Annotated in this window: 49 protein-coding genes, 1 pseudogene and 1 riboswitch (1 of these 51 running past the window's edge); of the genes and pseudogenes, 32 read left to right on the top strand and 18 right to left on the bottom strand. The window is 63.9% G+C overall.

Annotated elements, in window-relative coordinates; all coding sequences use genetic code 11:
• From paaC to BLS91_RS17155, 10 genes are all read left to right on the top strand, one after another.
• Window positions 1-683, top strand: the 3' portion of a protein-coding gene (gene paaC, locus BLS91_RS17200) for a 1,2-phenylacetyl-CoA epoxidase subunit PaaC (RefSeq protein ID WP_092341989.1). The gene continues 160 nt to the left of window position 1, outside the view; 683 of the gene's 843 nt are visible here — the last part of the coding sequence; the start codon falls outside the window, past its left edge; it ends in the stop codon at window positions 681-683.
• Window positions 684-700: 17 nt separating this feature from the next.
• Entirely contained in the window at window positions 701-1,222 is a 522-nt protein-coding gene (gene paaD / locus BLS91_RS17195) for a 1,2-phenylacetyl-CoA epoxidase subunit PaaD (protein ID WP_241983041.1), read from the top strand.
• Window positions 1,222-2,373: a 1,2-phenylacetyl-CoA epoxidase subunit PaaE gene (paaE, locus tag BLS91_RS17190; RefSeq protein WP_092341978.1), complete on the top strand. Its 1,152-nt coding sequence runs from the start codon at window positions 1,222-1,224 to the stop codon at window positions 2,371-2,373. The genes paaD and paaE overlap by 1 nt, the downstream gene beginning before the upstream one ends.
• A 27-nt stretch (window positions 2,374-2,400) precedes the next feature.
• Window positions 2,401-3,174, top strand: coding sequence for an enoyl-CoA hydratase/isomerase family protein (locus BLS91_RS17185; RefSeq protein WP_092341988.1), 774 nt, complete (start codon window positions 2,401-2,403; stop codon window positions 3,172-3,174).
• A gap of 170 nt (window positions 3,175-3,344) precedes the next feature.
• Window positions 3,345-3,971: a hypothetical protein gene (locus BLS91_RS17180; protein WP_092341977.1), complete on the top strand. Its 627-nt coding sequence runs from the start codon at window positions 3,345-3,347 to the stop codon at window positions 3,969-3,971.
• Between the two features lie 99 nt (window positions 3,972-4,070).
• Window positions 4,071-4,712, top strand: coding sequence for a copper resistance CopC family protein (locus tag BLS91_RS17175; RefSeq protein WP_092341976.1), 642 nt, complete (start codon window positions 4,071-4,073; stop codon window positions 4,710-4,712).
• 73 nt (window positions 4,713-4,785) lie between these two features.
• Window positions 4,786-6,846: a DNA helicase RecQ gene (gene recQ, locus BLS91_RS17170; protein WP_420838511.1), complete on the top strand. Its 2,061-nt coding sequence runs from the start codon at window positions 4,786-4,788 to the stop codon at window positions 6,844-6,846.
• A 277-nt stretch (window positions 6,847-7,123) separates the two neighbouring features.
• On the top strand, window positions 7,124-9,232 hold the full coding sequence (locus BLS91_RS17165) for an acyl-CoA dehydrogenase family protein (protein ID WP_092341975.1): 2,109 nt from the start codon (window positions 7,124-7,126) through the stop codon (window positions 9,230-9,232).
• A gap of 147 nt (window positions 9,233-9,379) precedes the next feature.
• Window positions 9,380-10,312, top strand: a complete 933-nt coding sequence (locus BLS91_RS17160) for an ABC transporter ATP-binding protein (RefSeq protein WP_092341974.1) — start codon at window positions 9,380-9,382, stop codon at window positions 10,310-10,312.
• The gene (locus BLS91_RS17155; RefSeq protein WP_092341973.1) at window positions 10,309-11,154 is read left to right on the top strand and encodes an ABC-2 transporter permease; all 846 of its coding nucleotides are present in this window, start codon (window positions 10,309-10,311) and stop codon (window positions 11,152-11,154) included. The genes BLS91_RS17160 and BLS91_RS17155 overlap by 4 nt, the downstream gene beginning before the upstream one ends.
• A 1,370-nt stretch (window positions 11,155-12,524) precedes the next feature.
• On the opposite strand, the gene BLS91_RS17145 is transcribed toward BLS91_RS17155, so the two are convergent.
• Window positions 12,525-13,370: a hypothetical protein gene (locus BLS91_RS17145; RefSeq protein WP_092341971.1), complete on the bottom strand. Its 846-nt coding sequence runs from the start codon at window positions 13,368-13,370 to the stop codon at window positions 12,525-12,527.
• A 561-nt stretch (window positions 13,371-13,931) separates the two neighbouring features.
• On the opposite strand from BLS91_RS17145, the gene BLS91_RS17140 reads away from it, so the two are divergent.
• The 3 genes from BLS91_RS17140 to pip are packed head-to-tail and all read left to right on the top strand — an operon-like array spanning window position 13,932 to window position 16,868.
• A complete protein-coding gene (locus tag BLS91_RS17140; RefSeq protein ID WP_092341970.1) occupies window positions 13,932-15,197 on the top strand; it encodes a sensor histidine kinase in 1,266 nt (421 codons plus the stop codon).
• Between the two features lie 32 nt (window positions 15,198-15,229).
• Entirely contained in the window at window positions 15,230-15,880 is a 651-nt protein-coding gene (locus BLS91_RS17135; RefSeq protein ID WP_092341986.1) for a response regulator, read from the top strand.
• Between the two features lie 31 nt (window positions 15,881-15,911).
• The gene (gene pip, locus BLS91_RS17130) at window positions 15,912-16,868 is read left to right on the top strand and encodes a prolyl aminopeptidase (protein WP_092341969.1); all 957 of its coding nucleotides are present in this window, start codon (window positions 15,912-15,914) and stop codon (window positions 16,866-16,868) included.
• 22 nt (window positions 16,869-16,890) lie between these two features.
• Here pip and BLS91_RS17125 read toward each other — a convergent pair whose 3' ends face one another.
• The 3 genes from BLS91_RS17125 to BLS91_RS17115 are packed head-to-tail and all read right to left on the bottom strand — an operon-like array spanning window position 16,891 to window position 20,422.
• Window positions 16,891-18,405, bottom strand: a complete 1,515-nt coding sequence (locus BLS91_RS17125; protein ID WP_092341968.1) for a lipopolysaccharide biosynthesis protein — start codon at window positions 18,403-18,405, stop codon at window positions 16,891-16,893.
• Between the two features lie 5 nt (window positions 18,406-18,410).
• A complete protein-coding gene (locus BLS91_RS17120; RefSeq protein WP_092341967.1) occupies window positions 18,411-19,409 on the bottom strand; it encodes a glycosyltransferase family 2 protein in 999 nt (332 codons plus the stop codon).
• Window positions 19,406-20,422 carry a glycosyltransferase family protein gene (locus BLS91_RS17115; RefSeq protein WP_241983039.1) on the bottom strand — a complete coding sequence of 339 codons (1,017 nt, stop codon included), beginning with the start codon at window positions 20,420-20,422 and terminating at the stop codon, window positions 19,406-19,408. Before BLS91_RS17115 ends, BLS91_RS17120 begins: the two co-directional genes overlap by 4 nt.
• Before the next feature lie 155 nt (window positions 20,423-20,577).
• Here BLS91_RS17115 and BLS91_RS17110 point away from each other — a divergent pair, with 155 nt between their 5' ends.
• On the top strand, window positions 20,578-21,537 hold the full coding sequence (locus tag BLS91_RS17110) for a glycosyltransferase family 2 protein (protein WP_092341965.1): 960 nt from the start codon (window positions 20,578-20,580) through the stop codon (window positions 21,535-21,537).
• Window positions 21,538-21,555: 18 nt separating this feature from the next.
• Here the strand turns inward: BLS91_RS17110 and BLS91_RS17105 are convergent, their stop codons facing one another.
• Window positions 21,556-22,965, bottom strand: a complete 1,410-nt coding sequence (locus tag BLS91_RS17105) for an oligosaccharide flippase family protein (protein ID WP_134505188.1) — start codon at window positions 22,963-22,965, stop codon at window positions 21,556-21,558.
• A 296-nt stretch (window positions 22,966-23,261) separates the two neighbouring features.
• On the opposite strand from BLS91_RS17105, the gene BLS91_RS17100 reads away from it, so the two are divergent.
• The 4 genes from BLS91_RS17100 to BLS91_RS17085 all read left to right on the top strand — a co-directional run bounded on the left by BLS91_RS17100 (window position 23,262) and on the right by BLS91_RS17085 (window position 28,188).
• Complete coding sequence (locus BLS91_RS17100; protein WP_092341963.1) at window positions 23,262-24,530, top strand: hypothetical protein; 1,269 nt, start codon at window positions 23,262-23,264, stop codon at window positions 24,528-24,530.
• Complete coding sequence (locus tag BLS91_RS17095; RefSeq protein WP_158252759.1) at window positions 24,523-25,587, top strand: acyltransferase family protein; 1,065 nt, start codon at window positions 24,523-24,525, stop codon at window positions 25,585-25,587. Before BLS91_RS17100 ends, BLS91_RS17095 begins: the two co-directional genes overlap by 8 nt.
• 155 nt (window positions 25,588-25,742) lie before the next feature.
• Window positions 25,743-26,708, top strand: a complete 966-nt coding sequence (locus BLS91_RS17090) for a right-handed parallel beta-helix repeat-containing protein (RefSeq protein WP_139165827.1) — start codon at window positions 25,743-25,745, stop codon at window positions 26,706-26,708.
• 190 nt (window positions 26,709-26,898) lie between these two features.
• The gene (locus tag BLS91_RS17085; protein ID WP_134505187.1) at window positions 26,899-28,188 is read left to right on the top strand and encodes a right-handed parallel beta-helix repeat-containing protein; all 1,290 of its coding nucleotides are present in this window, start codon (window positions 26,899-26,901) and stop codon (window positions 28,186-28,188) included.
• 85 nt (window positions 28,189-28,273) lie between these two features.
• Here BLS91_RS17085 and BLS91_RS17080 read toward each other — a convergent pair whose 3' ends face one another.
• The gene (locus BLS91_RS17080) at window positions 28,274-28,735 is read right to left on the bottom strand and encodes an FAD synthase family protein (protein ID WP_092341985.1); all 462 of its coding nucleotides are present in this window, start codon (window positions 28,733-28,735) and stop codon (window positions 28,274-28,276) included.
• Here BLS91_RS17080 and BLS91_RS20245 point away from each other — a divergent pair.
• Together BLS91_RS20245 and BLS91_RS20060 are read left to right on the top strand one after the other, a co-directional pair.
• Window positions 28,685-28,822 (top strand): hypothetical protein, encoded by a 138-nt coding sequence (locus tag BLS91_RS20245; protein ID WP_167552445.1) that lies wholly within the window; start codon window positions 28,685-28,687, stop codon window positions 28,820-28,822. The genes BLS91_RS17080 and BLS91_RS20245 overlap by 51 nt on opposite strands.
• Window positions 28,823-29,146: 324 nt before the next feature.
• Window positions 29,147-31,039 (top strand): WD40 repeat domain-containing protein, encoded by a 1,893-nt coding sequence (locus BLS91_RS20060; protein ID WP_092341959.1) that lies wholly within the window; start codon window positions 29,147-29,149, stop codon window positions 31,037-31,039.
• On the opposite strand, the gene BLS91_RS17070 is transcribed toward BLS91_RS20060, so the two are convergent.
• On the bottom strand, window positions 31,036-32,169 hold the full coding sequence (locus BLS91_RS17070; protein WP_092341958.1) for a glycosyltransferase family 4 protein: 1,134 nt from the start codon (window positions 32,167-32,169) through the stop codon (window positions 31,036-31,038). The genes BLS91_RS20060 and BLS91_RS17070 overlap by 4 nt on opposite strands.
• 174 nt (window positions 32,170-32,343) lie before the next feature.
• Between BLS91_RS17070 and BLS91_RS17060 the strand changes: the two genes are divergently transcribed.
• From BLS91_RS17060 to BLS91_RS17040, 5 genes are all read left to right on the top strand, one after another.
• The gene (locus BLS91_RS17060) at window positions 32,344-33,054 is read left to right on the top strand and encodes a hypothetical protein (protein WP_134505184.1); all 711 of its coding nucleotides are present in this window, start codon (window positions 32,344-32,346) and stop codon (window positions 33,052-33,054) included.
• A gap of 205 nt (window positions 33,055-33,259) precedes the next feature.
• The gene (locus BLS91_RS17055; RefSeq protein WP_092341955.1) at window positions 33,260-36,730 is read left to right on the top strand and encodes a PKD domain-containing protein; all 3,471 of its coding nucleotides are present in this window, start codon (window positions 33,260-33,262) and stop codon (window positions 36,728-36,730) included.
• A 97-nt stretch (window positions 36,731-36,827) separates the two neighbouring features.
• On the top strand, window positions 36,828-37,778 hold the full coding sequence (locus tag BLS91_RS17050; protein ID WP_092341954.1) for a glycosyltransferase family 2 protein: 951 nt from the start codon (window positions 36,828-36,830) through the stop codon (window positions 37,776-37,778).
• Window positions 37,779-37,894: 116 nt separating this feature from the next.
• Complete coding sequence (locus BLS91_RS17045) at window positions 37,895-39,409, top strand: PKD domain-containing protein (protein WP_233197187.1); 1,515 nt, start codon at window positions 37,895-37,897, stop codon at window positions 39,407-39,409.
• Between the two features lie 22 nt (window positions 39,410-39,431).
• Entirely contained in the window at window positions 39,432-40,520 is a 1,089-nt protein-coding gene (locus BLS91_RS17040) for a glycosyltransferase family 4 protein (RefSeq protein WP_092341953.1), read from the top strand.
• 41 nt (window positions 40,521-40,561) lie between these two features.
• Here BLS91_RS17040 and BLS91_RS17035 read toward each other — a convergent pair whose 3' ends face one another.
• The 5 genes from BLS91_RS17035 to BLS91_RS17015 all read right to left on the bottom strand — a co-directional run bounded on the left by BLS91_RS17035 (window position 40,562) and on the right by BLS91_RS17015 (window position 46,733).
• Complete coding sequence (locus tag BLS91_RS17035; protein ID WP_134505183.1) at window positions 40,562-41,512, bottom strand: glycosyltransferase; 951 nt, start codon at window positions 41,510-41,512, stop codon at window positions 40,562-40,564.
• 53 nt (window positions 41,513-41,565) lie between these two features.
• Window positions 41,566-43,032 carry a tyrosine-protein kinase domain-containing protein gene (locus BLS91_RS17030; RefSeq protein WP_092341951.1) on the bottom strand — a complete coding sequence of 489 codons (1,467 nt, stop codon included), beginning with the start codon at window positions 43,030-43,032 and terminating at the stop codon, window positions 41,566-41,568.
• 128 nt (window positions 43,033-43,160) lie between these two features.
• Window positions 43,161-43,934, bottom strand: coding sequence for a CDP-alcohol phosphatidyltransferase family protein (locus BLS91_RS17025; RefSeq protein ID WP_092341950.1), 774 nt, complete (start codon window positions 43,932-43,934; stop codon window positions 43,161-43,163).
• Window positions 43,931-45,184 (bottom strand): DUF1972 domain-containing protein, encoded by a 1,254-nt coding sequence (locus BLS91_RS17020; protein ID WP_198412737.1) that lies wholly within the window; start codon window positions 45,182-45,184, stop codon window positions 43,931-43,933. The genes BLS91_RS17025 and BLS91_RS17020 overlap by 4 nt, the downstream gene beginning before the upstream one ends.
• 1 nt (window position 45,185) lies before the next feature.
• Complete coding sequence (locus tag BLS91_RS17015; protein WP_092341949.1) at window positions 45,186-46,733, bottom strand: sugar transferase; 1,548 nt, start codon at window positions 46,731-46,733, stop codon at window positions 45,186-45,188.
• 481 nt (window positions 46,734-47,214) lie between these two features.
• On the opposite strand from BLS91_RS17015, the gene BLS91_RS17010 reads away from it, so the two are divergent.
• On the top strand, window positions 47,215-48,264 hold the full coding sequence (locus BLS91_RS17010) for a dipeptidase (protein WP_092341948.1): 1,050 nt from the start codon (window positions 47,215-47,217) through the stop codon (window positions 48,262-48,264).
• Here the strand turns inward: BLS91_RS17010 and BLS91_RS20055 are convergent.
• The gene (locus BLS91_RS20055; protein ID WP_159433894.1) at window positions 48,261-48,431 is read right to left on the bottom strand and encodes a hypothetical protein; all 171 of its coding nucleotides are present in this window, start codon (window positions 48,429-48,431) and stop codon (window positions 48,261-48,263) included. The two genes, BLS91_RS17010 and BLS91_RS20055, sit on opposite strands and share 4 nt — an antisense overlap.
• Before the next feature lie 31 nt (window positions 48,432-48,462).
• Window positions 48,463-48,526: riboswitch (guanidine-III (ykkC-III) riboswitch) on the top strand.
• A gap of 11 nt (window positions 48,527-48,537) precedes the next feature.
• Here BLS91_RS20055 and BLS91_RS17005 point away from each other — a divergent pair.
• Window positions 48,538-48,861 carry a DMT family transporter gene (locus tag BLS91_RS17005; RefSeq protein ID WP_092341947.1) on the top strand — a complete coding sequence of 108 codons (324 nt, stop codon included), beginning with the start codon at window positions 48,538-48,540 and terminating at the stop codon, window positions 48,859-48,861.
• Window positions 48,862-48,865: 4 nt separating this feature from the next.
• Here BLS91_RS17005 and BLS91_RS17000 read toward each other — a convergent pair whose 3' ends face one another.
• Window positions 48,866-49,342 (bottom strand): HAD domain-containing protein, encoded by a 477-nt coding sequence (locus BLS91_RS17000; protein ID WP_134505182.1) that lies wholly within the window; start codon window positions 49,340-49,342, stop codon window positions 48,866-48,868.
• A gap of 400 nt (window positions 49,343-49,742) precedes the next feature.
• Between BLS91_RS17000 and BLS91_RS16995 the strand changes: the two genes are divergently transcribed.
• Window positions 49,743-50,636 (top strand): hypothetical protein, encoded by an 894-nt coding sequence (locus tag BLS91_RS16995; protein WP_139165826.1) that lies wholly within the window; start codon window positions 49,743-49,745, stop codon window positions 50,634-50,636.
• A 428-nt stretch (window positions 50,637-51,064) separates the two neighbouring features.
• Here the strand turns inward: BLS91_RS16995 and BLS91_RS16990 are convergent, their stop codons facing one another.
• On the bottom strand, window positions 51,065-51,652 hold the full coding sequence (locus tag BLS91_RS16990) for a recombinase family protein (protein ID WP_092341944.1): 588 nt from the start codon (window positions 51,650-51,652) through the stop codon (window positions 51,065-51,067).
• A 218-nt stretch (window positions 51,653-51,870) separates the two neighbouring features.
• Here BLS91_RS16990 and BLS91_RS19755 point away from each other — a divergent pair, with 218 nt between their 5' ends.
• Both BLS91_RS19755 and BLS91_RS16980 read left to right on the top strand, forming a co-directional pair.
• Window positions 51,871-52,494 carry an HNH endonuclease gene (locus BLS91_RS19755; protein ID WP_134505181.1) on the top strand — a complete coding sequence of 208 codons (624 nt, stop codon included), beginning with the start codon at window positions 51,871-51,873 and terminating at the stop codon, window positions 52,492-52,494.
• Window positions 52,491-53,828, top strand: a complete 1,338-nt coding sequence (locus BLS91_RS16980; RefSeq protein ID WP_092341942.1) for an MMPL family transporter — start codon at window positions 52,491-52,493, stop codon at window positions 53,826-53,828. Before BLS91_RS19755 ends, BLS91_RS16980 begins: the two co-directional genes overlap by 4 nt.
• A 398-nt stretch (window positions 53,829-54,226) precedes the next feature.
• Here BLS91_RS16980 and BLS91_RS16975 read toward each other — a convergent pair.
• Window positions 54,227-54,703: pseudogene (locus tag BLS91_RS16975) on the bottom strand (MFS transporter); the annotation flags it as partial.
• Window positions 54,704-54,998: 295 nt separating this feature from the next.
• Here BLS91_RS16975 and BLS91_RS16970 point away from each other — a divergent pair.
• On the top strand, window positions 54,999-55,718 hold the full coding sequence (locus BLS91_RS16970; RefSeq protein ID WP_092341941.1) for a nucleotidyltransferase domain-containing protein: 720 nt from the start codon (window positions 54,999-55,001) through the stop codon (window positions 55,716-55,718).
• A 44-nt stretch (window positions 55,719-55,762) separates the two neighbouring features.
• On the opposite strand, the gene BLS91_RS16965 is transcribed toward BLS91_RS16970, so the two are convergent.
• Window positions 55,763-56,287, bottom strand: coding sequence for a P-loop nucleotide/nucleoside kinase family protein (locus BLS91_RS16965; RefSeq protein ID WP_092341940.1), 525 nt, complete (start codon window positions 56,285-56,287; stop codon window positions 55,763-55,765).
• Window positions 56,288-56,429: 142 nt separating this feature from the next.
• Here BLS91_RS16965 and BLS91_RS16960 point away from each other — a divergent pair, with 142 nt between their 5' ends.
• Window positions 56,430-56,975, top strand: a complete 546-nt coding sequence (locus BLS91_RS16960; protein ID WP_092341939.1) for a DUF6578 domain-containing protein — start codon at window positions 56,430-56,432, stop codon at window positions 56,973-56,975.
• A 20-nt stretch (window positions 56,976-56,995) separates the two neighbouring features.
• On the opposite strand, the gene BLS91_RS16955 is transcribed toward BLS91_RS16960, so the two are convergent.
• Window positions 56,996-57,529: a putative immunity protein gene (locus BLS91_RS16955; RefSeq protein ID WP_198412738.1), complete on the bottom strand. Its 534-nt coding sequence runs from the start codon at window positions 57,527-57,529 to the stop codon at window positions 56,996-56,998.
• Between the last annotated feature and the right edge of the window lie 142 nt (window positions 57,530-57,671).

Below are 57,671 nucleotides of genomic sequence, written 5' to 3'. Positions count from 1 at the left end.
CCCAGCAGCTCGGCGCCTGGATCTCCCGTGCCCCAGAGCTCGAAGAAGACGTCGCCCTCGGCAACGTGGCCCTCGACCTGATCGGCCACGCCCGGTCGCTGCTGCACTATGCCGGAACCGCCACGGACCGCAGCGAAGACGACCTCGCCTACTGGCGCACCGAGCCTGATTTTCGCTCGCTGCACATCGTCGAACAGCCCAACGGCGACTTCGCACACACCATCGCGCGCCAGTTCATCGTGTCCCACTACCTGTTCGAGTTGTACAGCCGGCTGCGGGCATCCGCTGATGCGACCCTCGCCGCGATCGCCGCCAAAGCGGTGAAAGAGGTCGACTACCACCGTGACCACTCGACCCAGTGGGTGCTGCGTCTCGCGCAGGGTACCGACGAGTCGCGTCACCGTATGATCACCGCGCTAAGTGACCTGTGGCCCTACGTCGAGGAGATTTTTCGCGACGACACGCTCATCGACCGCCTCGAAGGCATCGCGGTGCGCCCGTCGAGCCTGCGTCCGGCGTTCGACGCGGCCATCGCGCCGGTGCTCGCCGAGGCCGAACTCGAAATTCCGCGCGGTTTCGTTGCTTCCGGCGGCGGCCGCACGGGCAACCACTCCGAACACCTCGCCTTTCTGCTCGCCGAAATGCAGGTGCTCACCCGCGCCCACCCCGGAGCGTCCTGGTGACCACGCAGGTGCACGAGATCGTCGCCCGTCCGCGCCCCGCCGACGCGGCATCCCTCGCGGCCTGGACGATCGCCGCCCAGGTCGTCGACCCCGAGATTCCGGTGCTCACCATCGAAGACCTCGGTGTGCTGCGCTCCGTGAACGTGACCAGCGATGCCGTCGCCGTCACGCTGACGCCGACCTATAGCGGATGCCCCGCCATGGACGCCATGCGCGACGACGTTCTCGGGGTACTCACCACCGCCGGCTACCAGAACGTGTCGGTGCGGCTCGTGCTGAGCCCGGCGTGGACCACCGACTGGATGAGCGAGATCGGCAAGGCCAAACTCCGCGAATACGGTATCGCCGCCCCCACCGGGCATGCAACTGTGCGCAGCTCAGGGCCGGCCGGCCCGATCAGTCTGAAAATGGCTGTGAAATGCCCGCGCTGCTCCTCGCTCAACACCCGCGAGCTCGCGCACTTCGGTTCCACCTCCTGCAAGTCCCTCTACGAATGCCGAGACTGCCTCGAGCCGTTCGACTACTTCAAGGTGCTCTAATGGCTGCAACACGTCTCGAATCCACCAACCAGGGCGCCACGACCCTGGCACCGGTCAAGCACCGCGCACGCTTCCATACCCTGACAGTGGCCGAAGTACGCCCGCTCACCGCCGACAGCGTCGAGGTCACCTTCACCGTTCCGCCCAAACTGCAGGGCGCGTTCGACTACCTGCCCGGCCAGCACCTCGCCCTGCGCGCCACAATCGAAGGCCAGGAACTGCGCCGCAGCTACTCGATCTGCCGGCCCGCGGCGAGCCACGGGGGCCAGATCAGCGTCGCCATCAAGCGCGACCTCGGCGGTGCCTTCTCCACCTGGGCCAACAGCGAACTGCACCCCGGCGACGAGATCGACGTGATGAGCCCGCAGGGCAACTTCACCTCGACCCTGCACAACCTTGATCACAAGCACGTGGTTGGCGTAGCTGCCGGCTCGGGTATCACCCCGCTCATGGCGCTCGCGCACACCGTGCTCGCCGCGTCCGAGACGTCGACGTTCACCCTCGTCTATACCAACCGCACCGCCCTCGACGTGATGTTCCTCGACGAACTGGCCGAGCTCAAGGACCGCTACCCGGCCCGTCTCGCGCTGTACCACGTGCTGTCGCGTGAGCAGCGGTCGTCGTCGCTGCTCTCCGGCCGCATCGACGAAGAGAAGTTTCGGCGCATGCTCGACACCATTCTGCGTCCGGCGACGGTCGATGAGTGGTTCCTGTGCGGTCCGTTCGAACTCGTGCAGCTCTGCCGTGACACCCTCGAGAGCACCGGAGTAGAGCGGTCGCACGTGCGGTTCGAGCTGTTCACCACCGGTGAGCCCTCGGCCGCGAGCGGCGACCGCGGCCGGCCCGTCATCATCGGCCAGGGCGACAAAACCTTCCAGATCGAATTCACCCTCGACGGCCAGAGCAACACGGTGACCACTCCGATCAACGCGAACGAGAGCATCCTGAACGCTGCCCTGCGGGTACGCCCCGATGTTCCGTTCGCTTGCGCCGGCGGCGTCTGCGGAACCTGCCGCGCCAAGCTGGTCAGCGGCGATGTCACGATGACCGAGAACTACGCGCTCGAGCCCGAAGAGCTCGCTCGCGGTTACGTGCTCACCTGCCAGTCGCACCCGACCACCGACACCGTCGTCGTCGACTACGACGTCTAGCTTCAACCCCTCAGAAAGCGGATGTACGTGATTGAGCTCTCGATAGACAACAACGTCGCCCACGTGGTGCTGAACGCGCCCGACAAACTCAACGCCCTCGATGAGGCCGCGATCGTCGAACTCGACGCGGCCTACCAGGAAGCCGAGCGGGTCGGCGTGCGTGCGCTGGTGCTGAGTGGCGAGGGTCGGGCCTTCTGCGCCGGCCGCGACATTTCGGCCGTCGATCCGCGCACCGATGACGTGCTCGGGTATCTCGGCGACCTCGTCACCCCGCTGCTTCAGCGCATGAGCCGGTTTCCGGCTCCCACCTTCGCGGCGGCGCACGGCGCCTGCCTCGGCGTGGGGCTCGGCCTGCTCATCGCCACCGACGTGGTCTACGTCGCCGACACCGCCAAGATCGGCTCGCCGTTCGCGAACCTCGGCGCCACGCTCGACTCCGGCGGACACGCCCTGTTCGTGGAACGTCTCGGTGCTCACCGCACCCTCGACCTGATCTACAGCGGCCGCCTCATGTCCGGGACCGAGGCCGTCGCCGGCGGACTGTTCAGCCAGGTTTTCGCGGCCGCGGAACTGACCGAGGCGACCGTGCAGGCGGCGACACGCGCGGCATCCGGTGCCACCCAGGCTTTTCTCGCGAGCAAAGCGCTCGTGCAGTCACTGCGTGACGAACGCCTCGGGCTGTGGCAGAGCATGAGCGCCGAGACCGCAGCCCAGGCCGCGCTGTGCGCTACCGGCGACTACCGCGAGGGTTTCGCCGCCTTCCAGGAGAAGCGCAAGCCCGCTTTCACCGGTCGCGCCTGACCTGTCCCGGAGTTGATCGCGGTCCCCGAAAGAGTGCGGTCGAATTGGGGCTGGCACCCGAATCTCCTGAATAAGCCACCACTGTGGGACTGTGGAATGCATCGCCGTGCAGTTGATAAAACACACCCAGGTCGACCGGCTACTCTGGAGGAGACCGGAGAGGGGCCTCAATGCACACACGCTGGGCCCGCTTCGCGCGCGGCTGGATCGTCGCCGTGTTCTCGACCTTTGTCGCTGCCCTCTCGCACACGCTCGGCGGCGCCGCGGCGCCCGGCCTTCTGGCCGTCGTCGTGTCGCTCGCCTTTGCCGGCATGGTCTGCGTCGCCCTCGCGGGCCGCACCCTGTCCTTCTGGCGAGGCGCAGCATCCGTTTTGATCAGCCAATTCATCTTTCACGGGCTATTCTCGCTCGGAGCGCCGGGTGGGGCACTCGGCGCCGGGGCCGGTGCCGCACCCGGCACGCACCAGCACGCGGCGCCGCCCGAGCTGATCGACCCGATGGTTCTCGGCTCGACCACGCCCATGGCCCACGATTCCACGGCCATGTGGGGCGCTCACTTCGGTGCCGCGATCGTGACGATTCTGGCCCTGCGGTACGCGGAACGCGCGTTCTGGGGCCTGGTCGAGAACGTGCGTCTGGGCATCCGCACGCTGTTCGTTCCGGCCCACCTGGTGGTGCCGGTCGAGGCCCCGCAGCGCATTCGTCACGATGCGCCGGTATTGTCACCGCGCGATTTGGTTCTGGTGTTGTCGGCGATGCGGCATCGTGGTCCGCCTGCCTGCGCGCTCGCAGCCTGAACCGCAACCCGACCAGTTCGCCCATCGCACCGAACGAGTAGCAGAGGCTTCGCCCTGCACTATTCGAGTAGCGCCGGGCACCCACGTTTAAGGACAATCATGACGTTCACCACGCCCAAATCTACCGCCGCGGCCGCTCGCACTCTCTTCGCGGCCGCCGTTATTGCTCTGGCTCTCGGCTGGGGCGCGGCCCCGGCGTCGGCCCACAACGACGAGATTGGTTCCTCACCCGAGGCCGGCTCGGTCGTGACCGAGCAGCCCGGTGAATTCTCCGTCACCACGAGCGATCTGCTCCTGGATCTCGGCGGAACCGGAGCGGGAAGCGCCATGGTCGTAACCGGCCCGGCCGACGCGCCGCTTTTCTATGGCGACGGGTGCGCCATAGTCTCTGGCGCCACAGTCGAGACCGCCGCGCAGCTCGGCGCTGCCGGGCAATACACGGTGATTTGGCAGACGGTTTCCATCGACGGCCACCCCATCTCCGATGAGTTCACCTTCGACTGGCAGCCCGCCGCCGACCAGGTACTCGCCGACGGGGTCGCCACGGCTCCAACCTGCGGCACGACAGCGGATGCCGCCACACCGGATTCCGCCACATCGCCGCCCGCAGACCTCGGCGCGACCAGTTCCGGCTCCGAAAGCTCGGTCTCGACGTTCGTCTGGATCGGCGGAACCCTGGCGGCTGTGCTCCTGGCCGCCGCCGCGACCCTGCTGCTCCTGCGCCGCAAGCCCCGCCCCTAACCGCCCCCACCCAACTCGGAGGGGGAGAGGCGCGCGGGGGTACGTGTCAGGGGGCCCGGGTAAAGTTGGGCAGGTGAGTTGGAATGCTGAGCTGCCCTGGAACCCTGACGACGTCGAACCACCTCGCGACTTTGACGCACCGAGTGACTTCGACGCCCCCGAAGACTTCGATGCGCCGCCGCCCAAAGCTGACCGCCAGTTCGGCGAGCGGCAGCCGGCCTACTCGGGCGCGGCATCCGCTTCGCAGAGACCCGGCAGTCAGCAGCTGACTGCCGCTCGCGCCACCGCACCGATTCGCGCCGCCACCCGCAAGTTCGCCACCGCGGCCGAGGCCCTGCACACCGTGTTCGGCTATGACTCGTTCCGTGGTGATCAGGCCGAGATCATTGCTCAGGTCGTCGACGGCAAAGACGCCGTCGTGCTCATGCCCACCGGCGGCGGCAAGAGCCTGTGCTACCAGATTCCAGCGCTGGTTCGGCCAGGCACAGGCATCGTCGTGTCGCCGCTGATTGCCCTCATGCAAGACCAAGTGGATGCGCTCACCGCTGTGGGCGTGCGCGCTGAGTTCCTCAACTCCAGCCAGGACTCGCAGACCCGCGGCCAGGTGGAGCGCGACTACTTGAACGGCGACCTCGATCTGCTCTACGTCGCCCCCGAGCGGCTCTCCAATGAGGGCACCAAGCGGCTGCTCGAGCGTGGAACCATCGCCCTGTTCGCCATCGACGAAGCCCACTGTGTGTCGCAGTGGGGTCATGACTTTCGTCCGGACTACCTGGCCCTGGGCGAGCTGGCCGACCGCTGGCCCGACGTGCCGCGCATCGCGCTCACCGCCACCGCAACGGATGCCACCCACCAGGAGATCACCACCCGCCTGCAGATGGGCGACGCCAAACATTTCGTGGCGAGCTTCGACCGGCCCAATATTCAGTACCGCATCGTCGGCAAAGCTGAGGTGCGCAAGCAGCTGCTCTCTTTCCTGAAAACCGAGCACCCGGGCGACTCCGGGATCGTCTACGCGCTCAGCCGCAAGACCGTCGATGCGACCGCCGAGTTTTTGCGTCAGAACGGGGTCAACGCTCTGCCGTACCACGCCGGCCTCGACGCGGGACTTCGCGCTCGCACCCAGTCCCGGTTCCTGCGCGAGGAGGGCGTTGTCATTGTCGCGACCATCGCCTTCGGCATGGGAATTGACAAGCCCGACGTGCGCTTCGTCGCCCATATCGACCTGCCCAAATCGGTCGAGGGTTACTATCAGGAGACCGGTCGGGCCGGCCGCGACGGTGCCCCGGCCACTGCCTGGCTCGCCTACGGCCTGCAAGACGTGGTGCAGCAGCGCCGCATGATCGACGAGTCGCCGGGCGACCTCGGCCATCGGCGAAAGTTGTCCGCCCACCTCGACGCCATGCTCGCCCTGTGCGAGACGGTGCACTGTCGCCGGGTCAACCTGCTGCGCTATTTCGGCCAGACCAGCGAACCCTGCGGCAACTGTGACACGTGCCTAGAGCCACCCGAGGCCTGGGACGGCACGATCCCGGCCCAAAAGCTGCTCTCCACCATCGTGCGGCTGCACCGCGAACGCAACCAGAAGTTCGGTGCTGGCCACCTTATCGACATCCTCCGCGGCAAGGAAACACCGCGCGCCACCCAGTACCGGCACACCGAACTGAGCACCTGGGGACTGGGAGCCGACCTCAGCGACCAGGCCTGGCGCGGCGTCGTGCGCCAGATGCTGGCCCAGGGCCTGCTCGCCACGTCCGGCGAATACGGCACCCTCATACTGACGGATGCCGCGGCGCAGGTTCTCGGCGGAGGCCGCACGGTGCAGTTGCGCCGCGAACCAGACCGGCCGGCGCGCTCGAGTGCCGCCCGCCGGCCGAGCGCGGCAAAGGTTGCTGCCGCCGACCTCAGTACCGCGCAGGAAAGCCTGTTTGAGGCTCTGCGGGCCTGGCGCTCGGCGGAGTCGAAGGAGCAGGGCGTTCCCGCCTACATCGTTTTCGGCGACGCGACCCTCATCGCCGTCGCCGCGGCCAGCCCCACGACCCTCGCGGCGCTCGACGGTATCACCGGCATTGGCGCGAAGAAGCTCGAGGCCTACGGCGAAGCCCTGCTCGAGGTCGTCGCCGCCTCCGCCTGATCCCCGCCTCGCCGACCCGTGAGTTTCGACCCCAAAAAGACGGGCAAACGCCTTGATACTCACGGGGCGGCGGCGACTCCAGCAGTGAAGGGGCGTCAGTGGGCCGAGGTCTTGTGGAGGAACGCTGGTTCAAACGGCCCTAAGTTGTAGTGAACCTACAAAACCGATGCCGCGCGCGGCATATATCGTTGTCGCCCCCGTACCGCGCATTTCGCGACTGTACCCACGCGGCCCTAGCGTTGCGACCACCACTTCGCGCGAACAGTTAGGACCACCCATGGTTGACACAGCCCAGCGCTCCAGCACCCGATCGACGACGATCGACCACAGCCGCGATGTCAGCATCGACACCGGCCCCATCAAATCCATCGGCGACCCAACAGGGCCCGCGGTCAACGTCGAACAACTCGGGCGCCAGCTGCTCGGCACCTGGGCCGACGTGCGCCTCGCCGCCCGTGAGGTCACCGCGCGGCCCGACATGCAGCGCATCGAGGGTCTCTCCATGGCTGACCACCGGTTGCGCGTGCTCGAGCAGCTCAAGGTGCTCGCCGCCAACGGTCACGTGCTACGCGCCTTCCCCAAACACCTCGGCGGGCAGGACGACCATGGCGGAAACATCGCCGGCTTCGAAGAACTCGTCATCGCCGACCCGAGCCTGCAAATCAAAGGCGGCGTGCAATGGGGCCTGTTCGGTGCCGCCGTACTTCACCTCGGCACCAAGCCGCACCACGATAAATACCTGCCCGGCATCATGGACCTCTCCGTGCCCGGTGCCTTCGCCATGACCGAGATTGGCCACGGTTCCGACGTGGCGAGCATTGCGACCACCGCAACCTTCGATGCGGCGACCGGCGAGTTCGTCATCAACACCCCGTTTCGCGCCGCCTGGAAGGATTACCTCGGCAACGCCGCGAAAGACGGCATCGCCGCCGTGTTGTTCGCGCAGCTCATCACGCAGGGCGTCAATCACGGTGTGCACGCCTTCTACCTACCCATTCGGGGCATTGACGGCGACTTCCTCCCCGGCGTCGGCGGCGAAGACGACGGCCTCAAGGGTGGCCTCAACGGCATTGACAACGGCCGACTGCACTTCGACAACGTGCGCATCCCGCGCGAAAATCTGCTCAACCGCTACGGCGACGTCGCCGCAGACGGCACTTACTCCAGCCCGATTTCGAGCCCCGGCCGCCGCTTCTTCACCATGCTCGGCACGCTGGTGCAGGGTCGCGTATCGCTCGACGGGGCCGCCACCGCGGCATCTGCTCTCGCCCTGACCATCGCAATCACTTATGGAAGCCAGCGTCGCCAGTTCACCGCCGGCAGTGACACCGACGAAGAGGTTATCCTCGACTACCAGCGGCACCAGCGCCGCCTGTTTCCGCGCCTCGCCACGACCTACGCGCAGACCTTCGCGCACGACGAGTTTCTGGTGAAGTTCGACGACGTGTTTAGCGGCAAAACCGACACTGACGACGACCGGCAAGACCTCGAAACCCTGGCCGCCGCGCTCAAGCCGCTCTCGACCTGGCACGCACTCGACACCCTGCAGGAGGCGCGTGAGGCCTGCGGCGGCGCCGGCTTCATGGCCGAGAACCGCCTCGTGGGGCTGCGCGCCGACCTCGACATCTTCGCGACCTTCGAGGGCGACAACAACGTGCTGCTACAGCTCGTGGCCAAACGTCTGCTCACCGATTACAGTCGTAAATTCGCCACAGCGGATGCCGGCGCCCTCGCCCGCTACGTCGTGCAGCACGCCGCTGGTCGCGCTTACCACGGCACCGGCCTGCGCACCCTGGGCCAGTCCGTTGCCGACCGCGGTTCCACGGCCCGCTCGGTCGGTGCCCTCCGCGAGGCTGATGTTCAGCGCGAGCTGCTCACCGATCGGGTCGAGAGCATGATCGGCGAGGTTGCCGGCAAGCTGCGCGGCGCCACCAAGCTGCCGAAGAAACAGGCCGCCGACCTGTTCAACGCGCACCAGAACGAGCTGATCGAGGCGGCCAGGGCCCACGGCGAACTGCTGCAGTGGGAGTCGTTCACCCGGGCGCTCGACGCTACGACGGATGCCGGCACCAAGCAGGTTCTCACCTGGCTGCGCGACCTGTTCGGACTCGGTCTGGTGGAGAAAAACCTCGCCTGGTACCTCATCCACGGTCGGCTTTCGGCCCAGCGAGCCCAGGCGGTCACGGCCTACATCGACCGGCTGATTGCGCGCATCCGTCCGCACGCCCTCGATCTGGTTGACGCGTTCGGCTACTCGCAGGACCACCTGCGGGCCACGATCGCGAGTGGCATCGAACGTGAACGCCAGATCGAGGCGCGTGACTACTACGCCGACCAGCGGGCGTCCGGGACCGCTCCTGCACCCGAAAAACCGGTCAGGCGGTAAGGCGCCACACGTCGTACTCAGGTACGACATCGGTGGCGCACAACCATCCCCACGGTTGATGCGCCACAGCCGCCACAGACCGTACCGTTTGGTTGGGGGCTTCACAGCACGACACGGGGCCTCACCCACTACCGGAATGAGGCAGTCGTGATCCAGGCACAGTCCCTGACCAAGCACTACGGAAGCAAGACCGCGGTCGACGGGGTCGACTTCACGGTGCAGCCCGGCAAGGTCACCGGTTTTCTCGGGCCGAACGGCGCCGGCAAGTCCACCACCATGCGCATGATCGTGGGCCTTGACCGACCCAGCCTCGGCTCGGTCATCGTCAACGGAAAGCCGTACCACGAGCACAAGGCGCCCCTGCGTGAGGTCGGTGTGCTGCTCGACGCTAAAGCTGTGCACACCGGTCGCAGCGCCTACAACCACCTGCGCGCCATGGCCGCCACCCACAGCATCCCCACCAGTCGGGTGCACGAGGTCATCAACCTCACCGGTCTCGAGTCCGTCGCCCGCAAGCGCGTCGGCGGATTCTCGCTCGGCATGGGCCAGCGGCTCGGCATCGCCGCGGCGCTGCTCGGCGACCCGGCCACACTGATCCTCGACGAGCCGGTCAACGGCCTCGACCCAGAGGGCGTGCAGTGGGTTCGCAAGCTCACCAAGCAGCTCGCGGCCGAGGGCCGCACCGTGCTGCTCTCCTCGCACCTCATGAGTGAGATGGCCCTCACCGCCGACCACATCATCGTGCTCGGTCGCGGTCGGGTGATAGCGGATGCCTCGGTCGCTGAAATCATCGCCTCGGCAGCGCAGAATACGGTTCGCGTACGCACCCCGCACACTGCGGCCCTAGCAAGCCTGCTCGCGCAGGAAAACGTGACCATCACCAACGTCGAGCCGGACGTGCTCGAGATCACGGGACTTTCTGTGAACGAGATCGGCGACCGCGCTGCAGCCGCCCAGATCTCCCTGCACGAACTCGCGACGGTGAGTGCCTCGCTCGAAGATGCCTACATGAAACTCACCCAAAACGAAGTGGAATACCGCACGGGCGATACCCACACCGAAGAGGAGGCAGCCCGATGACCACCCAGACCGCGCCGACCACCACCCGCGCATCCTTCGTGCCGGCCGGATCGGGGCTCAGCTTCACCGGCCTCCTTCGTTCGGAAACCATCAAGCTGTGGAGCCTCCGCTCCACCTACTGGTCCTTCTCCCTCGTAGTTGTCGCTTCGCTCGGAATCGCGGTTCTGATGGCGTTCGCCATGTCGGCACAATCCATGGGATACGACGCCGAAACCGGTACCCCCATGGTTATGGGGGATGCGCAGTTGTTTGTGCTCGTCGCCACCACCGGCATCGGTTTCGGGCAGCTGATCGTTGCTGTTCTTGGCGTGCTGTCCATCAGTGGCGAGTACGCCAGTGGGATGATCAAGTCAACGCTCACCGCAGTGCCGAACCGCCTTCCCGCACTCTGGTCCAAAGTCATCGTGCTCTTCGCCTTCACCTTCCTGGTCGGACTGTTCAGTGTGGTCGGCTCATTCCTCGTGGCCATGCCCATTCTGGGATCCAAGGACATCACCGCGGACCTGTTCGACGTTGACGTGTTCCTGCCGCTGCTCGGAAATGTGCTGTTCCTCGCCCTCATCGCGGTTTTCGCTGTCGGAATTGGCACGATCCTGCGCAGCAGCGCCGGAGGCATCGCAACCGTGCTCGGAATCACTATGCTCCTGCCGGTGGTACTTGGCATACTTTCCAGTTTTGTCGAGTGGATTGGTGACATCATGCCGTTTCTGTTCACCACGGCGGGCACGGAGATAATCACCCCGAACACCATGGAATCCTGGCAGGCCTTACTGGTCGTCATGGCCTGGGTCGCCGTAAGCCTCGGCACGGCAGCTTTCCTGCTGAAGCGCCGCGACGCCTGACCCCTACCATCGAAGTATGAGCACAAAACCGTCTCCCTCCGTGCGCGGTCGTGCGCCGGGGAGACGTGCGCCAGAGCCTGACGCAGAAGGCCGTTATTGATTTCGTTCGTACCGCGCTGTCACGGTGAGTATGCCTGAAGAAGACCGAAACCTTGGAGGGGCTCGGGCAACTCGTTGAATAGGTCATTGAGCGCCGCGATCGCCCGTTCACTCTTGGTACCCAGTGGCAGTGGCAGTGGTATAGCGATCAGCAGACGCTTTGCCGTTCGATCAGGGTCACGATGAGTGAGGCGCTGTAGCAGCCCACGATCACGCCACGCTCCCAATGCCCTGGCCTGTGTCGATCGTCAGCCTCAGCCGGGCGATCCTTCTGCGGATCGAGGCCGGGTATCCGCGACCTCATTTCGCCCTATACGACCCGCCGTTGCGGATGTCGGCGCAGCCGCTTGGTGCGGAGTTTCACAGGCAATTCGGAATTGAGACCGGGCTATGCCTCCACGTAACATGGAGGTACAGATGGTCACCTACGAGACGCCATTGGTCTCGTCAGCCGGGAAGTCCGAGAGTTTCTGCTTGGAGATCTGTTGCGGAGAAAAGCACGCGTTCAGCTTGGATTCCACGTTCTGCCGCAGCCGATCGTCAAGGGCGAGTTTCCACAGTCGGGGCCGGCGTCTTCGAGCGTTCGGAGGACGTTTGGTTGGGGCCGCCCGATAGCTGCTCAAGCCGCCACGCAGTGCCTCGCGCGAAACGGTCGAGACCGACCGGCTCAGCTCGACAGCGATCGCTGTCCTGAACCGCTGCGCGGCGAGTCCGCGCGAAACTCTCACGCTCATCGGGCGATAGCGGCAAAGCCGACCGCGGCGTCTTCGCCCGTGGCCCACCCCGCGCGATTGCTTGAGCCAGAGACATTCGGTGGGCCTTGATATCCCGGCCAGTGTCGCAGGCTTTCGCAATGATGTACCAAAGGAACGCACCGAAAAGAATGTCATCCGTTGCTCCGGTGGCTTTGGTTTCCGTCCCATTCTCACTTTTTCGGCGAAGCTCACGAGGAGTTCGCTAGGCCACCCCGGTGCATTGACTGCTTGGAACTGTTAGTGCCTGGGGGCTACCTTTCCAAGAGCGGCGTTGAAATTCTCGGTTTCTGCTTACTTTGGCCAGTGGACCAAACCTGCGTCAGGCGTCTCGCGGTATTGGCCGTCAGGATCAGTGGCGGTGGGATCGGCAGTAGTGCGGAAAAGGTCCGCTGCCGCCCAAATGGGGAGCAACGGACCCCTTCACTTGGGGCCGAACTACGGCCGAATTCTCAGACCGTGTCTCGATCAAATCTGAGCCGAATTGAATTGTCACTATGCGGGATTTCTTTCGACGAGTCAGGCGCAATCGGCGGCTGGCATCTCCCTGATAGTGGTGCTATTGAAGCCGCCGATCGGGATGCTCCAGCATGTGTATTGGTCCCGATTTATTGATGAACCCCACAAGTTCCCGAGTGCTGCGAGTGTGTCTTTTGCCGTGTTAACCCCAACGACGCCGCACAAAGCCTTAAAGACTTTCAGAACCACGCTCGGGACTTTAGTGAGGGCACAACCTGCGCCGGCGGAAGCTACAGCGATCGTACCTAAGGCCTTTACCACCGCTTCCCATTCATAACCCCACGCGGCGATTACCGGAAAGGGAATCCACTGGATACTCGGATCAGCAACGATCGGGAATTCAGCACCGTCGATCGCAATGGTTTGCTGGAGGATGTCACCAACGATTGTGTAAGAAGTTTGAACACGCGTGCCGTTCGCATCTAGGGCCCAAGGAACCTCAATGAAGGGGGTGAGGGTCCCCGATTCAGATTTCAGGTCAACTGAACCGTCTGGCTGGATGGACGGTTCAAAACCGATAGGCAAACTCAGCTCGAATTCAGCAATGTTGCCTTTCTCGAGTACCGTGATCAGGCTCTGCTGAGATCCGGACTGCTTGACAATGGAATCCGCGGAGAGGGCTCTGAGCATCGCGTAGGCGGCGTCGCCACTCGCCTCGATATGCGGGGCGCCGGGGGCTACACCGGCAATGACTCGTGTCTCCTTCGTCTCAGCGTCATTCGAAACTAGACCTGGCGATTTTCCTAGAGTCTTGTCAACCGTTGCGATCGTTTTCTGTAGCTGTGCGCTGGATGCCTGGATGCCTGCACTTTGCGGCGAGGCGCTTGCCGCCGCGGTCGACGTCACACTTGATGTCAGCAGGCTAGCTGTTACAACGCTTGCGACCCCGATAAATCGTATCTGCCAAGATCCTCTTACTCTGGTTTTCATTACTCTGCCCTAATTCTGTCGTTTCACAAGTCCTCGCCTCTAATTGGGCTTGTCTGTGAATTCACTCAAGGCTATTCCCGTTTAAACGGTGGGCGAATCCGGCTCAAGGAGGAGACTTATTGAGGTCGTGATCGGACGCGTCATACCTGCGTACTAGCTCAGAAAGACGAGGACTAGTACCTCGGCCCGACCTTCCTGCCAATATGCGTCGATAATAGTTCTTTCATGGCGAGTGAGTGCGTCGGTCGATATGAAATTGAAGCGGTCGCCCACGCGGTGCCGTTCAACCCGGACATGCCAATCCCATCGACCAAGACTCAATGAATCTGCTCGGTGCGCATGTTGTTATCCGCTCGAAATGGCGCACAATGGCAGCCCTAATGAAGGAAAGCTTTACCCCGCTCGCCACGGGATGCTCCTTGAATCATCGACGGAGCAGCTTTTCTGCCCGAGAGCTGGGGCACCTAGAGTCATTAGATGACCTGTATCACCTCGTCTAACGGACAATTCCCGCCGCCGGGGGGAGATGTGCGCCTGCCCACCCCTCCCGGTGCGGTGCGCCGGTTCTGGACCAGGCATCCCCACCTCGCCGACGCGCTCGTCGTGGCGATCTACGCTGTGCCGATGGCTCTCGTTCTGGTGCTCAACCTGTTCGACGCCGAGCCTGCACCCGTCCGTGAGGTGCTCCTCAACGCCGCCATCATGCTCGTTCTGGCCGTTGCCCTGTACTTCCGTCGACGGATGCCGCGGCTCGTGTTGGCCCTGACCTGGCTCAGCCTGCTCACCTTCGCCGACTACGGCGAAGTCCACCTCATCGCACAGTTGCTCGCGCTGTATGCGGTCGCGGTCTACTCCGACGTGCGGAGCGCGTGGGCCGGTTATGGGGCATCCGTGCTGCTGGCCGTGCTGGCAGCGTGGCTCACCGACAACCCCGACGAGGTGCGCTGGATACCGGTGGCCATCCAGGTGGCCATTATGATGCTCGCCGCCACCCTGGTCGGCATCAACATGGGAAACAGCAAACGGTACGTCGTCTCGTTGCTCGACCTGGCCGCGCAGTTGACCCGTGAGCGCGACCAGCAGGCGCAGCTGTCCCGCATCTCCGAGCGGGCCCGCATCGCGAGCGAGATGCACGACGTCGTCGCGCACAGCCTGTCGGTCATGGTCGCTCTCGCCGACGGTGCCCACGCAATCGCGCCCAAGGATATCCAGCGATCCCGGGCGGCCATGCTCGACGTCGCCGCCACTGGTCGCCGATCCATGACCGAGATGCGGCGGCTGCTCGGGGTGCTCGATGTCGGCACCGAGCCGGCACCGCGCGCCCCACAACCGGGTATCGACCAGCTCGCCGACCTGGTCGAGTCTTTTCGGTCCACCGGGCTGCCGGTCGTGCTGGAGCGCAGCGGCCGTGATCCCGCCAACCCGAGCGTGCAGCTGACCATCTTTCGACTGGTGCAGGAATCACTCACCAACGTGCTGCGCTACGCCGATACGCCCACTCGGGTCGTGGTGCGGCTGGACTCGACGCCGGACACCATCGAGGTCACGGTCAGCGACAACGGTCGGCAGCACGAGCGACCGAACACCCAGTCCTTCGGGCGGGGATTGATCGGAATGCAGGAGCGCGTCGCCATCTACGGCGGCACCTTCGAAGCCGGAGCTGGCGTTCGTGACGGCTGGCGCGTGCACGCGACGATGACACTGGACGAAGAAGTCCACCAGTTTGTGGCGGAGGACACGTGACCGCCACGATTCTGCCGGCACCGATCCGCATCATGCTTGTCGACGACCAGGCGCTCCTGCGCGTGGGGTTTCGGATGGTGCTAGAAGCCGAAGACGACTTCAGCGTCGTCGAGGAAGCGGGCGACGGCGCGCAGGCAGTCGCGCTCGCCGCCAGTGCGCGCCCGCAGGTCATTTTGATGGACGTGCGCATGCCGGGGCTCGACGGCATCGAGGCGACCCGGCAGATCATGGCGGTCCAGCCCGAGACCCGCATCATCATCCTCACCACCTTCGACCTCGACGAGTACGCCTTTGGTGGGTTGCGCGCTGGCGCGAGCGGCTTCCTGCTCAAGAACGCCGAGCCGGGGGAGCTGATCACCGCCATCCGCACGGTCGTCTCGGGGGAGGCATCCGTTTCACCACGCGTGACGCGGAGGCTGCTTGACCTCTTCGGCACCCAGCTGCCACTCGTCGACGCCGAAAACGGATGCGCCGCCCAGGCCCTCGCGGCCCTCACCGAGCGGGAGACCGAGGTCTTCCTCGCCATCGCCGAGGGGCTCTCCAACCCCGAACTGGGCGAGCGGTTCTTTCTCTCCGAGTCGACCGTGAAGACCCATGTCGGCCGAATCCTGCATAAACTCGGCCTGCGTGACCGGGTGCAGGCCGTCATTCTGGCCTACGAACAGGGCCTGGTCGGCCGCTGAACCCGGCAGGCGCGTGGCATAGGCTCGACGCATGCGTACTTTTTACCCCGAGCTTGAACCCTACGAAACCGGCATGCTCGATGTCGGCGACAACCAGACCATCTACTGGGAAGCCTCTGGCAATCCAGACGGCAAGCCGGCGGTCTATCTGCACGGCGGGCCTGGCGGCGCGTCCGGCCCTGACCAACGTCGCGTGTTCGACCCGGCGAAGTACCGCATCATCCTGTTCGACCAGCGCGGCTGCGGCCTGAGCACGCCGCACGCGAGCGAGCCCGACGTTGACCTCAGCGTCAACACCACCTGGACCCTCGTGGCCGATCTGGAGAGATTGCGCGAGTACCTCGGAATTGACCGTTGGCTGGTCTGCGGCGGATCCTGGGGCAGCACCCTCGCCCTCGCCTACGCCGAGACCTACCCCGAGAAGGTCACCGAACTCGTCGTGCGTGGCATCTTCACCCTGCGCCCGGTCGAACTCGACTGGTTTTATGAGGGCGGCGCCGCGGCCATCTACCCCGACCTGTGGGAATCCTTCCTCGCGCCCGTTCCCGAGAATGAACGCGGTCACCTGATCGAGGCGTACGGCCGGATGCTGCACGACCCCGACCAGTTCGTGCGCGAACGTGCCGGCGTCGCCTGGGCCACCTGGGAATCGTCGACGATCACCCTGCTGCAGGAGCCCGACAAGATCGCGCACTTCTCGGACCCGGCGTTCGCGGTGGCCTTCGCCCGCATCGAGAACCATTTCTTCGCCAACAAGGGCTGGTTCACGCCGAACCAGCTCATCGACAATGCTTCCCGCCTCGCCGATATCCCCGGCGTCATCGTGCAGGGCCGCTACGACATGTGTACTCCAGCCTTCACCGCGTGGGACCTGCACAAGAACTGGCCGGAGGCCGACTTCCGCCTGATTCCCGACGCCGGTCACGCCTTTGACCAGCCCGGAATTCTCGACGCCATCATCGAGGCGACGGACCGCTTCGCTGGTTAGCCGGGCGTCTGCCGCGCACCTGTCAGGCTGATTCGCCGCGACCCCGTACGAGGCGCATCGCGTCGATCACGCCAGCCAGGTCGCGGCGGATGCGCGGCACCAGGAGGCCGGCGAGTGCGTAGGTGGCAACCACGGTGATGAACGCCGCCAGCACCTGCGGCACCGCGGGCCAGCTCGATCCCCACTCGACGACGAACCAGGCGATGGGCGTGGCGATGCTCGCGATGGCGAGTACGCGATAAGCCCCGCCGAATAACTGCCGGGTCGGAATACTCGTGCGGCGTGACAGCCACCATAACGAGATCGGCCACTCGATCGCCGGAGCGATGGCATAGCCGAGGGCGATTCCCACGACGCCCCCGGTGGAGCCGACCACCACGCAGGTGATCTTGATGAAAGCCCCCAGCAGGGAGAATCGAAACAGGTCGGCGGTGAGCGCCCGCGACAGGTACACCCAATACCCCACGAAGGCGAGGGACTGGAAGATGCCTGCGATGGCCAACAGCCGCAGAATCGGGGCGGCCGCTGCCCACTGCGGTCCGAGAAACACAGCCGTGATCGGTTCGGCCGCGCTCGCCACAACCGCGAGGGCTGCCACCAGGGTGTACCCGAGCATCAGCTGGCCGCGGCACAGCCAGTCGCCGAACCTGACCGTATCGTCGCTGAGCCGCGAGAGGATCGGAAGGGCCACCGTGGTCAGGGGAAGGCGTACCTGATTCACGCCGGTCATCAGCAACTGGAACGCCCGGCTGTAGATGCCAAGCGCGACCGGTCCGAATCGGAGGCCAATCAGCAGATTGTCCACGTTGTTGCTCAGATAGCCCACGAGTTGGGCGGCCACCATGTTCCAGCCGTAGCGAAGGAACCCACCGATCGGTGCGTCCCGGCGGGGCCGGCCCGGAATCCACCGCGCGGAGAGTACCAGCAGGATCAGCGTGACCCCGGCCTGGGCCAGCTGCTGCACCACGATCGCCCAGTAGTGCCAGCCGAGAAGCGCAGCGCCGATCGCCAGGGTCAGCGCCACCGCCGGCGCCACCACGTCGATCGCAGAGATCCTGACGAACCGAAGCTGGCGAACGAGGTCTGCACGGTACTGGGTTGCGCATCCGTTTATCACAAAGGTCAGCGAGAGCGCCTGCGCGATCGGACCAATCGACGATTGGCCGTAGGCCGCGGCCAGCACACCTGACCCGGCGCACACCAGACCGGCCAGCGCAATTCCCAGACCCACGTTGACCCACCACAGGTTGTCCCGCTGCTCCCGCGACAGCGACGGCGCCTGGATCGCGGCGGAGGACAGGCCGAAGTCACGCAGCAGCTCGCCCACACCGACGACGGTGATCACCATGGCGATGAGTCCATAATCGCTGGGGCTGAGCAAGCGCGCCAGGACCACGACGGAGGCCAGCTGGATGATCGCCTTGCCGGCCTGCCCCCCGAGAACCACGGTTGCACCACGCATCGCTCGCGCACCGAGGCCGTCCGGTCGCCGGTCGCGCAGCTGGGGGCCGCGCTGGCCCGGTGCCGTTTTTACCATCGTGATCAGTCCTGGACCGTCGAGGTGGGCCTGGCATACTCCTGATAGGTGAATCCCCAGGCACCCGCGACCATTCCCGCTCCGCGGAACACCGCGCGGAGACCGCGCGCTTCGTGGCGCAGCGACCCGGTCGCCAGGCCGAAGATTCCGCGCGCGCAGCCGCCGCCGATGCGCGTCAGCCCGCCTATCGTGTGTTTCACGCGACCCCCCACCCGTTGCGCCCCCGTTTCAGCCAGAAATACGGCCACGAGGCTCGTGGTGTTGCCGTGGCTCAGCGTGCGCATGAGCACCCACCGTCGGCCAGACCGCTCGACCGGGACGAAGTCGGTCGCTGCCGACTCTTCGCACCACACGATTCGGGCCTTCCGACGGGTGAGTTGATGACTGAACAGGGAATCCTCGCCGCCACACAGTCCCAGACGCACGTCGAACCGTAAGCCGAGATCGCGCACCTGCTGCAGGTCCAGCAGCAGATTATTGGTGGCGGCCACTTCAATTTCGGTGCCGGTTGTCATGCTCCGTCGTCGAAAGAAGCTGCCGGCCGCCACCCACGGGTCGAGATCGCCCGAAAACTCCGGAACGATGCGTCCCATCACAGCGGCTGCCCGGGATGAACGCCAGGTGGCGACGAGGGGACGCAGCCAGTCAGCGGTCGGGCGCTCGTCATCGTCGATATAGACGAGCAAGTCGGAGTCGCCGGTCTCGTCGAGCGCGCGGTTGCGTGCTGCGGCGATGCCGGGTTCCGGCTCGATCACGTAGCGCACGAGGTCTGCATCGAGCGTCGCGACGAACGTTCCGGCGCTGCCGTCGGCGTCATTGTCGACGACCAGAATGTTCGCGAGTACCGAATGATCGGCGTTGATGGCACGAACCTGCTCGACAATGGCCGGCAGGCCACGACGCAGCCCCTCCGGTCGCAGATAGGTCAACACGGCCACGGTGAGGGTGACGACCTGACGGGCCGGGTCCGCGCGCAGCGGATCGGCATTCGTGGGGAATGTCATGTCGGGTTCGCCATCGCCACGGCCAAGCGGTACGCCTCCACATGCTCGATCCCCGCGCGTGCCCAGTCACGGGCATTCAGATTCGGCGGCTCCCGCACGGTGTTGGCGTGCATCAGTGCCATCGTCTCCACGATCGCCGTGGCGCTGATCGCTCCGGAGTAGCGATACACCCAGCCGGGCCCGACCTCCGCTGCGAGACGTTGGTTAGTCGCATTGTCGGGCACCAGGATGGCGCGACCGAGCGAAAGCGCGGCCAGGGCTCCGCCGGAATTATGCATGAACCGGTACGGCAGAACCACCAGCTCCGCTGACGTGACGAGATCAACGAACTTCCGATCTTCCAGGAACCTGAGATCGATGGTGATGCGCGGATCACCCGCAGCGAGCGCGGTCACCTGCCGGGCGAGCTCGGCGCTCGAGGGCAGACCGCCGATCCGCAGGGTGAGTCCGTGTGAAATCGCATCCGTTTGGCGAAAAGCTTTGACCAGGTCCTCCACCCCCTTGTAGCGGCGAATCCACCCGGCGAATCCGATCCGACCCTCAACCATGGGTGCGCGCGGATGGTTGGCGTACCAACTCAGGTAGTGCCCGTGTCGAATCGTGGTGGCGCGCAGGCCGGTCGCACCGGCGGTCGTTTCGTTGAGACGAATCCGCAGTGCCGTCTGTCGATCGAGAAGAGTAAGCAGAACCTCCTGGCGCCGAGACAGCCCGACGGGACGATGCAGATTATGCATGGTGCGCACAATGGGCGTGCGAGTGAGGCGTAGTCGGCAGACCAGGGCGAGGGTGAGGGCTTGCCGCGCCAGTTGCCGCGCCGGGGTTCGGCCGGTGACCAGGATTTCCGGCCAGTGCACATGGAAGACATCGAACCGAGCTCCCAGCGCGGTGCGCCATCGAAAGTTCAACACCGTCACCTCCGGCGCGTCTCGCAAGGCATTGCCGAGCATGGACAAGTACGGGTTGGTGGTCGGTCGGGGGGTCGGAAATGATTGGAGCACGGTCAGTCGTGTCACGACCACCCTCTCGTCGGCGGCGCCTAAGGCGCCCACAGCGCCGCGCGGACACACTCTATTGCCCCACCGGCCTCCAAGTCGAATTTTCGTCAGTTTGACGAAACAGCTCCCGATTCCAGTCGGCCCGCATCTCCCGCATCTGCAACACTGAGCGGATGACCGTCCCGGCATTCGACACGCTCGCCATTGTGGTGGTGAACTTCGCGTCCTGCGCGCTCCTGGAGAGCAATCTGGTCCCCCTTGCTCGGTCAGTGCCCGCCGCGCAGATTGTGGTGGTCGACAACTTCACCCATCCGCGGGAGAGGGAACGCCTGGTCGAAATGGGTCAGCGCGAAGGCTGGGCTGTCGTGCTGTCCGACGCGAACGACGGTTTCGGCGGGGGCATGAACCGCGGCGTGGAACGGGCACTCGAGCTCGGTCGCACCGCGTTCCTGCTACTCAACCCCGACGCCGAAATTGCTGCTGACCAGGTGGGGGTTCTGCTGGCGGAGGCCCTGGCGCATCCGCTCACCCTCGTTGCCCCGCGAATCCTGCGGCCAGACGGATCCGTGTGGTTCGACGGTTGCGACCTCGATCTCAATGACGGCCGGATCCGCGCCCTGCGGCACCGGGCGAGCCACCCCGACGCGCGGGTCACGCCGTGGTTGAGCGGGGCCTGCTTGCTGGTCAGTGCCGCGCTCTGGAGTCGGGTCGGCGGGTTTGGCACGGAGTATTTTCTGTATTGGGAGGACGTCGACCTGTCCTGGCGGGTGCTGCAGGCCGGCGGTGACGTGCGGGTGTGCGCCGAGGCGGTGGCGGTGCATGCGGAGGGCGGTACCCAGGGAGCCGGAATCGAGCGTACAGCGCAGGGCAAATCAAACGCCTATTACTATTTCAACGTGCGTAATCGGATGCTGTTTGCCGCACGCAACCTGACGACTGAGGATGCCGCACGGTGGCGGCGTCACAGCACCCGGGTCGCCTGGGAAATTCTGCTGCAGGGCGGGCGTCGTCAGTTCCTGAGCTCTCTGCGGCCGTTGGCCTCGGCCGCCCGCGGCCTCAGAGATGGCCGCAAGATTCTGCTTGGCGCTCAGGGACTGACAAAATTACGCGCTGCCAAACGTGTGCGCGACTAGCAGTCAAGCGGATGCCGGTCAGCGCGTCTTGCGGCGCAGCATCCGCTTGCCGTAGCGACCGATGGTGGCAATGTCCGAGCGGCGCAGTCCATAGAACTGCAGCACGCCGATCCCGAACACCCTCGACAGGAACAACAGGTTCAGGTTGCTCGTGATGACGTTTCCGGCGAGTGTCGTGAGCGCCGCACCCATCGCGCCCAGCAGCGGCGCGAGAACAATGAGCAACGCGACATTGATGACGCAGGAAATGGTGAGTGCGAGGCTGCGCAACCCGGGGCGACCACGCGCGCTGAGGCCGGCGCCGGCAATGGAGCCCGGCGTGAGGAGCACGACCGCCACGAGGAGCACTGCGGCAATCGGGATCGATTCGCGAAAACCTTCTCCGAACAGAAACGGCAGCCACCACAGCATGGAAACTCCGAGTACGAGCGCGGCGAACGCCGACAGCGCCGTCGAGATTCGGGCAGACGAACTGAGCCGGTCATCGACGGACTCAGCTGCTTCGTTGACGAACGACACGTCACGTACCGCGTGGTGAATGATCAGCGGCAGCTCGCTGATGCTCACTGCCACGACGTAGAGCCCGAGCTGGTGCGTACCGGCGAGCGGCGTCATGAGCACCTGATCGAGACGGGTGAGCAGCACGCCAGACAGCGAACCCACCCACATTCGGCTCCCGTAACTGAGGAGACCGAGCATGCGAGCCTCGGGCGGAACCTGGAGGGCCCTCGGGTCAAGGCTGCGCATCCGCCCGATATAGACAAAGGCGCCCACCACCGGCATGGCTGCAACAGTGACGGTGGCCACGAGCGGGGTGAGCGTCCCCGTGAGCCAGAACGGGATGAGCACTGCGAGGCGCAGAGTCGACGAAAGGATTCGCTCCACGGACACGAGCCGCCAGCTGTTTGTGGCCGAAGCAACTCCGCGCAGAATCCCCACGAGAAGATTCGGCACGATGGCCAAACTGGCCACCACGATCAGACTTTGGACATCCGGGTCACCGCCGCTCAAAAGGGGCGGCGAGAAGACAATGGCGGCGGTAGCGAATAGTCCGGCGACGAGCAGAATGAGCATGCCGCGACCTGCTGCGTTTCGCGCCGAGGCCGGCTTGCGGGCGATCGCCCAGGTGACGGCTTCCGGAATTCCAAAAGTGGCGAGGGTGACGAACAGCGCCAGCGGCGCTGTCGCAGCAGCCACGGCACCGCGGCCGTCCACTCCGAGTGCCTGCGCCAGAATGGGGCCGGAGAAGAGTGCGACGAGCGGTGGAAAAGCGTTGCCTAGCAACGCGACCGTCATATTGCGCGAAACGGTGCCCGTCCGATTGGGGAGCAGGCCGGCCTTGCGTTGTGGCGGAGCTGCGGGTGAGGCGTCCTCGAGCAAGGCGGTGGCTCCCGTTGGGTCAGAGGCTGGATCAAGCTGAAACGCCACTGTACACGCAGCATGACAGCGGGAGGTGACCCCCGATCGGGGGGATCAAATGGGCGAATCCGCTCGGCGCTGACCTTGATCCCGCGCCCACATGGACCTACTGTTGTGCCGATGCGGTCGCGCGGCAGAGACAATACCCGAATTGTTTCGGGCGCGGCCCGGTGCGGGGCCCGAAGACCTACATGTGCGAGACGACCAAACAGCCGGTGACACCACAGCGCTTGGCAGCGAAGAAGTCACTACGGGAGCCGTTCCCTCCTGATTTTCCTCCCGGCTCCAGTCAGCTGCCTGCACCAGTGGTGCCACGCTCAAGCAAGATTCTCGCCGTCATCGTCGTGTTTTTGATCGGGTTGCGCTTGGACCTACCGCTCGGCATCACCGTGGGCTACCTCGCTGCCGCAGCACTCATTCCGCTCTGGCTGCCGATGCTTGGTCGGTATCGGGGCGCGCTGACTCTCATGCTGGTCGGCCTGGTCGCGGTCGGCTCTGGAATCTGGCTGTCCGCACTCGCCGCTCCGACCCATGTCATCGCACCGGGCGAGCTGGCCGGAAATTCGATCGGCCTGGTGGGCATCCTGTTCTCCTTCGGTTTCCTGCTCTGGGCGCGCAGCGTGTTGCCAGACCCCTGGGTGGCCCTGTGGTTTGGGCTCGGTCTCCTCTCGGGAGTCACCACCGACAACGAACGCTTTTTTGACAATCCGTGGCGCTTCGGATTCTCCTTCGCCCTCACAGTGGTCATCCTCGCCGTCGCACACATTCTCAATCGCCGGTGGTTCGACCTTCTGGCCGTGCTCGGTCTCACCGGTTTATCGATGCTCACCGATGCTCGTTCCTCATTCGCGATTCTGCTGCTGACCGCCATACTCGTCGCCTGGCAGATGCGCCCAACCAGTCGACGTCGCTTCCTGCGATCCCGGTCCGGAGCCGGGGTCGTGGTAGCCATTGGCGTGCTCGCGATCGTGGTGTACAACCTGGGACAATCGGCCATCGTTGCAGGACTGTTCGGCGAAGCCACCCGCCTTCGGACCGTCGACCAGCTCAACACGGCCGGATCACTCATCCTGGGCGGGAGACCGGAACTGGCCGCCACGGCTTCCCTCATGGCGCATCAACCCTACGGATTCGGGGCCGGTACGCTACTGAACCCGACCGACGTGCTCGCAGCCAAGACGGGAATGGCGTCTATTAACTACGCCCCCGACAACGGCTACGTTGAGAACTACATGTTCGGTGGCAATATCGAACTTCATTCGGTCCTCGGCGATCTGTGGGCACGATTCGGCATCCCCGGGCTGGTACTGGCCGGTGTCATCCTGTTTCTGGTCCTGCGGGGCGTCGGAGCGGCGGTGGCCGTGAACCGGGCCAGCGGAATTCTCCTTTTCCTCGTGGTGAACACCGTCTGGGTATTCTTCTTCGGCCCGCTGTACACCGCCGCGCGACTGCTCATCCTGGTGCTGGCATTGGTGCTGATTCCCAAGGACTCACTGACGCCGAAACTCCGCGATCGACAGTGGGCAGGGCTGCGTCGGTTTATCAGGTCGAAGGAATCGTTGCCGCGTGACTGACTCGGCATCCGTCGCCGTTTCCGGCCGGCCCCGTGAAGCCTGGATCGACGTGGCGAAAGGGGTCGCGATCACCCTGGTCGTGCTCTACCACGCGGTCATGTACCTCGACGGGGTCGGCCTGGCCGGCGCAATGGCACCCCTCAATCCCCTGCTCGACACCTTTCGCATGCCGCTGTTCTTCTTCATGTCCGGCATTCTCGCGGCCACAGCCATTCGGCTGCCCTATTGGCAGCTCTTTCGAAAACGGATGTCGCTGCTGCTGTATCTCTACGCGGTCTGGGTGGCCGCCCAAACCCTGTTCCTGCTCGCCCTGCCGCCGATCAGCCCCGACGGGCCCAATGCCAGCTGGACCAACCTGGTCACGCTGTTCATTCGCCCCAGTTCGAACCTCTGGTTCATCTACGCTTTGCCCATCTTCTTGACCGTGGCGTGGCTGACCCGGCGGTGGAATCCGCTCATTCCGGTTGCCGTCACTGGCGTCCTCGCGGTGTTGTTCGGCTCGCAAATTCTGCACACGGACACGCCGTGGGACAAGATGGGTCGCTATCTGGTCTTCTTTCTGGCGGCGATCTGGCTGGGCCCCCGTGTGCGTCGGATGGTGCCGCACATTCGCTGGTGGCACATGGCCGTGGTGTGCGGGGTCTACCTCGGCATCGTGCTCATCATGGTCAAGCTGTCCCTGACGCGCGTGCCGTTCGTCCTGCTGTTCGTGAGCATTCTCGCCGTCCTGGTCGGAGTCAGCGTGGCTGTCGTCGTGGCCCGCGCGCCCGGGTTCGATTTTCTCCGCGTGCTCGGAACCCAAACTCTGCCGATATATCTGGTCCACACTTTTCCCATGACGGCCCTCGCGGCAGTCCTGATGGCGACCGGCGTGAGCCTGCCGACGGTGGCGGCTACGGCCCTTCCTGTGTTGCTGTGCAGCTTTGCGATCATGTTTGCGTTGGCCGCGTACCGGAGGCTGGCAGCCGTGCCGGGAATCTTCACCGTGCCCGTTGCCTCCTGGGTAGACACATCGGCCGTGGCTCAGCGGGCTGAGCAAGCCGAAGCATCCGCTTAGTAGCCAAATCTCGTGCTCGAAGCATCTACGTCACGGTGGGCCCAGCGAGAAAGGTTGACGAATTATCACTATTGGGTAACACTCTAATAACTATCGGTGACTCCCTACGGTTGCTTCACGCGCATTCCCGAACGTGCACGACACGAAATGACTTAATGCCAAATCGCACAACGCGCTCGCATCGTCCTAGCCACACCAACTCAACACCTAACCAGCACCAACGACACCCCCGCATTTTTGTTCGCAGCAGGTTTCTTGTCGGCGCCTCGGCCATTGCCGCTACCGCCTTTGCCTTGACCGGGATCGTGAGCCCAGCGCAGGCGGTGACCGCTGTACACTTCCGCACCGCGACGGCGGGCGCGACCACAACGGGGGTCCCATCGGGCACAGCCCTCACGGTGCATTCGGGCGACCTGACGATTACCAAGGCCGGCACTATCGTGAGCGGTCTCGACATACGCGGCCTGGTCAAGATTCAAGCGGCCAACGTCACAATCAAGAACTCAATCGTTCGAGGTCGCACCATGAATGCTCCCGGCGCCCTAATCAATAACCTCGGTGGATTCTCGGGATTGAAGATCACCGATACCGAGTTGTACCCGTCCAACCCTTCTCCCGACGTGAACGGCATCTACGGCTATAACTTCACGGCAACGCGAGTGGAAATACACGGCGTGATCGATGCCGTACACATCACCGGAAGCAACGTCACAATCCAACAATCGTGGCTGCATAGCAATTTGCACTACACGAACGACCCGAATCAAGGTGGGTCGGCCAGCCACGACGACTCGATTCAGATTCAAAAAGGCTCCAACATCCGGGTGATCGGAAACACGATCAGCGGCGCGCACAGCGCGGGAGTCCAGATCACCCAGGACAGAGGTGATGTCTCCAATTTCACGTTCACCAACAACAACGCCGACGGCGGAAAATGCACGATCAACATCGCGCAAAAAACCTACGGCCCGATCTACGGCGCGGTCATCACTGACAATAAATTCGGCCGCAACACCAGGGTTGTGAATTGTGCCATCATCTCACCCTCAACAACCAAAATTTCCACGGCGCGCAACTACTACACACCCGACAGCAAGATTGTCTCGGTGCACACTGGATAGTGAGCAGGGAATTGTGACCCGCGAACGGCCCTGAAGTTGCGCCCGATATGGGCCTATCCACCATTCCGTTTGACCGTTATGACTGATACGGAATGCTCCCGATCGGCTGCCCCTACGGCGGCCCCGCACAGCACGCCCCGAAGCGTGTGCCGGACACGAAAAAAACAACCCCATGGTAATCAATTCGAAATTGTCCACAGGCTTACCCGCCGAAAAAGCTATCACTACGATCAGCAAGAAGCGTCGTTTCGCCTCCAGACTGGCCGGAGCCTCCCTAACGGCCGCTGTCGTCATCGGTCTCACCGGTGTTGCACTCGGTTTGGGCCAGGCGCACCCTGCCGGGTCTTCCCACGCAGAAAACGACATCGCGTCGAACAGCCGCAGTGCCGTGGCTGCCACACAGGCCGCTGAAAGCGATGCCGACCCGTTCGCCTCGGACGCGCGCACAACCATCGTCCCCGTCGTCTCCTCCGCCTCCGGGTTGGACCGCGGGGAGTGGCGCCGTCTGATCGGGCGGCTGTTCCCGCCGGTCCGACCGGCGCCCGCCGACCCGACACTCGCTCCAACGCCGGTACCGACCCCGGCTCCCGAACCGGTTCCCCTTCCCAATCCGGTTCCGGCCCCGATCGTCGTTCCGGTCCCGGTTCCTGTTCTCGCGCCCGTGCCGGTCCCCGCCCCAATTCCGACCCCCATCGTCGCGGACTCCGGCACACCGGGACCCACCAATACGGGCGTCCCCGCCGGTCCCGACCTCACCGTGCACGACGGCGACCTGCGCATCACGACGCCGGGCACGGTGATCAGCGGCCTTGACGTTCGGGGCATGATCACGATCGAAGCGCCCAACGTGACTATCAAAGATTCCATCGTGCGCGGTCGCAATCTGAACGGTCCCATGGCCCTGATCGACAACCTGGGAGGGTACGCCAATCTGAAGATCATCGACACGGAGCTGTTCCCCTCCTCGCCGTCACCAGACGTTCAGGGGATCTACGGTTACAACTTTGCGGCCACGCGCTTGAATATTCATGGCGTGGTGGACGGAATCCATTTGACGGGAGGCAACGTCGATATCTCAGATTCGTGGCTGCACGACAATCTTCATTTCGAGCGGGATCCCAATCAGGGTGGAACTCCGAGCCACGACGATTCGATTCAAATCCAGGAAGGTTCAAATATACGAATCGACGGCAACAGGTTTAGCGGCGCGTGGAATGCCACGGTGCAGGTCACCCAGGATCGCGGTAACGTTTCGAACCTGACCTTCACGAACAACATTGCAGACGGCGGAAAGTGTTCCATCAACCTGGCCGAGAAGGACTTTGGGCCGATCAAGGGGGTTGTCATCTCTGACAACTCGTTTGGCCGAAACACGCGAGTCGACGATTGCGCCGTGATTGCGCCATCATCAACAAAGGTTTCCATGGCCCGCAACTACTACGCCCCGGATGACATGCCCGTCGAGGTGCACCCGGGGTGACCGGCTGATTCCCTTGGGCAGCGCACACAACAGGAGCGGGCCCCTCATCGAGGAATCCGCTCCCGTTGTGGTTCGGCTGGTTGCGTTAGGAGGTACTGGTCCGTGGCTGCTGCCAGAGCGAGGCTGCCTCAGGGCGAGTGAGCGCGTCAAGTGCGCGGCGCAGTATCGTGCTCGACGTGTTGACCGTATACGGAAAGTACACGACATCGACTCCGACCTCGGCGAACTCGTGCTCAAGGCGAACCCCTCGCGGTGTGCCGCGCCAGTCATCGCCCTTGAAAAACACATCAAAGTCCAGCTCGCGCCACGTTTCCAATTTGTCCTCGACGACCTCGGCGACTGCCTCATCGACGAAGGAAATGTGCCCCACGATCTCGAGGCGCTCGACGAGCGGCACGACCGGAGACACGCCCTTGGTTAGCTGAAGCATTTCATCCGAAACCACGCCGGCGATCAAGTAGTCACACTGGCTCCTTGCGTGCTTGAGGATATTGAGATGTCCGACGTGAAAGAGATCAAAGCCGCCAGCCGCGTAACCGATCCGCAGGCCGTTCTGTCGGGCCGTGAGCCGCCCAGGGAGCTGATCGCCAGCAAGATTCCCCACGTCGGGGCGGCCGGGGACGATCTCGTGTGAAATATTCGGGTTCGATGGAGCCAGGGGGGTGTGATTTGGGTGCTTAGGGGTCACTGAATGCTCAGATTTCTCTCAGGCTGCAGCGTGAGCTTCAACAGGATTCGGGTAAGAGAGGTAGTGAGAAATCCTAACCTTTATCCGGCTGCCTGACTAGGGGCGAGGGGGAACGACGCGGCGTTCGACTACACGCGCGGCGGCAAGTCCAATTTTCGCAAAGGCAGAGATTTCTTGTGGTGTAAGCCCAAGAATCTGGAACTCAAGTATGATCACTGCACCACGGGGCTGCTCGACGGCCACCGTGCAAGTTGAAGTTGAGGTTCTCTTATGGCGCGGCCCTGGCGCTCTCCGGCAATAGCAACGATCGCTACAGCAGCCCTGCTGGCGACGATTTTTTTTGGTACCGGCACCGCGCAAGCGGACACGGCCCCCCCGAGCGCTTCCATCCCTAGAACCGTCGCTGCCGATGCGCTGCCCACAGCCCAGATCAACGGTGTGGTGTGGACGCAATTGATTGTCGGAAACACCGTCTACGTCGGCGGTGAGTTCACGCGTGCGCGCCCCGCCGGAGCCTCCGCGGGAACGAGTGAGGTATCGCGCAACAATCTGCTCGCGTACGACTTGTCGACCGGTGTCATGACCTCGTTCAACCCCAGCGTCAACGGCGCGGTGAGAGCGATCACCGCGGCACCGGATGGGTCCCGCGTATATATCGGCGGCGCCTTCACCAAGGTCGGTGCCGAGACGCGAACTCGGTTGGCGGCCTTCAGCACCGCCACCGGTGCTCTCGCGAATGATTGGAAGCCAACGGCAAACGGCACTGTCCGGGCCCTCGGCGCGAACGGGAGCACAATCTACGCCGGGGGCAGTTTCACAACGGCCAACGGGCAGTCGCGCCAGAGGATCGCATCGTTCACTGGTTTCACCGCAACTCTCGGCGCCTGGAAGGGTACCGTGCCCGATGGTGCTGTGAACGCTCTGACCATTTCACCCAACGGCGACCGGGTGGTCATCGGCGGTTCGTTCACGTCGTACAACGGCGCGACCGCGCCGGGGTACGGAATGGCTGCCACGATCTCGAGCACGGGCGCCGCAACGTCCTGGAACATCGGAAAACTCATTAAGAATGCTGGCGTGAATGGTTCCATTCTGTCGCTCACGTCCGATTCTGGCGGGGTTTACGGCACCGGGTACGACTACGGCGCCGGTGCCATGTTTGAAGGCACCTTCCGTGCCAGTTGGAGCAGCGGCAATATCATCTGGATCGAGGACTGTCACGGTGACACGTATTCGGCCGCTGCCGCAGGCGACGTCGTGTACACCACCGCGCACGCACATTTCTGCGGAAACATCGGGGGATTCCCAGAAACCAGTCCACGATCGTATCACCGCACTCTGGCCTTCACGGCGAATGCAACGGGCACCATCACCCGGAACAGCACCGGCGGTAGCTACTTCAACTTCGAGGGACGCCCCCGCCCGTCGCTGCTGACCTTCTACCCTGACATTAATGCCGGATCCTTCACCGGCCAAAACCAGGGGCCGTGGAATGTAACGGCTAACTCCCAATACGTGCTCTACGGCGGCGAGTTCACGCTCGTCAACAACAAGAAACAGCAGGGTCTCGTGCGGTTCGCGGTGTCGGCCATCGCACCAGACAAGGAAGGGCCGAGGGTATCCGGCGCGAGTTTCACTCCGGCGCTCACCTCTCCGAGCGCCGGAACTGTCAGAGTCAGCTGGACCTCCAACTACGACCGCGACAATGAGCTACTCAGCTACGAAGTGCTGCGAAACGGCGTTGTCGTGCGTACGCAAACGGGCCTCTCCTCAGACTGGAGCCGTCCGACGATCACGTGGACCGATACGGGCCGTACCGGAGGTACAACCTATTCGTACCAGATTCGGGTGACTGATCCCTTCGGCAACACCGTCACTGGCGCCGCCGCGAGCGTGAAGGCCGCTGGCGCCGTCGCACTCACGGAGACACCGAGCCCAACCCCAGTGACCGACAAGGAAATCGCCGCTGATCTGAACCTAGTGCCGGCACCGGAAGTGGTTGATCCGAAGGCTGTTCCTGTTCCTGTTCCTGTTCCTGTTCCTGTTCCCGTTCCTGAGGCGGAGCCTGCTCCGAAGGTCGTTCCCGACAAGCAGATAGTGCTGGAGCCTGACCTGGATCTCGATCTGGAGGTGGTGCAGGCGCCGAAACACAGGCAGGGCTAGTTCGCGCGCGCTGTTCGTTGGTTCGATCGAACGCCAGCCTGGGTCACGACCCGGGTCAGAAGCATAAGTCGCCGTTCCAGAGAGAACTTGGGGTTGACCGTCGACGGCGTCGGGAGGGTGGTCCTCGCTCGGATGGACTGCTCCAGTCGCTCCAGTGCCGACACAATGTCGGACACCGGGGCGCCGCTGCGGGCGACACCGATACCGCCGACAATGGGCAGAACCTCCCCGGCGCCTCCGTCAGCGAAGCCGATGGCGCGCACTCCCACCCGCCACGCTTCAACGGGGACGAGGCCAAACGGCTCCGGAGTCGACGGAAAGCAGGCGACAGCATCGATTTCTCCGGCGATCGCTGCGACGGATGCTGCCTCGCCCCGATACTCGATGCGTGCGTCTCCCGCAATCAGATCCAGCACGGCGTCCAGAGCCGCTTCCTGCCCAGGAAACGGTGCACCGAACAGTAACAGGCGCCACGAGGCACTGAAAGGAGGGCAAGCCGGCCGTGTTTCGGGGCTGAGCGACTGCAGCGCGCGCACCACCTCAAGGTGCCCCTTGTGGCCGTTGACTCGTCCAACGACGGCGATCGTGAGCGGGTCATGTGGTGCCTGCGCTTCGACCGTTGTCACCGGTTCGAACACGGGCGACGTAACGGTGAGGCGCGAACGGGCGACCCCATTGCGCTCAAGCCACGTTGCGGTCGCTTCGCTGCAGGCGCAGATCGGAAAACGGCCGGGTGCCAGAAGTGCCCGCACAAGGAGGTTGCCGACGCGACTGAGCAAGAGCTCGTGCACCGAGACATAGAAATTCTTCCGCTTTGCGCGAAGTAGGGGGATATAGACGGCGAGGGCGAGCGTCCAGATGACGACGAGATCAGCGTCAACGACTTCCGGCCGCAACCGAATTGGGTGCAGGAGGTCGGAGATATTGCTACGCCTCAGCACGGCCAGGCCCGGGTCAACGATTACGGTCGCCTCCAGGCCGGCCTGGCTGATTTCGTGGGCGAGCGGTCCGGTCTGCGGCACGACTACGACCACGGTGTGCCCGACATTGACCAGGCAGGAGATTTCTTGAATGAGCACTCGGGTGGCCCCGTAGGTGTCGTTGCTCCCGTGCAGAATGGCGATGCGCATGTCTGGGCCTTATCAATAGTGGGCAGTTTTCACACACTGTACAGGTAGCGGCGTGTGCCCCAGACGGGGTTCACCTGCCCCCTAGGAATGAGGGGCCTGAGCGTGTATAGATGGCTGCACGACGTCTCACGCCCGATTCGTTTTTCGATCGGGCCCCCACTCTGGAGTTTGAACATGGCAGTGCAACACCCCGTCGACGACAGCACTGGCAGCACGAGCCGGCGGCGCAGATTGTGGTGGATCTTTGGGTGCGGTGTGCTGGTCCTGCTCGTGGTCATAGTGCTCGTCGCTAATTCCTGGGCGTCGCAACGCGCCGATTCGGACGACGGCGTCTCGATGCCGTCAGCGACGAGTCCATCGCCGTCGCGGACTGCTTCTCCCACACCGGCACCGACGAAGAGTCCCACGCCGGCGCCCCCCGTGCCGAGCGCTCCGGACCCGGCGGCCGGAATCGGCGTTCCGTCCACCGAACTCGCTCCACCCCAGGTTCAGGCCCCTGTTCCGCTGGCGGATCCGGCGGCAGCTGTACCCGGTGTCGTCTTCAGCATCAGCGAACTTGAGTCCGTCGCCGGCGAGGCACGCGGTCCGGGCGAAGTTGCCGGGCCCTCACTCCGATTCGCCGTAACCGTTCGCAACGACACTGCGGTGTCGGTGTCGTTGACGTCGACGGTGGTCAACTTCTACTACGGGGGGGAGCAGTCGCCAGCGACTGAGCTCGCTGCCCCCGGAGGAGTTCCGCTCCCCGATGCGGTCTCCGCGGGAGGTGCGGCGCGCGGGGTGTTCATTTTCAACGTCCCCGACGATGGTCGTGACCGTGTGCAGATTGCCGTTGACTACTCGGCCGGTGTGCCGATCGTGCTGTTTGAGGGCCCGGCGCCGAAATAACCGATCCTCGAGGTCGACTGCCCCCCATCGGGGGTATTCCAGACTGAGAAAACCTCACTAGACTCCGTTGAATGCGATGGCCACCCGACGGCCCCGCTCCTCCTCCGAGTAAGGAAACTCCGTGGGATCTTTGTTCGCGTCTCGCACGAATCGCGCACGTCCAAGTTTGATTCGCGAACGATCAGCACGCGCTGGCGTCTTCGGCATGATGACCGCACTCGCGGTGGTCGCCGCCACCCTCACGGTGCCACTTCAGGCGGTCGCGGACACCGCGCCGGTTGATTCGACCACCCCGGTGACCATGGCCGCAGATTCCCTGCCGACCGCGCAGATCAACGGTGTGGTGTGGACGCAGTTGATCGTGGGTAACACCGTCTACGTGGGGGGTGAATTCACCAAGGCCCGCCCAGCTGGTTCCGGCGTTGGCGTGAACGAGGTAGTGCGCACCAACCTGCTCGCCTACAACTTGACGACGGGGGTGCTGATTCCGACCTTCAGCCCCAACCCCAATGGTGCCGTGCGAGCACTCGTCGCCTCCGCTGACGGTACCCGCATCTTTGTCGGTGGCTCGTTCACCAGCATGAGTGGTGTTGCCCGGTATCGACTGGCGGCTTTTGACGCCGGCACCGGGGAGCTCGTACCGTCGTTTGCTCCGGTGCTGAACGCCCAGGTCAAGGCGCTCGGTATTTCTGGAAGCACGGTCTACGCCGGCGGAACCTTCACGACGGCTGGCGGGCAGGCACGCAGTCAGATCGCGTCCTTCGACGCGTCCAACGGCGCGCTGAAAGCCTGGGCTGGAACCCCAGACGGCGGCGCAGTCAACGCGCTCACCGTCTCGCCCGATGGCACCAAGGTAATCATTGGCGGAGCGTTCACCTCGTACAACGGTGGCGTGAATCCCGGCTATGGAATGGCAGCCCTCGACGCCGTCACGGGCGACTCCCTGCCCTGGGCGGTCAACTCCCTGCTGCGCAACGGCGGGCTCAACGGGGGGTTCACGAGCCTGACGTCTTCGACCGATGGCGTGTTCGGCACGGGCTATGACTACGGGGCCGGCGCCAACTTCGAAGGCACCTTCCGGGCTGACTGGTCGAACGGTTCCATCATTTGGATGGAAGATTGCCACGGCGACACCTACTCCGCCGCACTCACCCAAAACGTTGTATACACCACCGGTCACGCCCACTATTGCGGCAATATGGGCGGGCCGGTCGAGACCGCGCCGCGCACCTACCACCGCACCCTGGCTTTCACCATGGCGACGACCGGTTTGCTCACGCCGAATGCCGTGGGCAGCTATGACAACTTCGTCGGAAAACCGCGCCCGAGACTGCTGAGCTACTATCCCGAGATCAACACCGGCACCTATACCGGGCAGGGGCAGGGGCCCTGGAACGTTGTCACCAACAGTCAATACCTGCTGTACGGGGGTGAATTCACCAACGTCAACAACAAGGGACAACAGGGCCTGGCCCGATTCGCCACCGCTGCAAGCGCGCCGAACAAAGAGGGTCCGCGGGTGGCCAATGCGGCCTTTGTCGCCTCGGCCTTCGTGCCCGACGTTCAGTCGCTGTCGAGCGGAACCGTGCGCGTCGCCTGGAAGTCCGCCTACGACCGTGACAACGAGCGACTCAACTATGAGGTGTTGCGCGATGGAGTCTCGGTCGGAACGATTTCTGGGCTGTCCGTGGACTGGTCCCGCCCGAGCATGGGATGGACCGATACCGGGCTCACCCCCGGCCAGACCTATTCCTACCAAGTCAGGGTGAGTGACCCCTTCGGAAACGTTCGCACCGGAGGTCCGGCATCCGTGACCGTCTCTGCGACTGGTGAGTACAGCGCCTATGCGTCCGCAGTGCGCGCCGACTCGCCGACGTCCTACTGGCCCCTCGGCGAACCGAGCGGAACGACGGCCTTCGACTGGGCCTCGGCCGCAAACGCCCAGACCGGCACCGGTGTGACTCGGGACGTCACCGGTGCCCTCGCCGGTAACTCCGGCTCCGCGTCGCGGTTCAGCGGCACCACCACCGGGTTCGCGGCATCGAGTGCGTTTGAAACGCCGCGGGACGCATTCAGCGTCGAGTCCTGGGTCAAGACGACGACCAGACGTGGCGGCAAGATCATCGGACTTGGCAGCAGCACGACGGGGAATTCCACCGCCTATGACCGTCACGTCTACATGGACAACTTCGGTCGCATCTGGTTCGGTGTCAAGCCGGGCACCCTGCGCACAGTCAATACGACCTCTTCCTACAACGACGGGCAGTGGCACCACATCGTGGCCAGCGTCGGCGTCAATGGGATGTCCCTGTACATCGATGGGGTGCTCGTCGCCCAACGCACCGACACGACATCGGCTGCTCCGATCCAGGGCTATTGGCGCATCGGCGGTGACAATCTGAGTGGCTGGACCAGCCGACCTCTGAGTGACTATATCGCCGCTGACATCGACGAAGTGGCCGTGTATCCAGCAGCGCTCGGGGCGGCATCCGTAGCGAATCACTACAACATCGGGCGATCCGGTCCGCCGGCAAATATGGTGCCAGAGGCTGCGTTCACCGCCGCCATCAACAACCTGGCACTCACCGTGGACGGCGCCGGATCAACGGATTCCGACGGCACCATCACGGGCTATAGCTGGAATTTCGGGGACGGAACCAACGCGACCGGAATCACTGCGGCGCACAGCTATGATACTGCTGGCTCGTACACGGTTACCCTCACGGTGACCGACAACGCGGGAAGCACTGCCAGCACGAGCCGGTCGGTGGTCGCCAACGATCCGCCGGCAAACGTGCCGCCGACGGCCGCATTCAGCTACCGGACTGCGCCACTGGCAATCTCGGTGGATGCATCCGCTTCAACCGACCCTGATGGAGTCACCACCGGTTACGCCTGGTCGTGGGGCGACGGCACGAACTCGACCGGGATCACGGCCACGCACAGCTACACCGTGGCGGGCAACTATCAAGTCTCCCTCACGGTGACCGACAGCTCTGCCGCAACAGGGTCGACGACGCAGGATGTGCTCGTTCCCAACGTCGACCCGAACCTTCCCCTGGCGACTGACGCGTTTTCCCGAGTTCTTAGTAGCGGGCTCGGCACCGCCGACAGCGGTGGGGTCTGGACCACGACCGGATCGTCGGCGAACTATTCCGTCAGCTCCGGTTCGGGGCGGTTCAAGTCCGCGGCCGGGGCCACGCTCAATGGGTACCTGTCCGGTGTCTCATCGGCTGACACTGACGTCAGTGTTTCGGTTGCCCTGCAACAGGACGCCACCGGGTCGGGAGCGTACGCATCGGTCATCGGCCGACGCGTCGGAACGGATGACTACCGAGCCAGGGCCAAGGTCTTGGCGACCGGCGTCGTGCAGTTGCAGCTGATGCGCGGGGCAACAACCTTGACCGTGCAGAACATTTCGGGCCTGACTTACACCACAGGATCACAACTTCGACTCCGAATTCAGGTCTTCGGCACCGCGCCGACGACGATTCGGGCCAAAGTTTGGAGTGCCGGCGGTACGGAACCGGCGGCCTGGCAACTCAGCACCACTGATGCCACGGCCGCGATGCAGGCAGCGGGTTCCGTCGGTCTGGCGTTCTACCTCGGGTCGACGGCCACGGTGACGCCGGTTACGGCGGCCTTCGACGATCTAGTCGTCACGCGCATGAACTGACCGTCGCCGAGACGGGCGGGAGTGAAGAAAGTGTACGGATGGAGAACGGTGTTCGTGAAGGATTCGGATCGGCGCAGTGCTGAAATTGGGGGAAGTCATGAATAGCGGGTATCCAAATACCGCGATCCGGGTGGTGATTTCGGTCCTCACCTACTGCCGCCCCCAAGACCTTGAGGAGCTGTTGCCTGAACTTCTCGAACAAGCCGGTACCGTTCCTGGGCCGGTCGAAATTCTGGTCGTCGACAACGATCCTCAGGGGGGAGCCCGCGACCAGGTGGCTGCGGCCAACACCTCGGACAGTCCGGTGCCGGTACGCTACGTGCACGAACCAAATCCCGGTATCGCGTCGGCTCGCAACCGGGCATTGACGGAGGCGGCAAAGGCCCAACTGCTGGTCTTCATTGACGACGATGAGCGCCCCACCGCGAAATGGCTCACCCAGCTTCTCGACACCTACTCGACGTTTCGCCCGGCCGCCGTGGTCGGTCCGGTGCTCTCTCGGTACGATACCGAGCCTGACCCGTGGATTCGCGGCGGCGGCTTCTTCGAACGTCGGCGATTCGCCACTGGCACTTCGGTTTCGCTCGCCGCCACCAACAACCTGCTGCTCGACCTCGTGGAGGTGCGCCGTCTGGGTCTGCGTTTCGACGAACGGTTCGGACTTTCCGGCGGCTCCGATTCGCTGTTCACCCGGCAGCTGCACCGACGGGGAGGGCAGATGATCTGGTGCGACGAGGCCGTTGTCATCGACGTGGTTCCGGCCGACCGGCTCACCCACGAATGGGTGCTGCAACGCGCTTTCCGCATGGGCAACACCTGGAGTCGAATCAACCTGGACGACACCGAGAATGGCGAGCGGATGCTGGTTCGGTTCACCCTGCTCGTTCGTGGAACGGTACGGGTGTTGGGCGGGCTTGCCCGCTACCTGGCCGGTTTGATCGTCGGGCAGCTGCCGCAGCGCGCCAGAGGATTACGAACCGCCGCCCGCGGAGCCGGCATGCTGAGCGGTTCGGTCGGATCGGTCTATCACGAGTACAAGCGCAGCTGAGCGCGACGGCTCGCCCCGTAAGGGGGGCAGTTATAAATGACAAAGATTCAATATACTGCGAATTAGTGCGGTAGCTACTCGAAGGCTGCGGTCCAAACCCTAAGTGAGGCCTCCTGGTGGCTACTCCCGTGTTCGTTCTTCCGCGCCGTTCTGTTGCGGACAATCCCAGCCCGCGCCTGGCCCGTTTGGCACGGGCGGGCTGGGTCGGGCTCGCCACGGTCGTGGCCGTGGTCGCCGCGGTTCTCAGCGCCCCCTCGGTTGCGCTGGCCGATTCTGCCCCGGCCGATGCCGCCACTCCGGTGACGGTTTCTGCCGATTCGCTGCCGACCACGCAGATCAACGGCGTGGTCTGGGCGCAGCTGATTGTGGGGGACACCGTCTACGTCGGCGGGGAATTCACCCGGTCCCGGCCGGCTGGTTCTGCCCGCGGCGTCAATGAAGTCGTGCGCAACAACCTGCTCGCCTACAACCTCACCACCGGAAAACTGATCACCTCGTTCAATCCCAACGTCAACGGGGCTGTTCGTGCCCTGGTCGCCTCCGCCGACGGCACTCGAGTGTACGCCGGAGGAGGCTTCACCAAGGTCGGTTCAGAAACTCGTTTCCGACTGGCGGCCTTCGACACCGGTACGGGCGCCCTGGTCTCGTCCTGGAAGCCGGTAGTAAATGCCCAGGTCAAGGCGTTGGGAATCTTCGGGAACACGGTTTACGCGGGGGGAACGTTCACCGTCGCCAGCGGTCAATCCCGCACCATGACGGCCTCGTTCGCGACGTCCAACGGCGCCCTCGGCACCTGGACCGGTCAGCCAGACGGGGGCGCGGTCAACGCACAGTATGCCTGGGCCTGGGGCGATGGAACGACCGAAAGGGCGGCGACTGCAACGGCAACGCACACCTACCCCGGTGCGGGAATGTACGAGGTCGTGCTCACGGTCACCGACACCGCCGGCGCGACCGCCAGCGACACGCAGACCATTGTGGCCACCGACCCACCGGCGCCGCCGATCACGGCGTTCGCCGGGGATGCCTTCGGCCGCACGATCACGAGGGGCCTGGGCTCGGCCGATATCGCTGGGCCGTGGACCACGACGGGGTCAACGGCGAACTATTCGGTCGGTGACGGTGTGGGTAAGCTTCAGGCAGCAGCCGGTCAGACGGTCAACGCCTACCTCCCTGGTGCGACATCCGTTGATACCGACCTGACCGTGAGCATGGGGACGCAACAGGCCGTGACCGGCGGTGGTACCTACCTGTCGGCCATCGGGCGTCGGGTGGAGGGCAATGACTACCGGGCCCGCGCGAAACTGCTCGCGTCGGGGGCGGTGCAGGTGCAGCTGATGCGTGGGGCGACGAGTCTGAAGTACTTGACGGTCCCTGGGCTCAGCTATGCGGCGGGCGACCAGCTGAAACTCCGACTGCAGGTGACCGGCACTTCGCCGACAACCCTCAAGGCCATGGTGTGGAAGCTGGGGGATGCTGTTCCCGAGGCGTGGCAGGTGAGCGCGACGGATTCTACCGCTGCGCTCCAGCAGGCCGGCTCAATCGGACTCGCCTTCTACGTCAGCGCGTCGGCAACCTTGAGCCCGATGACCGCGACCTTCGACGATCTGATTGCTGAACCATCGCACTAATGGCGACCAGAGGACTGACTTGATGCACATCGTGACCTCGCGGGCGCGGCTGTATCGAACGTTGCGCAGCGCCTATCTCGAACGCGCGCATCTGCTGCCGGAGGCCACCATTCTCTTTCGGGTCAAAAGGTATGACTTTCAGGAATCCCTCGTCGATGGACTCACGGTTATTCAAGCCGCGCCAGTGCGGGCTGCCTGGCTGCTGGCCCGGTCGGAGGTGACGACGCTGGAGATCAATGAACCGCTGATGCTCTCGAGCGTGTGGGGCAGCTCGCTGGCCATCATTGGGTTGCGGGCGAGGTCGCTGCTCGGTGGCCCCGGCGCGACAATTGTCAGCTACGCCATGGAGAATTCGAATCCGCTTCGGCGCCCGGTCGGAGGAGAGGGACAACTGCGACGCTTCGCCACCAGCCGTCTGTCGCGGTTCGTCTGGCGACACACCGATCGAATCGCCTTTGGAACGGATGCAGCGAGGGTCACCTACGGGAGCGCCATGCGCCACCGGCCCGGGGGACTCACGACCACCGTGATTCCGGCGTTGCCAGCGCCCTGTACCTGCCCCGCCGGTGACGGTCCAAACGAGCCGCGCGTGGTCTTTCTCGGAGCACTCGTGGCCCGCAAGGGTTTTCTCGACCTGCTCGAGGCCTGGCCAAGCGTCACCGCTCGGGTCCCGACCGCCCGCCTGACCATCATCGGGAAAGGGGCACTCGAGGACCGGGCGCGCCAGGCGGCGGAGCAGGACCCCACGATCGCGCTGGTTATCGACCCACCGCGGAGTGAGATACACCGGCACCTGCGCGGCGCCAGTGTTCTCGCCCTTCTTTCGCAGCCGACCGCCACCTGGCGAGAGCAAATTGGCCTGCCCATTGTGGAGGGCCTCGCGCACGGGTGCAACATCGTGACCACCTCGGAAACCGGCCTGGCCCGGTGGCTCAGCGAGCACGGGCATGACGTGGTCGCGCCAGGGGCTCCCTCGTCTGCGTTGGCGGATTCCGTGGTGCACGCCCTGCAGAAGCGCGGGGGCGCAACTGCTGCCAGCCTGGTGGCCGATCTTCCGGCCGTTGACGGGCGGCTGGCCGCCGACGCCTGGTTGTTCGCCGGGGCGAGCTAGCCGCCGTCGAATCGGTCTGCGCGATCGGTCAGTGCGATCGGTTAGCGCGATCGAGCGGCGCGCACTGCGCACTCATAGGCTTCCAGGTGCGCGGCCAGACCGGCCGGCCAGGCTCGGGCCGAGAGGTCTGGACGCTCGGTGTCGTGTCGGCGCCGTGCGGCAGCGACCGCGTTTTTGAGGTTCTGAGCGGAGAGCGCGCCGGGGTAGGTCGATACCCAGTCACCGCCCGCTTCGCTCGCCAGGGCATCGGTCACGCTGTTCTGTGGCACCAGGACCGGGCGGCACAGCGACAGGGCCAGAATAGCGGCCCCCGAATTGTGCATCTCTTGATAAGGGAGCACGACCAATTCGGCCTCTCCGATCTCGCGCGACAGGGCCGCATCGCTCGCGTACCCGAAGCTGAACGTGATGCGTGAGTCGGCGGCAGCTAGAGACTCGAGATTGTGGGCAAGTTGGGGGGTCTGGGGTGCACCGACGATTCGCAGGGTCGCGGCTGAGGCGGCGGCATCCGTTTCGGTGCTGAACGCGCTGATCAACGTGTCGATTCCTTTATAGGGGCGGATCAGTCCGAAATACAAAACGCGGCCGGGAACGGTCGGTGGGCTCGGGTATTGGGCGAACCAGTCGCGATAGTCGCCGTGCGCTATGGTGCGTTCGAGGGCGCCAGCCGGCACCGGCGTGAAGGAATTGAGCCGAATCCACACGGTCGTGCGGCGGTCGAAGAGCTCCATCAGTCGCCGGTCACGCGGGGATTGCATTTCGTGACTGCGCAGGTTGTGCAGGGTGCGCACCACCGCGGTGCTCCGCAACCGCAGCCGCGTCAGCAGGAGCGAAAACAGCGCTCGCCGCGCGAGCGCACGCGCGGGAGTGCGCCCCTGCAGCAGAATCTCCGGCCAATGCACATGGAACACGTCGTACGGTGCCGTCAGGGCGCGCCACCAGGAGAAACCGTCGACCTGAACGTGCTCGCGCAGTCCCCGGTCGAGTTGCACAAGGTAAGGATTGGTGGTGGATCGACCCTTCGGAAACGACTGGAGGACCCGCACTATGACGACCGCGTCGATTCCGACGACCGCGAGTTGCGGCGGCCAGCTTCGTCGAAGGATGTGCGCGGTGCCCGCGTGGCCGTGACCCGGTTGGCTGGCACCGATGGTGGCACGCTCGGGCCGGTTACCGCGGCGAGCGGGCCGTAGTAGACCTCGGCCCGGCGCTCGCGCACCTGGTTGAGGACGATGCCCAGAATGCGCGCATTGACCGCTTCGAGGGACTCGAGAGTGGTGGCGAGCTGCTGGCGGGTGGTCGACTTGTACCGGGCAACGACGATGGCGCCATCGGTGAGGTGAGACAGGCCGAGGGCATCCGTTGCTGGAAGCAGGGGCGGGGAATCAATGACGATGAAGTCGTAGTCCTGCAGCAGGGTCTTCATCAGGGTCTTCATCGCGTCCGAACCGAGTACCTGCCCGGGGTTGGGCGGTACGGCGCCGGATGGCAGCACGTCGAGGCCGTCCGACCAGCGCACGATGGCGTCCTCGGGCCCGACATCGCCGAGCAGGATGGTGGTGAGGCCCACGTCGCCTTCGAGGTCGCAGAGCTCGGCAATCGACGGACGTCGAAGGTCGGCATCGATCAGGAGTACGCGCGACGACCGTTCAGCCATGGCGAGGGCCAGGTTGATCGCTGTGGTGGATTTTCCATCCCTGGAGACCGCCGACGTGACGACAGCGCTGCGCGGCGGGCGGTCCACGTCGATGAATTCCAGGTTGGCCCGCACCCGGCGGTACGACTCAGCGAGTGCGCTGTGCGGCATGACCCGCATCACCAGACCGGCCGGGTCGCTTCTGCGTTTGTAGCCGACCATACCCAGCAGCGGATCGGAGGAGACCCGGTCGAGGTCCTTTTCCGTACTCACCCGGGTGTCGAACACCTCACGGGCCAGGGCATACAGCACGCCCAGGCCGAACCCGAGCAGGAGGCCGGTCAGAACTATGAGCTGCGTATTCGGTGCGAACGGACCGCCGGGGAGCTGCGCGGGCGAGACGGTCTTGACCGTGATCGACGGCAGGTTATCGGGGCCCTTCGGGGCCAGGCTCTCGACCGTGTTGGCGAGCGACTGGGAAACTGCGTCGGCCAGGTCGACGGACTGCTGGGCCGACCGACTGGTGACGGTGATATTGATGAATACCGTGTTCAGGGGAGTGACGGCGCTCACGCGCGCGGCGAGGGCCTGGCTGGAGACGTTCAACCCGAGCCGGCTGATGACCGGGTCGAGCACTGTCGGCGTCGTCGCCAACTGTGCGTAGGACTGCACGAGGTTCTGCGTGAACGTCGACGTTTGCAGAAGTTCGCTCGTGGTCTCACCTCGATCGCTCGTGACGAACACGCTGTTCGTGGCCTGATACTGGGCTGGCAGGGTGGCCGCGTAGCCCCACCCGGCTGCCCCACCGAGGATGCCCACGATGACAATGAGCAGCCACCGTCTCGTGATGGTCCTCAGATAGTCGATTGGTTCCACAGCATTCTCCGTCCGGTTGCGCCCACACTACAATCAAGATGACCAAAACTCACCTCTGAATGCGGGAGGGAGCATCCCCAGAAGGGGGCACACGGCAGAGCTGGCGCCTGAGGGCAGCGGATGCCTGACTACGGTCGCGCGACGTCCACTCGACCCAGCGCTGTCATGTCGCGAAACCATTTACCCAGCGCCAGTGCGAGATACAGCGCGTTGGCGACAAAGAGAAGGGTATACAAGCCGAAAAAGGCCAACGGAGCGCCCAGCAGCACGAAGGAGAGGCAAAGCACACCGTAGTCGGTGGGAAGACCAAGAAGCGACCGCACCACGGTGCGGGGGGCAGCGGAGAGGGCGGCCGTTGGCGCGTGCTTGGCTTTGAGCAGATCGTTCAGGATCATGGCGAAGAACGACACGGCGGCCACGGCCGCAAACCCGATCGGCACGAGCAGCGAGATCGAGCTCGACAGAGGAAAGTGCGTGAACATCGTAATGAGCACCGCGAGGTGCAGCGTTGAGATCTTGATGGAGTCAACGACGTGGTCGAGCCATTCGCCCGAGGGGGAGCCTCCACCACGCAGACGCGCGACCTGGCCGTCGGCCGAGTCGAAGGCGTACCCGATGGCCAGCAACAGCCACACGACGAGTCCAAGCCACCAACTGGGCTCACCGATCGCGAGCAGCCCGATCGCGCAGAACGTGAAGCCGGCACTGATCGCCGTGACGTTGTTTGGAGTCAGGCCTAAGCGAAACGCGCCCGCCGCGAGGTAGCGACCAACCCGGCGGTTGACATAGACGGAGTAGGGCGGGGCACCGCGGGCCGCCGTCTTCTGGGCGGACGACAAACGACGCACGGTGTCAAAGTACGTTTCCGTCGAGGCAGTGGCGTGGGCCGGGGTACTGGTCATGAGGTGATCCCCCTGGACGGTGCGGTTGACGGTTGGCGTTTCATGCTGTCGGGAAGGCTCCACGTTGAGACTCCAGCCCGGCCGCTGCTCTGGTGATGGGTGCTGTAGCCTACGGCCACCCGCCGAGCGAGTCTTTCGTAGCTGGCCGCGACGCTGTCCCAGTTGTACAACTGCTCGGCCCGCTGTTGCAGCGCCGCCGCGACCGCGGCGACCTGCTCGGGGTTCAGCTCGGAATCTTCGATCAGGCCACTGAGAGAATCGGCCCGCGAGAAGTAGGCGCCATCGCTGCCGAGGACCTCACGATTGAACACGACGTCCCACGCGATGACCTTGGTTCCGGCACCCATCGCCCGCAGCAGCGACGGATTCGTACCGCCCACCGAGTGGCCGTGCACGTAGGTGGCGGCGTGCGTATAGAGCTGGTCCAGCTGATTCTGGTCCCACACACTGCCCAGCATGCGAATGCGGGAATCGGATGTGGCCAAGTCACTGATGCGGTTGGTGTGGCCGGCCGCGTAGGGCGCGGAGCCAACGACAACCAGCGGGAGGCGCGCGTCGCTCGCGCGATATCCCTCGACAATGATGTCGACGTGGTTTTCCGGTTCAAACCGGGCGACGACGAGGTGGTAGCCGCCGGGGCGGAGTCCGAGTTCGGCGAGCCGATCAGTCGGGGTGTCGTGCAGAATTCGGGTGCCGTAGGAGATCAGTTCGGTCGGGATGGAAAACTCGTCCCGGTAGTAGTCGACGATTCCCTGCGCGTCGGCGATGAGGGCATCCGCTTCGCGCACCGAGACTTCCTCGGCCCAGCGGTAGTAGCGGCGACCGGCGCCGCCCCATTTGTCGCGCTTCCATTCGAGTCCGTCGACGTGCACGACGCTCGGGATGCCGCGCAGGCGCAGCAGCGGAACGAACGGAGCGTTGGCGGCATTGAACACGAACGCGACATCGGCCGGACGGTGCAGGGTCGCGTGCAGAACCGACAACCCGGTGTGGCTCAGGGTCTCGAGAATCTTGTGGCGCAGCGCCGGCAGCTCGACCAGTTTCATGCCGAGGTACTCTTTCGGCACCGGCTGGGTCGTGCGGCGACAATAGACGGTCACGTCGTGGCCGCGGTCAACGAGTCGCCGACCAATCTCCTCGACGGCCGTTTCAAAACCGCCGTAGGCTGCGGGAACGCCGCGGGTACCGATCATTGCGATGCTCAGACGCCGGTGGCTGGTGGGCGCAGTGTGTTCGATGCCCGCGGTCATGTCAATATGCCCCTACTGGTTGAATGACGGTCTTAAAGGTGCGCCAAATGATCATCAGGTCGCCGGTCAGGGACCAGTTCTCGACGTAGTACAGGTCGAGCCGGACGCTGTCTTCCCAGCTGAGATTGGACCGCCCGTTGACCTGCCACATGCCGGTCAGGCCGGGCTTGATGTACAGGCGGCGGTGCACGTGGGTTTCGTAGACCTGAACTTCTTCGGGCAGCGGCGGGCGTGGCCCGACCAAGCTCATCTCGCCAACGAAGATATTCCACAGCTGAGGCAGCTCATCGAGCGAGTACTTGCGCAGCACGCGGCCGATCTTGGTGATCCGAGGGTCATTGCGAATCTTGAACAGCACCCCGGATGCCTCGTTCTGGTCGAGCAGGCCAGCCAGGTCGTCCTCAGCGGTCTGCACCATCGAGCGGAATTTGATCATGCGGAAGGTCTGTCCGTTGCGGCCGCACCGTTCCTGCCGAAAGAGGACCGGGCCCGGGCTGTCGAGTTTGATGAGTACGGCGATCACGGCGAGCACGGGCAGCAAGAACACGATCGCGGCAGCCGTCGTTACGATGTCCAGAGTGCGCTTGAGGGCGTGGCGGCCCCCCTCGAACCGGGGGATTTCGACATGGATCAGCGGGAGGCCGTCGACCGGACGAAAGTGGATGCGGGGACCAGCGACATCCGTTAGCCGGCTCGACAGAACAAGCTCCGCGGAGGTGCCCTCGAGGTCCCAACCCAGGTTGCGAATGTAGGAACTGCCGCCGCTGGGCTGCCCAGCAACGATGACCGTGTCGACGCCCATGGCAGCGGCCGCCGCGGCGACATGCTCGAAATCGGACACGATCGGCACTATGCGTTCGCCGGCCGAGATCTCGTCACCAATGCCGTCTTCCAGAGCTGCGCCGACGATGTAGTACGCGGCTCCGGACTTGGTGTCGATCTGGCTGACCACGTATTCCACGTCGTCGCGATTGCCGACGACGATCACGCGGGAGAGGTAGTGGCCGAACCTGCGCTGGTGCAGCAGCCACTTGCGCCACAGCCACCGTTCGAGAACGAGCGCAACAATTCCGATAGGAAGCGCCAGCACGAAATAGAGCCGGGCGATATCGATGTGAACGATCAGAAAAACGATGGCCAGCATGCCGAAGGTCACGGCGCTGGCGTTGATGACCTGTTTGTACTCGCTCGCTCCAACACCCACGACGCGGGAGTCCCTGGTATGGAAGAGCTCGAGGGTTGTGAGCCAGGTCGCCACGATGAGCAGCGACACGAGCCAGTAGTTGGCGCTGAACGATCCAGGAACGGCCGGAATGCCGTCCACGCCGAACCGAAAGACCAGTGCGCTACCGACCGCGAGAATAATGACTACGACATCGGTCAGTCGCAGCTTGGTGCGGTACCGCCGAGCCCAAATCAGCCCTGACGAGGGGGTGTCCACCGCGATGTCGGCCGGCGCGGACGCTGTCTGGTCAACGAGTCGGAGTTTGGCGGTACGCCGAAGGGGCAGGGATTGCGTGAAAGAGGCGGGCGAATCTGATTCACTCATGCGTCATTCCCCCCTGCGATCGAACTGGAAGTGGTGCCGGGTGTCGTCGTGGTTGTGGTGCGAGGGCGCGTGTCGCGGGTTCTGGGGGTGGTTCGGCGGGGTGGAATAAATGTCACGTTTTCATTCCCTGCAGTCGGGTTTACAGGAACAGGTGGTCATAGTGACAAGGCGGCGATGCTGGCACTTGTCGTTCGATGGGGCGCGGCGGATGAAGATGATTCTTTCTCAGCAACTTACTGGCAGAGACTACCCCGTTTCAAGTCGGCGGCGCTGTAACCTTAATGGGGGTCAAAATGCCCTGTATGGGGGGACCTATTTGGGCGTGTTCACCCTGAGAGCGGCCGACGTCCCTGTCAGGCCCGGAATTGCGGGTAGAAATCAGGCAGGCACTGCCAGGGGGCAAACCGGCTCGAGCGCATTAAATGCCCGATGGTGAGGGTCCTAGGCTGGTATTTCGCACCGATTGCCGGGAAGAGTTCACATGACCGTAAGAAAACCGAAATTTGACGTTATTGACGGGCATAACGACCTCGCCTGGGCATGCCGCGAGCATAGAGACTATTCCGTTGCCGGGCTGGACTCCGAGCAGGATTCTGCCCGCAATCATTTGCAAACGGATGTCCCCAAATTACGGCGCGGAGGTGTGCAGGGGCAGTTCTGGTCGGTGTGGGTGCACACCGACCTTGAGGGCACCGATTCGGTGCAGGCGACGCTGGAGCAGATCGACTTTATTCACCGCCTGATTGCCGCCTACCCCGACGATTTCGAGCGGGCCGTCACCGCCGACGACGTTGAGCGTGCACGGCACGGCGGAAAAATTGCATCGCTCCTCGGGGTTGAGGGCGGCAACCAGATGAACAACTCTCTCGCGGTACTGCGCGAGTACGCCCGGTTGGGCGTGCGTTATATGACGCTCACCTGGAACTCGTCAACCGAGTGGGCCGACGCGGCTGCCGGCGAGGTGACCCACGACGGCATCAACGAGCGTGGCCGGGTCGTCATCGCCGAGATGAACCGCATCGGAATGATGGTCGACCTGTCCCATGTTTCGGCTGCCACCATGCAGGACGCCCTCGATGCCTCAACGCTCCCCGTTCTCTTCAGCCACTCTTCGTGCTATGCCCTGAACCCGCACCCTCGCAACGTGCCCGATGCGATTCTCAGTCAGCTCGCCGCCAACGGCGGCGTTCAGATGATCACCTTCGTGCCGGCCTTCATCTCGGCCGACTATCGACGCTGGGAAGACAACGGTTCGGTGGCGGAGAAGCCGCAGATCACCGTGGCGCACGTTGCTGACCATGTGGAGCACGCCCGAAGCGTGGCCGGAGTCGATCACATCGGTCTCGGTGGCGACTTCGACGGCTGCCCGGACATGCCAGTCGGGCTCGCCACCGTGGCGGACTACCCCAACCTGTTCACCGAGCTCGAGCGGCGCGGCTGGACCGACGCCGAACTCGCCAAGCTCGGCTCCGAGAACGTGCTGCGCGTACTGCGCGCAAACGATGCGGCCTACCGGGCGTTCGTGGCCTAGCCGCCGTAGCCGCGGCTGCGCGGTGCAATGATGCGACAGCTGTCGCTGATTGCTTGTGCTGCTGGCCGGCCACTCGCGCGAGCAGAAAACGACAGCCTGCGCAGCAGACGGGCGCGCGAAACGGATGCCGCGGCATCCGTTTCGAGGCGGGACGCGGTTCTGCACATCGTTTGCACAGTGGTTGTGCCTAAGGTCGAAGCAGGTCGCGATGCGCGGCCCCGGACGACGGATCAGTACCCGGCACAAGACAAGACTGGCCGAGGAGTATTAGTCATGTCGTGGATTCTGCTTATTGTGTCCGGAGTTCTGGAAGCGGTCTGGGCGACGGCGCTTGGTAAATCCGAGGGGTTCACCAAGTTGTGGCCGACCGTCATCTTCGGCGGGGCACTCGCGCTCAGCATGACCGGCCTGGCCTGGGCGATGCGGGAGATTCCGATCGGAACGGCTTATGCCGTCTGGGTCGGCATCGGAGCGGCACTCACGGTCACCTGGGCGATGGTCACGGGGGATGCGAGCGTGTCCTGGCTGAAGATCGCCCTGCTGCTCGGCCTGATCGGCTGCATCGTCGGGCTCAAGCTCGTCGACGGCGCGCACTGAACACTCAGGACGAAGCGAGGCCCTCGATGAAGTGCCGCACATCGTCGACGTGCGCGGCCGTGAGCCCGATGTCCATCTCGGGCTGCACCAGGAGTGTGGGCCGCGCCTGCGCGTCGGCCCAGCCGACGGCATCGTGGCGCAGGATATCGTCGATCCAGATCACCGCGTCGGGCTGCGGATCCTGCCTGGCCAGCCAGCGGGCGACCCAGTGCAGCTTCGCGGTGGGTGCGGGCGCTGACGGGTCGAAGTGCAGATTGCGCGGAAAAGCGATGCCCTCGGTGTCCGACGATAAGCCAAGATCCCGGGTCAGGTGAAACGTGTGTGTCGGCGACCAGGTGGTAGCCCACACGATGGATCCGAGTTTGGCCAGCCGCCGCACCAGTTCTGCGCGGGGTGGATCGAGCACAAGCCTCTGGTTGACGACCCGCGGGTTGAGCACCCCGTCGACGTCGAGCAGGATCAGAACGGTGCGCGTGGTCATCATTCGAGCCTAGCTGGCCGCTCACTGGACAACTTTGAGCGGTTGCGACCCCGCCACACCCCCCAAAATTGTCGAGTGAGAGTGGCGAGCATAAAAAAAGGCCACTCCCCGAGTTACTCACAAGTGAGTTTCCTAGGGAGTGGCGGTGGTGGCCCCGACCGGCGTCGATCCGGTGACCTTTCGAGTAAGAGTACGGCTCTATCAGGGGTTTCTGCGGGCTATCAGCCTCTTCGAATTCTGCTGATCAGAGCCGCTTTATGCTGCCATCTTCTGTCTTCTCATATTTCCAAATCTGCGGAATAGATGCGGGGTTCGTAGGCAGTCTTGGGTGTTCCCACTCGGTCCAGTGGAGGGCTGTCGTGGCCTTCTGCCCATTCGAAGGCACCGCCTAGTTCATAATGTGTTGAGACAAAACGGTCGAATAGTCATTGGGGGCTACATGCCAGATTCACTCGCGCCACTCGCGCCACTCGCGCCAGCCAAAGCGCAAACGCTCATTGACCATCCCGAGACGGAGGACTACCTCCTCGACAACCCCGAACAAGCCGAAATATTGGCTCGCATCCTCGAACACGCCAACGAATCAGCCAAATTCGACTTCTTGGGCATGACCAGATTTGTCGCGAAGCTGGACTTCAAGTACAAGAACATTCCGATTCATTTCGACAAGTACAGCGAGGCCAATGACCCGACAGGCGAACTCGCGCAGAAGTTCGTCGACATGTTCAACCGCACACCGTCCGGTGTGTACCGTCGCCTCAGTCCGGCCCCGGCGGCATCTGCCGCCAAGTTCAAAGCCGCCCGAGCGAAGGCAACCGCAGACCAGGAGGCGCATGATGCGCGCCATGCGGCCGTGATGGAAGAGGCAGCTATCTGGCGCGACAACAACCCGCCGCAGCTCTGGAAGCCGTCTAAGGCGAGACGGCTCTGGTGGAAGATCACCAGACCGGTGACGTTCTTGCTGTCGAACCATTACACCTACATCGTCGGCTTCGCCCTACTCGCTCTCGCGGTGGTTGGCGGGATCATTGCGGGTATTTGGTGGCTGCTGAAGATGGTCCTGGAAAGCGCTCCGGTGCAGAACACCACCTCGGTCCTCGGGTCGATTTTTGGCTGGATCGGGGACAACTTCGCGATGTTCATTTTCCTGTCGCTCATCGCGTGGGGGATTGGAGCGATCATCTACAAGCTCGCGCCGTTCTACTCAACTTTGGTGTTTATCTTGTGCTTCCTGCTGCCGCCGGTGGGTATTCCGTTGTTCATTATCTGGCTCATCTTTCGGGATAAGGACTAGCCAGCACGTATCTGCTCCGCACTATGGTTGTGATTTAGTGTTGACGTTGGAATGGTTGCTGACAGGAGACCTTCGAGTGGCAGATAGAGATCTTCGTGCACTACAGAGTCACCGCGCAGCACGCTGGTCCTAATGGTTCCGGGACGGATTCGCAGGCGGCGAGGAAGAATTCAACGAGCACGGGGGTATCTAGCCAAATGTCTGGTGACTAGTTGGACTCCAGCGCCTCGACCGCCACAGCCCACGGGGATGCCTGGATAGCCTCGTCAAACGTTGTAGCTGTGCTGGGTCGCGAAGGGCACGGGGTCGCGGCCGCACTCGGGGGCAGGTGCGGTAACCCTCCGTTGGATCCCAACAGTCGATCTCGAGTTCTTCAGGAATCCCGATCTGTTCGTCATCACTGTTGGGTAGGGAGCTCGGACCGCCGGTCACGTGCTGGAACCCGCGAGTTCGGTGGCGCGATGCTCGACGATGACGCTGTGAACAGTTCCGATTGAGAGTCCAGTGGCTGTGGCGATCGTGCGCACTGACTCTTCATCCTCCAGATGGCGGGCGAGAATCACTCGGCGCTTGTCGTCATCGACGACACGTGGTCGACCACCGACCTTGCCGCGCTTCCGGGCCGCCTCGAGACCGTTCTTCGTCTTGCGTACGATGTCGCGCCGGCGATCCTCAGCCAGCGCCAGTGCGAGGTCAAGGATGAGGCTGCGCTCGGTGTGCTCGCCCGCCGCGATGCCTTCGAGCACCTTGACGGCGACGCCGCGCTCGAACAGGTCTGTGAGGACAACCAAGCCCTCCAGAAGGTTGCGGCCGAGCCGGTCGACCTCTTGGACCGCGAGCATGTCACCGTCCCGCAGATAGTCGAGTGCCTCTCGAAGCCCCGGACGATCAGCTACGGCGAGCTTGCCGCTGACCTTTTCTTCGAAGACCTTCACGCAGATGGGGTCAAGGGCATCATGCTGTCGGGCCGTCTCTTGCCTTGTCGTGCTCACTCGCGCCAAGCCCACTAGCGCCATGACTACCTCTCGTTCGCTAAATGTGTTCAACAACTCGTGTCGACAATAGCAGTTTTCGAACGGGTTTTTGAACGATTAGAGCGACCCTGGGGGCGTAATTGCTACAGGCTAGAGGGTGTTCAGTATCCGACCGTTTGTTGAACGCAACGTATCGAGATTGCTGCGGCGTCAGGAGTGTCGGTTCGTTAATCGTGCTGCAGCAGGGCAATCATTGAGCAATGGTTAGTAATAACAAGTTTTCGCCATCGGTTGCGAATGAGATCGCGCGCACGGCGATGTATATCTGCTCGAATCCGGACTGCCTTCGGCTCACAGGATTTGAAACGAACGAGGGTCGTCCCCGGGCAATCGCGGAAGCAGCACACATTTCGTCGGCTTCGATTTCCGGACCACCACGCGTCGGAGTGGTCAATTTGCCCGGCACAAAGACCCCGGTCGATCTGGGTTCGAGCGCTAATGGGGTGTGGCTCTGCAGAAACTGTCACAAGCTCATCGACGCTGATGTCACTGAGTACCCTTCGCCGTTGCTAGAAGACTGGAAGAAGTCCCATACGGCTCGGCTGCGTTCGCTCGTTGGAAAGGATCTTGAGGCCTCACTTTTGATACTTAGCCAAGACCGTATGTACCATCGCGAAGCACATGAGCTGCTAGTTGAGTTACAGGATCGACGGGCACTTTTCAATGACATGGCCATCGAGTTCCCGTCCGAAGTCCAAGAATCGGTCTTCGTCCTTCGAGACAAGATTCGGAGCTTGAAGGGCCGAGTGAGCTTCGAGTCCGAGTCAACGCTTGCGCGAACTCTTGACGCGCTGGCTGTCGCGATCCGCCAGTTTCTACGGTGATCATCGCCATCCTCAGCCTCTACGCCATCGGCATCCCATTCGTCTCATCCCTCGGGCTCGCCAGCGCCATCGTAGTCAGCGCGACGATGCTCGCCGCAGTGACCTTACTGCCGGCGCTGCTGGCCATCTTCGGCCGGAACCTGGACCGCGTCCGGGTGCGCAAGATCGGCAAGAAGACGGCCCTGACGACGGATGCCGCGAGCACCCCCCACACGCAGCCCGCGTCGGGCTGGCGCGGCTGGGTCGGCGGCATCCAGCGTCGTCGCTGGGTCTCGGCGCTGGCCGCCGTGCTCGTGCTGGCGATTCTGGCTCTGCCGCTGCTGTCGCTGCGCCTCGGTACGGCAGACGGTGGATCCCAAGCCGCCGACACCACCCAGCGCAAGGCCTACGACCTCATCGTCGACGGCTTCGGTGCCGGCTGGGCCGGCCCGCTCTTGGTCACGGTCGACTTCGGCGCCGACTCCACGCCGGCCGAGAACCAGGCCGCGAGCATGGCCGTGCGCACCCAACTGGCGGCAACGGACGGCGTCAGCGCTGTCACACCCCCACGGCTGGCCGAGAATGGGACGACCGTGCTGTACACGGTGATCCCAACCAGCTCGCCGGATGACGCCGCCACCGAAACGCTGGTGCACGACCTGCGCGAGACCGTGCTGCCGGACGCGGTCTCCCACGTAGGCGGGGCAACAGCCACGAGCATAGACCTGGCCGACACGCTTCTGGCCCAGATCGGCTGGTTCGTCCTGATCGTGGTCGTGCTGGCCTTCATCGTTCTTTTGATCGAGTTCCGGGCGCCGTTCATCGCGGCCATGGCTGTCATCATGAACCTGTTCGCTGTCGGCGCCGCCTACGGACCCGTCGTCGCTGTGTTCCAATGGGGGTGGTGGCCCGCCGGCCTGCTCGGGGTGTCCTCCGGCCCAGTGGAATCGTTCGTGCCGGTAATGCTCTTCGCTGTGCTGTTCGGGCTTTCCACCGATTACACCGTGTTCCTACTTAGCCGCGTCAAGGAGGAGCTCGCCCGCACGGGAGATCCCGACCGGGCAGTCCAAAACGGCCTGGCAGCGACGGCCAGGGTCATCCTGGCTGCGGCATCCGTCATGGTCGTCGTCTTCGGGAGCTTCATTCTCAACGACCAGCGCACCGTGACGATGTTCGGCTTCGGCCTGGCGATGTCCGTCGCCGTGTACGCCCTCGTAGTGATGCTGGTGCTCGTGCCCGCGCTGCTCGCAATCGCGGGCCGCGGTGCATGGCGGCGCACCAAACGTCATCTGTCAGCCGAGTCCGAGTCCAGCCCCGATCTCGAACCCCTCCTTGCAACGCTCGGACGGGGTTGAGGAAGCATTGAACTGCCCCTGGAGGACAGCTTCCAGCTTGAGGCGGGGCGAGAGAGAGATTCCGGCGATCCGTATCGGCAAAATATGGGAGATGTGAGACTGCTCATATCCCCAGGGTTATAGGCAGCTTCCCTGCGTCCGTTTGCCGCCCCGCCTTCACCGCGTTATTTCTCGGGAGGTCCTAGGCCGATGTCGGGATAACGGGTCTTACGGGAATACCACCATAGAGAGCTCGCCAAGTCGGTGGCGCCGTTGCTTTGAGTCTTGTCTCTCGCTGATCGTCCGCTCTTTGCACCATCTTGGGCCGGGCCGGGCTGGTTGGTGGTGACCGGAATCTGATTTGACCGTGTGATACGCGCTGCGCACGAGCGTCACGCTCGTGCGCAGGTGATGCCCACTCAGGGGTGGTCGTCTCCGCGCATCCGCACGGCAACAACGATTCCGGATGCGGCGGTCAGGGCTGCGACGGCGGCGACGGCGGTGGGGATGCCGAAGGCGTCGGCGAGGAGGCCGGAGAGCAGCGCGCCGACGGCGAAGCCGCCGTCGCGCCACAGCCGGTAGGAGCCTACCGAGCGGGCCCGCCATTCGGGGTGAGCGACATCTCCGATCGCGGCCAGCAGCGTCGGGTAGACCATAGCTGTGCCGGCCCCTAGGAGCATGGCGGCGGCCAGCCAGATGCCAAAACTGTCCCCGGCGGCGACCATTCCCAAGGCGACAGCTTGCACGATCATCCCGCCGACGATGAGCCATTTGCGGCCGATCCGGTCGGAGAGCCCGCCGGTGATCAGCTGGCCCGCTCCCCAAACGGCCGGGTAGACGGCGGCCAGGATACCGATGCGTTCGATGCTGAGTCCGGCGGCGGCGAACAGGATGGGGTTTCTGAGCCCAGTGATCGCAAAGAGCGTGCTTGCACTCGTCCTGATGGTCTTGGCAGTCACCTTGATCCTGTTCGCGCGGAGCATCGATTCAGGTGACACGGCTGTTCTGAAGTGCTCAACGCCGAACGACTCACGAACGTTCACGCCTGTCTGTCCCTGACCCCCAAAGCGACTGTCGTCAATCCCGCAGGTGGAACCCCGTACGGGACGATTGCCCCAAAGAGGATCCGTGAACGGGCGCATTCACGGTTCGACCCAGCGGCGCTCGTTGGTGTCGCCCTAGGCTCAAGGCATGACTTCGGCACTGGACGGGGCCCTCAAATCGGCTCAAGCATTCGTCAGGAAGGTACACCCCGAGGCGGCAGCGTCCGTTTTAGCCGGCAGCATCGCGCTCGGCCGCGGGACCAGAACTTCTGATCTCGACATCGTGGTCTACTACGACGACCGTCCGGCGAGCTTCGCAGAAACGCTCAGACACGACGGCTGGCTGGTCGAATCGTTTGTCTACGGCCCCGAGGGCATCGATGAGTGGTTCGCCTTGGAGGCGAAGCAGCGCCGGCCTGTCGCCTTGGATATGTGGGCTGGCGGCATCCCACTGGTTGACAACGGAGCAACGGCGCTGCTGCAGGCCCGTGCGCAAGGGGTGATGGCCGCAGGCCCGGAGCCGATCGGCGCGACACAGAAAGCCGACCTGCGATACGGGCTCACGGCAGCCATCGATGATCTCCAGGGACGCCCGGATCCCGGAGAGGAGTTCGCCATCATCGCGGACGTCTACACGCGCGCCGGGGAACTGCTGCTCTTCGCCAACCGCAGCTGGCTTGGGAGCGGCAAGTGGCTGGTGCGACGCCTCGGGAATCTCCAAGATCCGACTGCGAAGCGTCTCGTCCAGTGGGCGGAGTCAGTTCCACGAACATCTGAGGAGCTCTGCCGCATCGCACAGGAGGTCCTCGAAAGCGTCGGCGGACCGTTGCAGGAAGGGCATACCCGAGGCTCCCGCGAGGTTGGGTAAGCGATCCTTCACCAGGCATCAAGGATGCCGGATGTCCCGCGTTCTCAGCGATCAAGCACTGAATCCGCGATCTGCTGCGCGGCTTGGTCCGCTGTGATGTGTGTGGTGTCGATGACCTCGGCTTCTTTGTGTAGCCAGGTATGAGCTGCCTCGGCGTATGGCTCCAAGTACGCGAAGCGGAACGTCGAGGGGCCGAGGTCTTTGTCGTTCTGTATGCGGTCGCGGAGCGTTGCCTGGTCGGCGTGGAGGACGAAATGGTGGATCGGTATGCCGTGCTCGGTAAGACCACCGCTGATCTCCCGCCAGTAGCTCTCGACCAAGACAGTCATCGGCATCACAAGTGTGCCTCCGGTGTACTCGAGCACGCGCCGAGCGGTTTCGACAACGAGCGGTCGCCACGGCTCCCAGTGCTGGAAGTTGTCCGTTGCAGGAAGTCCCGGCTTGATGTCCATGAGCACCTCGCCGACCTTCTCAGCGTCGAGGACGCGCGCGTCGGGCAGTAATTGCTGCACGAACTCGCTCGTCGTCGTCTTTCCCGCCCCACGGGTGCCGTTGAGCCAAACGATCATGAACTGAACTCTAATGCCAAGAAGTATCCTTCATGGCGCGCCCGTAAGAGGAACCCTGAGCGGGACAGCTGCAACGTTCCGGTCGTGGATCCCTTAAAGCGCAGGCCGAGTCGCTGTTTGGGCGTTGGGCTAGCGTGGGGTTATGACGCGCGTGTGGCTGACGGAATGGGAATGGGCGTGCTGCGGCGATGCTTTTGCCATCGGCGATGAGGTCGACTTCGGTATCGAGACGCGAACGCCGCATGCTGGTCTCGCTGACATGCTCGGACCGGAACTCATGGCCACGGTGGACGCGATGGAGTCGCACCATGAGGAAGAGTTCACCGATCGTGTGCGCGGCAGGGTCCTTGCAGTGCACGCGGTCACGCAGGACGTCATCGAGCGTCGGTCGCTACGTCGGCCCGGCCACGGCGCGCCGCACGAATCGATCATGCCGGCGGACGGCGACGAGTGGCCGATGGTTGGCCGCGACCTCGGTAATGGTGCGTTCCTGGGGACTTTGCCCTCTCGATACATGATCGAGATCGTGCCAGTTGCGAATACAGCGATGTTGGCCCCGGCTCAGGGCGTTCGGCTGCGCATCGATGAGGACGCCGAACCTGACGACGAAGAGTTTGCTGTCCTACCGCCCGAGCAACACCGACGCTCACTGGAGGGCTGGCTCGTCGACGTCCAGGAGCATCCGTAAGGTGTCCGCTCGCGGAACCCTCAGCGGGATTTGCGTAGCTTGGAGTCCAACTTGCTCATAAGGTGATCGACGCGACTCTTTCCCGTTGGTGCGTTTGGATAACGGCTGAGAACATCAATCAGGCCTGGGGTGGCGTGGTTTTTGGCTCGCGCAACGAAGTTGTCGCCAACCTCGGGATTGTCACCCGCGACCAACTCAGCGATACGCGCCGCACTTGCGGGACCGCGCAGGATGTGACTCACCTGAGTGGCTTTCGCAATTGGGTGCAGGTAGGCGGCGGCTGCGGCGTCGCCCGCGGTGCGAGCGGCAAGCCGTCCTGATTCGGTGGCGGCTTCTCGTGCGGCGCGGTGTGCGTCTGAAGCTGTGACACGCTGCAGGTTGGTCCTTTTTGCGCCGTTGACAAACTCCCACGCAGCGTCGACGGCCGCGCGTGGCCGAGGGTCATCTGGATGGGCGGCCTCAAACACCGGAAGCACTTCCTCTGCTGCCTCCACCACAAAGCGTGCCACGACTCGCAGTTCGTCCATGGTCAACTCGAAATCGCCGGTTCCCACAGTCATTATCCAATTTTCTCATTTCTGCGAAGCCCAGAAAGGGAACCCCCTGCGCGACGGATCCGCGGCCAATCGGGCCGATTGCCGAGCGCCCAGATTCTGGGTCAGTGGGGGGACCGTAGCTGGTCGCCCGGCTGGAGCG

Source organism: Cryobacterium flavum (assembly GCF_900103805.1).
GTDB lineage: Bacteria > Actinomycetota > Actinomycetes > Actinomycetales > Microbacteriaceae > Cryobacterium > Cryobacterium flavum.
The sequence above is the reverse complement of the archived record's forward strand: the minus strand, read 5'-3'. Positions and strand labels throughout refer to the sequence as shown.

Bases quoted from the DNA above. Each gene is read 5' to 3' on its own strand.
- paaE (WP_092341978.1), top strand. From the start codon at position 1,222: ATGGCTGCAACACGTCTCGAATCCACCAACCAGGGCGCCACGACCCTG.
- BLS91_RS17180 (WP_092341977.1), top strand. From the start codon at position 3,345: ATGCACACACGCTGGGCCCGCTTCGCGCGCGGCTGGATCGTCGCCGTG.
- BLS91_RS17175 (WP_092341976.1), top strand. From the start codon at position 4,071: ATGACGTTCACCACGCCCAAATCTACCGCCGCGGCCGCTCGCACTCTC.
- BLS91_RS17165 (WP_092341975.1), top strand. From the start codon at position 7,124: ATGGTTGACACAGCCCAGCGCTCCAGCACCCGATCGACGACGATCGAC.
- BLS91_RS17155 (WP_092341973.1), top strand. From the start codon at position 10,309: ATGACCACCCAGACCGCGCCGACCACCACCCGCGCATCCTTCGTGCCG.
- BLS91_RS17140 (WP_092341970.1), top strand. From the start codon at position 13,932: ATGACCTGTATCACCTCGTCTAACGGACAATTCCCGCCGCCGGGGGGA.
- BLS91_RS17135 (WP_092341986.1), top strand. From the start codon at position 15,230: ATGCTTGTCGACGACCAGGCGCTCCTGCGCGTGGGGTTTCGGATGGTG.
- pip (WP_092341969.1), top strand. From the start codon at position 15,912: ATGCGTACTTTTTACCCCGAGCTTGAACCCTACGAAACCGGCATGCTC.
- BLS91_RS17125 (WP_092341968.1), bottom strand. From the start codon at position 18,405: ATGGTAAAAACGGCACCGGGCCAGCGCGGCCCCCAGCTGCGCGACCGG.
- BLS91_RS17120 (WP_092341967.1), bottom strand. From the start codon at position 19,409: ATGACATTCCCCACGAATGCCGATCCGCTGCGCGCGGACCCGGCCCGT.
- BLS91_RS17110 (WP_092341965.1), top strand. From the start codon at position 20,578: ATGACCGTCCCGGCATTCGACACGCTCGCCATTGTGGTGGTGAACTTC.
- BLS91_RS17090 (WP_139165827.1), top strand. From the start codon at position 25,743: ATGCCAAATCGCACAACGCGCTCGCATCGTCCTAGCCACACCAACTCA.
- BLS91_RS20245 (WP_167552445.1), top strand. From the start codon at position 28,685: ATGTCCGACGTGAAAGAGATCAAAGCCGCCAGCCGCGTAACCGATCCG.
- BLS91_RS20060 (WP_092341959.1), top strand. From the start codon at position 29,147: ATGGCGCGGCCCTGGCGCTCTCCGGCAATAGCAACGATCGCTACAGCA.
- BLS91_RS17070 (WP_092341958.1), bottom strand. From the start codon at position 32,169: ATGCGCATCGCCATTCTGCACGGGAGCAACGACACCTACGGGGCCACC.
- BLS91_RS17060 (WP_134505184.1), top strand. From the start codon at position 32,344: ATGGCAGTGCAACACCCCGTCGACGACAGCACTGGCAGCACGAGCCGG.
- BLS91_RS17055 (WP_092341955.1), top strand. From the start codon at position 33,260: ATGATGACCGCACTCGCGGTGGTCGCCGCCACCCTCACGGTGCCACTT.
- BLS91_RS17050 (WP_092341954.1), top strand. From the start codon at position 36,828: ATGAATAGCGGGTATCCAAATACCGCGATCCGGGTGGTGATTTCGGTC.
- BLS91_RS17040 (WP_092341953.1), top strand. From the start codon at position 39,432: ATGCACATCGTGACCTCGCGGGCGCGGCTGTATCGAACGTTGCGCAGC.
- BLS91_RS17025 (WP_092341950.1), bottom strand. From the start codon at position 43,934: ATGACCAGTACCCCGGCCCACGCCACTGCCTCGACGGAAACGTACTTT.
- BLS91_RS17020 (WP_198412737.1), bottom strand. From the start codon at position 45,184: ATGACCGCGGGCATCGAACACACTGCGCCCACCAGCCACCGGCGTCTG.
- BLS91_RS17015 (WP_092341949.1), bottom strand. From the start codon at position 46,733: ATGAGTGAATCAGATTCGCCCGCCTCTTTCACGCAATCCCTGCCCCTT.
- BLS91_RS17010 (WP_092341948.1), top strand. From the start codon at position 47,215: ATGACCGTAAGAAAACCGAAATTTGACGTTATTGACGGGCATAACGAC.
- BLS91_RS20055 (WP_159433894.1), bottom strand. From the start codon at position 48,431: ATGTGCAGAACCGCGTCCCGCCTCGAAACGGATGCCGCGGCATCCGTT.
- BLS91_RS17005 (WP_092341947.1), top strand. From the start codon at position 48,538: ATGTCGTGGATTCTGCTTATTGTGTCCGGAGTTCTGGAAGCGGTCTGG.
- BLS91_RS17000 (WP_134505182.1), bottom strand. From the start codon at position 49,342: ATGACCACGCGCACCGTTCTGATCCTGCTCGACGTCGACGGGGTGCTC.
- BLS91_RS16990 (WP_092341944.1), bottom strand. From the start codon at position 51,652: ATGGCGCTAGTGGGCTTGGCGCGAGTGAGCACGACAAGGCAAGAGACG.
- BLS91_RS19755 (WP_134505181.1), top strand. From the start codon at position 51,871: ATGGTTAGTAATAACAAGTTTTCGCCATCGGTTGCGAATGAGATCGCG.
- BLS91_RS16970 (WP_092341941.1), top strand. From the start codon at position 54,999: ATGACTTCGGCACTGGACGGGGCCCTCAAATCGGCTCAAGCATTCGTC.
- BLS91_RS16965 (WP_092341940.1), bottom strand. From the start codon at position 56,287: ATGATCGTTTGGCTCAACGGCACCCGTGGGGCGGGAAAGACGACGACG.
- BLS91_RS16960 (WP_092341939.1), top strand. From the start codon at position 56,430: ATGACGCGCGTGTGGCTGACGGAATGGGAATGGGCGTGCTGCGGCGAT.